The organism is Enterobacter sp. KB-221C9 (genome assembly GCF_041320715.1).
In the GTDB taxonomy this organism is placed as follows: Bacteria; Pseudomonadota; Gammaproteobacteria; order Enterobacterales; family Enterobacteriaceae; genus Enterobacter; species Enterobacter asburiae_D.
This window is the reverse complement of sequence record NZ_JBGIWG010000012.1, coordinates 1-56,595: the sequence shown is the minus strand read 5'-3', so window position 1 is coordinate 56,595 and position 56,595 is coordinate 1. Positions and strand designations below refer to the sequence as shown.

At 56.6% G+C, this 56,595-nt stretch carries 56 protein-coding genes and 1 rRNA gene (1 of these 57 only partly in view); 16 read left to right on the top strand and 41 right to left on the bottom strand.

Annotated elements, in window-relative coordinates:
- A protein-coding gene (locus tag AB8846_RS17370) for a MurR/RpiR family transcriptional regulator (protein WP_047652683.1) crosses the window boundary here: on the top strand, positions 1-750 show its 3' portion. 21 nt of this gene lie to the left of the window's left edge; the window shows 750 of its 771 coding nt (coding positions 22-771); the start codon falls outside the window, past its left edge; it ends in the stop codon at positions 748-750.
- A 17-nt stretch (positions 751-767) separates the two neighbouring features.
- Here AB8846_RS17370 and sseB read toward each other — a convergent pair whose 3' ends face one another.
- The 11 genes from sseB to trmJ all read right to left on the bottom strand — a co-directional run bounded on the left by sseB (position 768) and on the right by trmJ (position 9,505).
- Positions 768-1,544, bottom strand: a complete 777-nt coding sequence (sseB, locus tag AB8846_RS17365; protein WP_370733256.1) for an enhanced serine sensitivity protein SseB — start codon at positions 1,542-1,544, stop codon at positions 768-770.
- A 96-nt stretch (positions 1,545-1,640) separates the two neighbouring features.
- A complete protein-coding gene (pepB, locus tag AB8846_RS17360; protein WP_047060761.1) occupies positions 1,641-2,927 on the bottom strand; it encodes an aminopeptidase PepB in 1,287 nt (428 codons plus the stop codon).
- Positions 2,928-2,987: 60 nt separating this feature from the next.
- A complete protein-coding gene (gene iscX / locus AB8846_RS17355; RefSeq protein ID WP_003860650.1) occupies positions 2,988-3,188 on the bottom strand; it encodes a Fe-S cluster assembly protein IscX in 201 nt (66 codons plus the stop codon).
- A gap of 1 nt (position 3,189) precedes the next feature.
- Positions 3,190-3,525, bottom strand: a complete 336-nt coding sequence (gene fdx / locus AB8846_RS17350) for an ISC system 2Fe-2S type ferredoxin (protein ID WP_032659448.1) — start codon at positions 3,523-3,525, stop codon at positions 3,190-3,192.
- A gap of 1 nt (position 3,526) precedes the next feature.
- Positions 3,527-5,377 carry a Fe-S protein assembly chaperone HscA gene (hscA, locus tag AB8846_RS17345; protein WP_370733255.1) on the bottom strand — a complete coding sequence of 617 codons (1,851 nt, stop codon included), beginning with the start codon at positions 5,375-5,377 and terminating at the stop codon, positions 3,527-3,529.
- Positions 5,378-5,391: 14 nt separating this feature from the next.
- Complete coding sequence (gene hscB / locus AB8846_RS17340; protein ID WP_370733254.1) at positions 5,392-5,907, bottom strand: co-chaperone HscB; 516 nt, start codon at positions 5,905-5,907, stop codon at positions 5,392-5,394.
- Between the two features lie 79 nt (positions 5,908-5,986).
- Entirely contained in the window at positions 5,987-6,310 is a 324-nt protein-coding gene (gene iscA, locus AB8846_RS17335; RefSeq protein ID WP_003860659.1) for an iron-sulfur cluster assembly protein IscA, read from the bottom strand.
- Between the two features lie 13 nt (positions 6,311-6,323).
- On the bottom strand, positions 6,324-6,710 hold the full coding sequence (gene iscU, locus AB8846_RS17330) for a Fe-S cluster assembly scaffold IscU (RefSeq protein ID WP_003860661.1): 387 nt from the start codon (positions 6,708-6,710) through the stop codon (positions 6,324-6,326).
- A gap of 24 nt (positions 6,711-6,734) precedes the next feature.
- Positions 6,735-7,949 carry a cysteine desulfurase gene (gene iscS, locus AB8846_RS17325; protein WP_008502157.1) on the bottom strand — a complete coding sequence of 405 codons (1,215 nt, stop codon included), beginning with the start codon at positions 7,947-7,949 and terminating at the stop codon, positions 6,735-6,737.
- Between the two features lie 119 nt (positions 7,950-8,068).
- Positions 8,069-8,560, bottom strand: coding sequence for a Fe-S cluster assembly transcriptional regulator IscR (gene iscR, locus AB8846_RS17320; protein ID WP_024908641.1), 492 nt, complete (start codon positions 8,558-8,560; stop codon positions 8,069-8,071).
- A gap of 219 nt (positions 8,561-8,779) precedes the next feature.
- Entirely contained in the window at positions 8,780-9,505 is a 726-nt protein-coding gene (gene trmJ, locus AB8846_RS17315) for a tRNA (cytosine(32)/uridine(32)-2'-O)-methyltransferase TrmJ (protein WP_023333041.1), read from the bottom strand.
- Between the two features lie 131 nt (positions 9,506-9,636).
- On the opposite strand from trmJ, the gene suhB reads away from it, so the two are divergent.
- Complete coding sequence (gene suhB / locus AB8846_RS17310) at positions 9,637-10,440, top strand: inositol-1-monophosphatase (protein WP_028014077.1); 804 nt, start codon at positions 9,637-9,639, stop codon at positions 10,438-10,440.
- 59 nt (positions 10,441-10,499) lie between these two features.
- Here suhB and AB8846_RS17305 read toward each other — a convergent pair whose 3' ends face one another.
- Together AB8846_RS17305 and AB8846_RS17300 are read right to left on the bottom strand one after the other, a co-directional pair.
- Positions 10,500-11,480 carry a nickel/cobalt transporter gene (locus tag AB8846_RS17305; protein WP_370733253.1) on the bottom strand — a complete coding sequence of 327 codons (981 nt, stop codon included), beginning with the start codon at positions 11,478-11,480 and terminating at the stop codon, positions 10,500-10,502.
- Positions 11,471-12,109, bottom strand: coding sequence for a DUF1007 family protein (locus AB8846_RS17300; protein WP_370733252.1), 639 nt, complete (start codon positions 12,107-12,109; stop codon positions 11,471-11,473). Before AB8846_RS17300 ends, AB8846_RS17305 begins: the two co-directional genes overlap by 10 nt.
- A gap of 125 nt (positions 12,110-12,234) precedes the next feature.
- Here AB8846_RS17300 and csiE point away from each other — a divergent pair, with 125 nt between their 5' ends.
- The gene (gene csiE, locus AB8846_RS17295; RefSeq protein ID WP_370733251.1) at positions 12,235-13,512 is read left to right on the top strand and encodes a stationary phase inducible protein CsiE; all 1,278 of its coding nucleotides are present in this window, start codon (positions 12,235-12,237) and stop codon (positions 13,510-13,512) included.
- Here csiE and AB8846_RS17290 read toward each other — a convergent pair.
- Complete coding sequence (locus AB8846_RS17290; protein ID WP_331411568.1) at positions 13,507-14,652, bottom strand: 3-phenylpropionate MFS transporter; 1,146 nt, start codon at positions 14,650-14,652, stop codon at positions 13,507-13,509. The genes csiE and AB8846_RS17290 overlap by 6 nt on opposite strands.
- A 173-nt stretch (positions 14,653-14,825) precedes the next feature.
- Here AB8846_RS17290 and AB8846_RS17285 point away from each other — a divergent pair, with 173 nt between their 5' ends.
- Entirely contained in the window at positions 14,826-15,248 is a 423-nt protein-coding gene (locus tag AB8846_RS17285) for a DoxX family protein (RefSeq protein ID WP_063143407.1), read from the top strand.
- A gap of 54 nt (positions 15,249-15,302) precedes the next feature.
- Here AB8846_RS17285 and glyA read toward each other — a convergent pair whose 3' ends face one another.
- A complete protein-coding gene (gene glyA, locus AB8846_RS17280; RefSeq protein ID WP_008502165.1) occupies positions 15,303-16,556 on the bottom strand; it encodes a serine hydroxymethyltransferase in 1,254 nt (417 codons plus the stop codon).
- A gap of 304 nt (positions 16,557-16,860) precedes the next feature.
- Here glyA and hmpA point away from each other — a divergent pair, with 304 nt between their 5' ends.
- The gene (hmpA, locus tag AB8846_RS17275; protein WP_370733250.1) at positions 16,861-18,051 is read left to right on the top strand and encodes an NO-inducible flavohemoprotein; all 1,191 of its coding nucleotides are present in this window, start codon (positions 16,861-16,863) and stop codon (positions 18,049-18,051) included.
- An 82-nt stretch (positions 18,052-18,133) separates the two neighbouring features.
- On the opposite strand, the gene glnB is transcribed toward hmpA, so the two are convergent.
- The 5 genes from glnB to purL all read right to left on the bottom strand — a co-directional run bounded on the left by glnB (position 18,134) and on the right by purL (position 26,451).
- Positions 18,134-18,472 (bottom strand): nitrogen regulatory protein P-II, encoded by a 339-nt coding sequence (gene glnB / locus AB8846_RS17270; protein WP_003860685.1) that lies wholly within the window; start codon positions 18,470-18,472, stop codon positions 18,134-18,136.
- Positions 18,473-18,537: 65 nt separating this feature from the next.
- Entirely contained in the window at positions 18,538-19,875 is a 1,338-nt protein-coding gene (gene glrR, locus AB8846_RS17265) for a two-component system response regulator GlrR (protein WP_023308835.1), read from the bottom strand.
- Positions 19,862-20,599, bottom strand: coding sequence for a two-component system QseEF-associated lipoprotein QseG (gene qseG, locus AB8846_RS17260; protein WP_370733249.1), 738 nt, complete (start codon positions 20,597-20,599; stop codon positions 19,862-19,864). Before qseG ends, glrR begins: the two co-directional genes overlap by 14 nt.
- 1 nt (position 20,600) lies before the next feature.
- On the bottom strand, positions 20,601-22,028 hold the full coding sequence (qseE, locus tag AB8846_RS17255; RefSeq protein WP_331411565.1) for a two component system sensor histidine kinase QseE/GlrK: 1,428 nt from the start codon (positions 22,026-22,028) through the stop codon (positions 20,601-20,603).
- Between the two features lie 535 nt (positions 22,029-22,563).
- Positions 22,564-26,451 carry a phosphoribosylformylglycinamidine synthase gene (gene purL, locus AB8846_RS17250; protein WP_370733248.1) on the bottom strand — a complete coding sequence of 1,296 codons (3,888 nt, stop codon included), beginning with the start codon at positions 26,449-26,451 and terminating at the stop codon, positions 22,564-22,566.
- Positions 26,452-26,718: 267 nt separating this feature from the next.
- Between purL and mltF the strand changes: the two genes are divergently transcribed.
- Positions 26,719-28,269, top strand: a complete 1,551-nt coding sequence (gene mltF, locus AB8846_RS17245) for a membrane-bound lytic murein transglycosylase MltF (RefSeq protein ID WP_126797110.1) — start codon at positions 26,719-26,721, stop codon at positions 28,267-28,269.
- Here mltF and tadA read toward each other — a convergent pair.
- The 4 genes from tadA to murQ are packed head-to-tail and all read right to left on the bottom strand — an operon-like array spanning position 28,157 to position 31,626.
- On the bottom strand, positions 28,157-28,696 hold the full coding sequence (gene tadA, locus AB8846_RS17240; RefSeq protein ID WP_370733247.1) for a tRNA adenosine(34) deaminase TadA: 540 nt from the start codon (positions 28,694-28,696) through the stop codon (positions 28,157-28,159). The genes mltF and tadA overlap by 113 nt on opposite strands.
- Positions 28,697-28,720: 24 nt before the next feature.
- Entirely contained in the window at positions 28,721-29,356 is a 636-nt protein-coding gene (gene yfhb, locus AB8846_RS17235; protein WP_248165405.1) for a phosphatidylglycerophosphatase C, read from the bottom strand.
- 3 nt (positions 29,357-29,359) lie between these two features.
- On the bottom strand, positions 29,360-30,721 hold the full coding sequence (locus AB8846_RS17230) for a PTS transporter subunit EIIC (protein WP_331411554.1): 1,362 nt from the start codon (positions 30,719-30,721) through the stop codon (positions 29,360-29,362).
- Between the two features lie 11 nt (positions 30,722-30,732).
- Entirely contained in the window at positions 30,733-31,626 is an 894-nt protein-coding gene (murQ, locus tag AB8846_RS17225; protein WP_054829702.1) for an N-acetylmuramic acid 6-phosphate etherase, read from the bottom strand.
- A gap of 117 nt (positions 31,627-31,743) precedes the next feature.
- On the opposite strand from murQ, the gene AB8846_RS17220 reads away from it, so the two are divergent.
- Positions 31,744-32,592, top strand: coding sequence for a MurR/RpiR family transcriptional regulator (locus tag AB8846_RS17220; protein ID WP_008502176.1), 849 nt, complete (start codon positions 31,744-31,746; stop codon positions 32,590-32,592).
- Between the two features lie 46 nt (positions 32,593-32,638).
- Positions 32,639-32,899, top strand: a complete 261-nt coding sequence (locus AB8846_RS17215) for a YfhL family 4Fe-4S dicluster ferredoxin (protein WP_008502177.1) — start codon at positions 32,639-32,641, stop codon at positions 32,897-32,899.
- Here the strand turns inward: AB8846_RS17215 and acpS are convergent.
- The 12 genes from acpS to rseD form a co-directional block, all read right to left on the bottom strand.
- Positions 32,896-33,276 carry a holo-ACP synthase gene (acpS, locus tag AB8846_RS17210; RefSeq protein ID WP_023294331.1) on the bottom strand — a complete coding sequence of 127 codons (381 nt, stop codon included), beginning with the start codon at positions 33,274-33,276 and terminating at the stop codon, positions 32,896-32,898. The two genes, AB8846_RS17215 and acpS, sit on opposite strands and share 4 nt — an antisense overlap.
- Positions 33,276-34,007 (bottom strand): pyridoxine 5'-phosphate synthase, encoded by a 732-nt coding sequence (gene pdxJ / locus AB8846_RS17205; protein WP_370733246.1) that lies wholly within the window; start codon positions 34,005-34,007, stop codon positions 33,276-33,278. Before pdxJ ends, acpS begins: the two co-directional genes overlap by 1 nt.
- A gap of 33 nt (positions 34,008-34,040) precedes the next feature.
- Positions 34,041-34,748, bottom strand: coding sequence for a DNA repair protein RecO (gene recO / locus AB8846_RS17200; protein WP_063143398.1), 708 nt, complete (start codon positions 34,746-34,748; stop codon positions 34,041-34,043).
- A gap of 17 nt (positions 34,749-34,765) precedes the next feature.
- Positions 34,766-35,671: a GTPase Era gene (gene era / locus AB8846_RS17195; protein ID WP_006176722.1), complete on the bottom strand. Its 906-nt coding sequence runs from the start codon at positions 35,669-35,671 to the stop codon at positions 34,766-34,768.
- Positions 35,668-36,348, bottom strand: a complete 681-nt coding sequence (gene rnc / locus AB8846_RS17190) for a ribonuclease III (RefSeq protein WP_003860711.1) — start codon at positions 36,346-36,348, stop codon at positions 35,668-35,670. Before rnc ends, era begins: the two co-directional genes overlap by 4 nt.
- A gap of 222 nt (positions 36,349-36,570) precedes the next feature.
- On the bottom strand, positions 36,571-37,545 hold the full coding sequence (lepB, locus tag AB8846_RS17185; protein ID WP_023308848.1) for a signal peptidase I: 975 nt from the start codon (positions 37,543-37,545) through the stop codon (positions 36,571-36,573).
- Positions 37,546-37,560: 15 nt separating this feature from the next.
- Positions 37,561-39,360, bottom strand: a complete 1,800-nt coding sequence (lepA, locus tag AB8846_RS17180) for a translation elongation factor 4 (protein WP_063143397.1) — start codon at positions 39,358-39,360, stop codon at positions 37,561-37,563.
- Between the two features lie 185 nt (positions 39,361-39,545).
- Positions 39,546-40,022 carry a SoxR-reducing system protein RseC gene (gene rseC, locus AB8846_RS17175; RefSeq protein ID WP_023308850.1) on the bottom strand — a complete coding sequence of 159 codons (477 nt, stop codon included), beginning with the start codon at positions 40,020-40,022 and terminating at the stop codon, positions 39,546-39,548.
- A complete protein-coding gene (gene rseB, locus AB8846_RS17170) occupies positions 40,019-40,972 on the bottom strand; it encodes a sigma-E factor regulatory protein RseB (protein ID WP_063143396.1) in 954 nt (317 codons plus the stop codon). Before rseB ends, rseC begins: the two co-directional genes overlap by 4 nt.
- Entirely contained in the window at positions 40,972-41,622 is a 651-nt protein-coding gene (rseA, locus tag AB8846_RS17165; protein WP_008502186.1) for an anti-sigma-E factor RseA, read from the bottom strand. Before rseA ends, rseB begins: the two co-directional genes overlap by 1 nt.
- Before the next feature lie 31 nt (positions 41,623-41,653).
- On the bottom strand, positions 41,654-42,229 hold the full coding sequence (gene rpoE / locus AB8846_RS17160) for an RNA polymerase sigma factor RpoE (RefSeq protein ID WP_006176728.1): 576 nt from the start codon (positions 42,227-42,229) through the stop codon (positions 41,654-41,656).
- Complete coding sequence (rseD, locus tag AB8846_RS17155) at positions 42,226-42,288, bottom strand: rpoE leader peptide RseD (protein WP_229255512.1); 63 nt, start codon at positions 42,286-42,288, stop codon at positions 42,226-42,228. Before rseD ends, rpoE begins: the two co-directional genes overlap by 4 nt.
- Before the next feature lie 363 nt (positions 42,289-42,651).
- Here rseD and nadB point away from each other — a divergent pair, with 363 nt between their 5' ends.
- Entirely contained in the window at positions 42,652-44,271 is a 1,620-nt protein-coding gene (gene nadB / locus AB8846_RS17150; RefSeq protein ID WP_331411552.1) for an L-aspartate oxidase, read from the top strand.
- On the opposite strand, the gene AB8846_RS17145 is transcribed toward nadB, so the two are convergent.
- On the bottom strand, positions 44,256-44,993 hold the full coding sequence (locus AB8846_RS17145; RefSeq protein WP_023344703.1) for a tRNA1(Val) (adenine(37)-N6)-methyltransferase: 738 nt from the start codon (positions 44,991-44,993) through the stop codon (positions 44,256-44,258). The genes nadB and AB8846_RS17145 overlap by 16 nt on opposite strands.
- 132 nt (positions 44,994-45,125) lie before the next feature.
- Between AB8846_RS17145 and srmB the strand changes: the two genes are divergently transcribed.
- Positions 45,126-46,454, top strand: a complete 1,329-nt coding sequence (gene srmB / locus AB8846_RS17140) for an ATP-dependent RNA helicase SrmB (RefSeq protein ID WP_331411550.1) — start codon at positions 45,126-45,128, stop codon at positions 46,452-46,454.
- A gap of 51 nt (positions 46,455-46,505) precedes the next feature.
- On the opposite strand, the gene grcA is transcribed toward srmB, so the two are convergent.
- A complete protein-coding gene (gene grcA / locus AB8846_RS17135) occupies positions 46,506-46,889 on the bottom strand; it encodes an autonomous glycyl radical cofactor GrcA (protein ID WP_008502190.1) in 384 nt (127 codons plus the stop codon).
- A 313-nt stretch (positions 46,890-47,202) separates the two neighbouring features.
- On the opposite strand from grcA, the gene ung reads away from it, so the two are divergent.
- Entirely contained in the window at positions 47,203-47,892 is a 690-nt protein-coding gene (ung, locus tag AB8846_RS17130; protein ID WP_370733245.1) for a uracil-DNA glycosylase, read from the top strand.
- Between the two features lie 40 nt (positions 47,893-47,932).
- Here ung and AB8846_RS17125 read toward each other — a convergent pair whose 3' ends face one another.
- Positions 47,933-49,063 (bottom strand): tRNA/rRNA methyltransferase, encoded by a 1,131-nt coding sequence (locus tag AB8846_RS17125; RefSeq protein WP_331411547.1) that lies wholly within the window; start codon positions 49,061-49,063, stop codon positions 47,933-47,935.
- 204 nt (positions 49,064-49,267) lie between these two features.
- Between AB8846_RS17125 and trxC the strand changes: the two genes are divergently transcribed.
- The 5 genes from trxC (at position 49,268) to AB8846_RS17100 (ending at position 54,988) form a co-directional block, all read left to right on the top strand.
- Positions 49,268-49,687, top strand: coding sequence for a thioredoxin TrxC (gene trxC / locus AB8846_RS17120; RefSeq protein WP_023308858.1), 420 nt, complete (start codon positions 49,268-49,270; stop codon positions 49,685-49,687).
- Positions 49,688-49,756: 69 nt separating this feature from the next.
- Complete coding sequence (locus AB8846_RS17115) at positions 49,757-50,455, top strand: tRNA-uridine aminocarboxypropyltransferase (RefSeq protein WP_370733244.1); 699 nt, start codon at positions 49,757-49,759, stop codon at positions 50,453-50,455.
- 35 nt (positions 50,456-50,490) lie between these two features.
- Positions 50,491-53,154 carry a protein lysine acetyltransferase gene (gene pat, locus AB8846_RS17110; protein WP_370733243.1) on the top strand — a complete coding sequence of 888 codons (2,664 nt, stop codon included), beginning with the start codon at positions 50,491-50,493 and terminating at the stop codon, positions 53,152-53,154.
- A gap of 110 nt (positions 53,155-53,264) precedes the next feature.
- Complete coding sequence (gene pssA, locus AB8846_RS17105; protein ID WP_370733300.1) at positions 53,265-54,620, top strand: CDP-diacylglycerol--serine O-phosphatidyltransferase; 1,356 nt, start codon at positions 53,265-53,267, stop codon at positions 54,618-54,620.
- 44 nt (positions 54,621-54,664) lie between these two features.
- Positions 54,665-54,988 (top strand): YfiM family lipoprotein, encoded by a 324-nt coding sequence (locus AB8846_RS17100; protein WP_370733242.1) that lies wholly within the window; start codon positions 54,665-54,667, stop codon positions 54,986-54,988.
- Here AB8846_RS17100 and AB8846_RS17095 read toward each other — a convergent pair.
- Together AB8846_RS17095 and rrf are read right to left on the bottom strand one after the other, a co-directional pair.
- Positions 54,985-56,280: an MFS transporter gene (locus AB8846_RS17095; protein ID WP_370733241.1), complete on the bottom strand. Its 1,296-nt coding sequence runs from the start codon at positions 56,278-56,280 to the stop codon at positions 54,985-54,987. The genes AB8846_RS17100 and AB8846_RS17095 overlap by 4 nt on opposite strands.
- 209 nt (positions 56,281-56,489) lie before the next feature.
- A 5S ribosomal RNA gene (gene rrf / locus AB8846_RS17090) occupies positions 56,490-56,595 on the bottom strand; the annotation flags it as partial.

Here is a 56,595-nt window from a genome sequence, read left to right as displayed (position 1 = left end):
CTGTTAACGCGCGGGGCATCGCTGACCCGCGCGGAGTATCGCGTCCTCGCCCACCTCACGGAGCATCCGCTGCTGGTGGGCAACATCACGGTGCGGGAGCTGGCGCAGGCGACGTTTGTTTCTACCGCCACCATCATGCGGCTGTGCCAGAAGCTGGGGTTCAGCGGCTTTAGCGAGTTTATCTGGCACTGCAAGCAGTTGCTCTCCGACACGCCGCATATTGCCGCTCAGGGGCAGTCGCTTCCTGAACTCCCGGCGCTGTTTAATCAGTTTATTGCCAACTATCAGCACACCTTCCAGTGGGTCACGCAGGAGAAGCGCCAGCAGTTTGCCGACCTGCTGCGCCAGAAAGAGAGCTTCTTTCTCTACGGTGCCGGGTTTTCCTATCTTTTTGCGGAATACCTGACCAAGAAGCTGCAGGTGCTGGGCAAAACGGCGTTTATCTCCGGGCCGGGGGACAGCCGGAATATTTTCCTCAGCAACGCCGCCCGCTATCAGGTGTTTATTGCCGTCTCGCGCAGCGGCGAAACGGAGCAGGTGCTGGATAAAGCGCGGATTGCCAAAAACGTCGGAATGACGATTGTCGCCTTTACCCGCGCCTCGGCCAATACGCTGGCAGGGATGGCGGACGTGCACTTTGCCCTCTATGACGAAGCGGTACACTTCGCCGCCGAAGCCGCGGGGGTGACGTCGTTTGAGTCGAATCTGGTGCTGCTGATGGATTTACTGCTGCTGGAAGCAACGGGGTGATATTCACCCCGCCGTAATCAGATGATGCGGTTAGTTTTGAGATCGCGAAGGAAGCCGCCCCAGCGACGTTCGTAGAACGGCGTGATGTGCTCGGTAATAAAGTGGCTGATGCCCTTCTCACCGTTCTTTACCTGGCAGATATCAATCGGTTCATCTCCCGGCAGCGTGTCGGTCGCCACGCTTCCCGCCGCCTGAACGATCTCGTCGATATCGCCGTCCGCCTCAATACCAATCAGCAGTATCGGATGTTCGTCCGCGCGCTCTTTAATGGAGCAGAGAAACGCACGTCTCACCGGCTTGATGGTTTTAAACAACGTGGTCAGGGAGTCAATCATCTGCGCGGGCGGCTCGGCCACTTCAGACAGCAGCAGCGTTTCGCCCCCTTCCAGCACTTCCTGGGTGCTGAGCGGGTTGCCCTCTTCACCTATCAGGTGGCTGATTTCGCGCGGCGTGAACTCTTTCCCGGTCGGCAATTTAGCGTTGAGGAACAGCGTCTGGCCCAGCGTCATTTCAAACAGGGTACGCACCGGCATCACCACGAACGCCTGTTCGTCTTCTACCGCTTTCTGCAGGGCTTCCAGCGAGGTGAAGAACGGGATCACCGAAGTGCCGTCGTCTTTCTCCCAGTGCAGCAGATCCAGCGCGCTGTCTTCGACAACCTGCTCACCTTCCGCCGCGGTGCCCGGCACCCAGACGGTGGACTCCAGCAGCGTGCGGAAAAATGCCGGACGGTGGGCGGGCTCGGTCGCCGCCTGCTCCAGCAGGGTTTCTAATTCGTTTTTGGTTTCTGACATAGTTTCGCTACTTCTAAAAACGCCGGGTGGCGCTTCGCTTACCCGGCCTACAAAACCGTAGGCCCGTGCAAGCGCAGCGCCGCCGGGCAATGACGATTACTCCGCCGTAAGCAGGTTCGCCACGGTACGCACGCCCAGACCGGTCGCGCCCGCGGACCATTGCTCAACCGCCGCTTTACGGTACGTTGCGGAGCAGTCGATGTGCAGCCAGCCTTCGTGATAATTCTCAACGAAGTGGGACAGGAAGCCTGCTGCGGTGCTTGCCCCCGCCGGGTAAGCCGCGCTCGCGGTGTTGTTCAGCTCGGCAAAGTTGGACGGCAGCTGGCTGCGGTGGAACTCGGCCAGCGGCAGACGCCAGAACGGCTCGTTTTCCGCAGCGGCGCTTGCCAGCAGGCGAGCGGCCAGCTTGTCGTCGAAGCTGAACAGCGCATGGTAGTCGTTACCCAGCGCCGTTTTCGCCGCGCCGGTCAGGGTCGCCATGTCGATAATCAGCTCCGGCTTCTGGGCAGAGGCGTCGATCAGGCCATCGGCCAGCACCAGACGGCCTTCGGCGTCGGTGTTCATCACTTCGACGTTTTTGCCGTTGCGATAGCGAATGATGTCGCCCAGCTTGAAGGCGTTACCGCTCACCATGTTGTCGGCGCAGCACAGATACAGCTTCACGCGCTTGTTCAGGCCGCGGGTGATGGCAAACGCCAGCGCGCCGGTGATGGTTGCCGCGCCGCCCATGTCGGACTTCATGGAGTCCATGAATGCGCTCTGCTTCAGGCTGTAGCCGCCGGTGTCGAAGGTGATGCCTTTCCCGACCAGGCAGGCAAAGACCGGCGCGGCTTTATCGCCGGTTGGGTTGTAATCCAGCGCCAGCAGGACCGGAGGACGCTCAGAACCACGGCCCACGGTGTGGATACCCATGTAGTTCTGCTCGCGCAGGTCTTCACCTTTGGTGATGCGGTAGGACATTTTCTCGCCCGCCACGCCGCACAGCAGGTCAACCGCGCGCTGCGCCAGCTGTTCCGGACCGAGCTCTTCCGCCGGGGCGTTGATGGTGTCGCGCACCCAGTCGATGATTTGCAGGCGGCTTTCCAGCTCTTTCTGGCCGGCTTCATCAAGGTTGGCCCACTCGATTTTGCGGGTGCCTTTCGGGCCTTTGTAGCCTGCCCAGAATGCCCAGCTGCGGTCGGTGTCCCAGCCTTCGCCTTCCAGGGAGACATGCTTAATGCCCAGGCCGTCAATTTTGCGGGCGGCGCGCTGGATCAGGCCGGTATCATCTTTGCCCGTCAGGTGCAGGGTAATGCCGTCGTTATTAATGCTGTAGGTGGCTTTCTCGCCCCAGCGCGCGTCGGCAGGCTGATTCGAGAGCGTAATCTTCATCGCTTCGGTCATTTTATTTTTCCTTATTAGCAACTAGCAAACGGGCCGCCTGAAGGCAGCCCGTTATGTTATTTATTCTGCTTCATCTAACCAGACTAACAGAATCGCCTCCAGAATTTTTTCATTGGATGCGTTTGGATCGTCGTCGAAATCCTCTAAATCGCAGATCCACTGGTGCATGTCGGTGAATCGTACGGTCTTCGGATCGAGATCCGGGTTCGCGTCGTAGAGCGCTTCGCCGATTTCACGGCTGTCTGTCCACTTCAGTCCCATATCAATGCTCGCGTGCGTGGTTGATGGTGTAGCGTGGGAATTCCACGACCAGATCTTCATCGGTCACCGTGGCCTGGCAGCTCAGGCGGCTGTCTGGCTCCAGACCCCATGCTTTATCCAGCATGTCGTCTTCGTCTTCGGTGCTCTCGGCGAGAGAGTCGAATCCTTCACGCACGATGCAGTGGCAGGTGGTGCAGGCACAGGATTTTTCACAGGCGTGTTCCACTTCGATACCTGCACGCAGGGCAACATCGAGAATGGTTTCACCGGTCTTCGCTTCCAGAACAGCGCCATCCGGACAGAGGTCCGCATGAGGCAAAATTACAATCTTTGGCATATTAAACCTCGTCCACGGACTGGCCTTTCAGCGCGACGCGGACAGATTTGTCCATGCGGCGAGCAGCAAAGTCCTGGGTTTGTTTATCAACGTTTTTAATGGCTTCTTCTATTGCGTCAGCGTCATTGCCTTCGGCCACAGCGCTCAAGCGCGCGGCAGCATCGTCAATCACCTGGCGCTCAGCGGCGCTTAACAGCGCGGCATCGGCAGCAAGCGCGCCGTTCAGGCTTTCCAGCACGCGGGCGGCTTCAACTTTTTGTTCAGCCAGCATACGCGCCTTCACATCCTGCTCGGCGTAGCTCATTGAGTCCTGAATCATGGAGGCGATTTCGCCATCGGTCAGGCCGTAGGACGGCTTCACCTGGATGGACGACTCCACGCCGGTGGATTTTTCCATCGCCGTGACGCTCAGCAGGCCGTCCGCATCCACCTGGAAGGTGACGCGAATATGCGCCCCGCCCGCAGGCAGCGCCGGAATACCGCGCAGCGCAAAGCGCGCCAGAGAGCGGCAGTCCTGCACCAGCTCGCGTTCGCCCTGCATCACGTGGATGGACATCGCGGTCTGACCGTCTTTGAAGGTAGTGAACTCCTGCGCGCGCGCCACCGGAATGGTGGTGTTACGCGGGATCACTTTCTCCACCAGGCCGCCCATGGTTTCTAACCCCAGCGACAGCGGGATGACGTCCAGCAGCAGCATTTCGCTGTCCGGCTTGTTGCCGACCAGAATATCGGCCTGGATTGCAGCGCCCACGGCAACCACTTTATCCGGGTCAATGGAGGTCAGGGGCGTGCGGCCAAAGAATTCGCCCACGCGCTCGCGCACCAGCGGCACGCGGGTCGAGCCGCCCACCATGACCGCTTCCAGCACCTCGCTCGCCTCAACGCCCGCATCTTTCAACGCGCGACGGCAGGCCAGCAGGGTGCGTTTCACCAGCGGGGCAATCAGATCGTTGAACTGGTCGCGGGTGATGTCACCCTGCCAGCCAGCAACATTGACGGTAACCGTCTGCGCATCGCTCAGGGCGATTTTGGCGTCGATGGCCGCATCCAGCAGCTCACGCTGCACGCGCGCATCGCTGCGATCGCTGATGCCCGCCTGCTCGCGAATGTAATCCGCCAGCAGATGGTCGAAGTCATCGCCGCCCAGCGCGGAATCCCCGCCGGTCGCCAGCACTTCAAACACCCCGCGGCTTAAGCGCAGGATGGAGATATCAAAGGTGCCGCCGCCGAGGTCGTAAACCGCAATCACCCCTTCCTGACCGGAGTCGAGGCCGTAGGCAATCGCCGCCGCCGTCGGTTCGTTCAGCAGGCGCAGCACGTGCAGGCCCGCCAGACGCGCTGCGTCTTTGGTGCCCTGGCGCTGTGCGTCGTCAAAATAGGCCGGAACGGTAATGACCACGCCGTCCAGATCGCCACCAAGGGTCGCCGTCGCGCGCGCCGCCAGCGCTTTGAGGATGTCAGCAGAAACACGAATCGGGTTCAGCAGGCCAGCCGCCGTCGCGATCATCGGCAGGCCGTTTTCACTGGCCTGAAGTTGATAAGGGAGATGCGGGTAGCGGGTCTGGATATCGGCCAGCGAGCGGCCCATCATGCGCTTCACGGAGCTGATGGTGTTGGCCGGATCGCGCGCGGCGTTGGCGCGGGCGTCATAGCCGACCGCGTGACCCTGCTGCTGGTAGTGGACCACGGAAGGCAGCAGATGGCGGCCCTGCTCGTCAGCCAGCGTTTCCGCCTGGCCGCTACGCACGGTCGCCACGAGGGAATTGGTGGTGCCCAGATCAATACCCACCGCCAGACGACGCTGGTGCGGTGCGGCACTTAAGCCAGGCTCACTAATTTGTAATAAGGCCATAATTGCTTCCGAAATTAAAAATCGAGCAGCTTTTCTTCGAGTTGTTCAGCACTGCTTCGCAGTTTATCGAGAAAACGGAGTTTGCGCACAGTATCTGCCGCCACGTCCCAGGTCTCGTTGTTCAGTTGCTCCACCATCTGCTGATGGCGGGTATCGAACATGCCCTTCACGCGCGCGATGAAGCTTTCCAGACGCGCTTCGTCTTTGGCCTGTTCAATCTCATCCAGCTCTTCGCGAAGCTCCAGCTGTTCCATCAGAAACGCGGTGTCGCGCACGGTATGCTGTTCGCTCGCCAGGTCGAAACCGTGCAGTGAAAGCAGGTACTCGGCACGGCTCAGCGGATGGCGCAGCGTCTGCCAGGCCTGGTTGATGGTCGCAGATTGGGAAACCGCAGCCAGTTGCTCTGACTGAGTACCACTGGCGAATTTATCCGGATGATACTGACGCTGCAGATCCTGAAAGCGGATCGTCAGCGCCTGGAGATCAATCGGGTATTGAGCGGGTAGTCCGAAGAGAGTGAAGTAATCCATAACAATCTCAGGGGTAGCCTGTTAGAACAAACCCCACGCGCAGCAGGTACGCCACGGTGGGGTTTCGGATGACGCGCGGTTAAACGTGGAAGCTTTCGCCGCAACCACACTCATCTTTGACGTTCGGGTTCGTGAATTTGAACCCTTCGTTCAGGCCTTCTTTAACGAAGTCCAGCTGAGTGCCGTTGAGGAATTGCAGGCTTTTGCCATCGACCACCACCTTCACGCCCTTGTCTTCAAACACGGTGTCGTCAGACGCCGGTTCATCAACAAACTCCAGTACGTAAGCCATACCAGAACAGCCGGAGGTACGTACGCCCAGTCGCAGGCCAAAGCCTTTACCACGGTTCGCCAGAAAAGAGCTTACTCGCGCGGCAGCGCTGTCGCTAAGGGTAATCGACATACTCAAACCTCAATTATTTTGCTTCACGTTTGCTTTTGTAATCCGCAATGGCGGCTTTGATCGCGTCTTCTGCCAGAATTGAACAGTGAATTTTCACCGGTGGCAGTTCGAGTTCTTCAGCAATGTCCGTGTTCTTAATTGCCTGTGCTTCGTCCAGAGACTTGCCCTTCACCCATTCGGTGACCAGGGAGCTGGACGCGATAGCAGAACCGCAGCCGTAGGTCTTGAAGCGCGCGTCTTCAATGATACCTTCATTGTTGACTTTAATCTGCAACTTCATCACGTCGCCACACGCCGGTGCGCCAACCATGCCGCTACCGACAGATTCGTCGCTGTTGTCAAAAGAGCCAACGTTGCGCGGGTTCTCGTAATGATCGATGACTTTTTCGCTGTATGCCATGATTGAATTCTCCTTATGTACCGATTAGTGATGTGACCATTCAATGCTGTTCAGATCCACGCCCTGCTTGAACATTTCCCACAGTGGAGAAAGGTCGCGCAGACGGCCGATGGAGTTGCGAACCAGCTTGATGGTGTAGTCAATCTCTTCTTCGGTAGTGAAACGACCTAAAGAGAAACGGATAGAGCTGTGTGCCAGCTCGTCGGTCATACCCAGCGCGCGCAGCACGTAGGATGGCTCCAGGCTTGCAGACGTACAGGCAGAACCGGAAGAAACGGCCAGGTCTTTCAGCGCCATGATCAGCGATTCGCCTTCAACATAGTTGAAGCTCACGTTGAGGATGTTGGGTGCGCCCTGCTCAAGATCGCCGTTCAGATACACTTCTTCCATATCTTTCACGCCGTCCCACAGACGGTTGCGCAGCGTGCGCAGGCGCGCCATCTCGGTTTCCATCTCTTCTTTTGCAATGCGGTACGCTTCGCCCATGCCCACGATCTGGTGAACAGGCAGCGTGCCGGAACGCATGCCGCGCTCGTGACCGCCGCCGTGCATCTGTGCTTCGATGCGGATACGTGGCTTACGACGAACGTACAGCGCGCCGATCCCTTTCGGGCCATAGATTTTGTGGCCGGAGAAGGACATCAGATCTACTTTCAGCTGGCTCAGGTCGATAGGCAGTTTGCCCACGCTCTGGGTCGCGTCTACGTGGTAGATGATACCGCGCGCGCGGCACATTTCGCCGATGGTCGCGATGTCCTGTACTACGCCGATTTCGTTGTTGACGTGCATGATGGAAACCAGAATGGTGTCATCACGCATGGCCGCTTCGAGCTCTTTGAGGTCAATAATACCGTTGCTCTGTGGCGCGAGATAGGTCACTTCGTACCCTTCGCGCTCCAGCTGACGGCAGGTGTCCAGCACGGCTTTGTGTTCGGTTTTGCTGGTGATGATGTGCTTGCCTTTTTTCTGATAAAAGTTGGCTGCACCTTTGATCGCCAGGTTGTCGGATTCGGTCGCACCGGAGGTGAAAACAATCTCACGCGGGTCGGCGCCCACCAGGTCAGCAATCTGATTACGGGCGATATCGACCGCCTCTTCAGCATGCCAGCCAAAACGGTGTGAACGGGAAGCTGGGTTACCAAAGTTTCCGTCCAGGGTCAGACACTGCATCATTTTCTCGGCAACACGCGGGTCCACCGGCGTGGTTGCGGAGTAATCGAGATAAATCGGTAATTTCATTGCTCTATAAACTCCGTACATCGCTTCAATGCAAGGAATCAGGCAACCGGCTGGATGTACGACCGAGTACGCGGGGCGAGTTCTCGCCCCGGCCTGATTCTGAAATACTTATCTTTTTATTATGCGCGCAGTTTGACGTCGATAGCGTCCTGCGCGCGGGTGCTGCGTTGGGAATCCTGGCTGTGCTGACGGCCTGATACGTCCAGAACTTCCTGGTTATTCACCAGCTCACCGAGGGTGATGTTGTTCAGGAAGCCGGTCAGACGGTCGCTCAGATCGCGCCACAGCGCGTGGGTCAGGCATTTATCGCCGCCCTGACAGCCGCCTTTACCCTGGCAACGGGTCGCGTCAACGGATTCGTCAACTGCGCTAATCACTTCGCCAACCGCAATACTGCCCGCGTCTTTACCCAGCAGATAACCGCCGCCTGGGCCACGAACGCTGGAAACCAGTCCATTTTTACGCAGTCTGGAGAACAGCTGTTCCAGATAAGAGAGGGAGATCCCTTGTCGTTCAGAAATATCAGCCAACGGAACCGGGCCCGCTTCGGAGTTGAGCGCAACGTCCAGCATCGCGGTCACGGCATAACGCCCTTTAGATGTCAGTCTCATGTCTTACTTAACCTCAAACTCGCCCCTGCCCGGGGTTTTTTATAGTAAAATGGGGTATTGCATAGCAGGGCCAAGTCTGACATTCCTGACTAAAATGGTCAACTATTTACTTGACTGTTTTAGTCAGGTATTTAACCTTCCGTGCCGTTTTACCTGGGTGCGGCCTGATGCCCTCACCCCGGCCCTCTCCCACGGGGAGAGGGAGAAAACAAACCGGCACTATTCCTTATTCTTCTGCTCAATCGACGCCAGAATTCCGCGCAGGATGTTCAGCTCCTGGCTTTCCGGGCGCGCGCGGGTAAACATACGGCGCAGCTTGTTCATTACCTGGCCCGGGTGGCCTTCACGGATAAAGCCGGTTGAAAGCAGCGTCTGCTCCAGGTGACCGTAGAAGCGCTCAAGATCGTCCACCAGCGGGTAGGCCGTCTCTTCTTTCGGTTCGACCGGTTTCTCCTGCGTCGCCAGCCATGCCATACGCACTTCATAGGCGATAACCTGCACCGCCATCGCCAGGTTCAGCGAGCTGTATTCCGGGTTAGCCGCGATGGCAACGTGATAGTGGCACTTCTGCAGCTCGTCGTTGGTCAGGCCAACGCGCTCGCGGCCAAACACCAGCGCAACCGGCGCCTGCTCCGCTTCTGAGACGCTTTTCAGGCCGCATTCGCGCGGGTCCAGCATCGGCCACGGCAGCGTGCGTGAACGCGCGCTCGTGCCAACAACGAGGCTGCAGCCGGCCAGCGCTTCGTCAAGGGTGTCGACGATCTGGGCGTTACCGATCACGTCGCTGGCACCGGCTGCCAGGGCGATGGCCTGCGAGTCTGGTTTCACCAGCGGGTTAACCAGCCACAGGTTTGTTAATCCCATGGTTTTCATAGCGCGGGCAACGGAGCCCATGTTGCCGGTGTGCGAGGTTTCGACCAGCACGATTCGAATGTTTTGCAGCATAATTTTTAATGTCTGAATTCAGCGTCTGAAGAATATTCCGGCATATTATCATAAACGGGAGACATAATCCGATCCCACTGCTATACTCTGCGCCGATTTTCCTGTTCTTTAACATCCAGTGAGAGAGACCGATGCATCCGATGCTGACCATCGCCGTGCGCGCAGCGCGCAAGGCGGGTAATGTAATTGCCAAACACTACGAAACGCCAGACTCCGTAGAAACCAGCCAGAAAGGCAGCAATGATTTCGTGACTAACGTCGATAAAGCCGCAGAAGCGATTATTATCGAAACGATCCGCAAATCTTACCCGCAGCACACCATCATCACCGAAGAAAGCGGTGAACATGAAGGTACCGATCAGGATGTTCAATGGGTTATCGATCCACTGGATGGCACCACCAACTTCGTCAAACGCCTGCCACACTTCTCTGTGTCTATCGCAGTACGCATTAAAGGCCGTACTGAAGTCGCCGTTGTTTACGATCCAATGCGTAACGAACTGTTCACCGCTACCCGCGGTCAGGGCGCACAGCTGAACGGCTACCGTCTGCGCTGCAGCAACGCACGCGATCTGGACGGCACCATCCTGGCGACCGGTTTCCCCTTCAAGGCGAAACAGCACGCGACCACCTATATGAATATCCTGGGCAAACTGTTCACCGAATGCGCGGACTTCCGCCGCACCGGTTCTGCTGCGCTGGATCTGGCCTACGTGGCGACCGGCCGCGTTGACGGTTACTTCGAGCTGTCACTGAAGCCTTGGGACTTTGCTGCGGGCGAGCTGATCGCACGTGAAGCTGGCGCGATTGTTTGCGACTTCACCGGCGGCCACAACTACATGACCACTGGCAACATCGTTGCAGGTAACCCACGCGTTGTTAAAGCCATGCTGGCAAACATGCGTGATGAACTGAGCGATGCGCTGAAGCGTTAATCCAGTTTGTTAAGCCCGGTGGCGCTACGCTTACCGGGCCTACAAAATCCTTCAGTACGCTAGAAAGGCCGCAACCCCCTTCCCACCGGCACCGCGCTCATCCACATCGTCACCGCCGCTACCAGCAGAATCACCCCGCCCGCCAGCGCAAGCGTTGTCCACCCTACCTGTCGCCACAATACCGGCGTTTTATTGCCGCTGAGTTTGACCGCCAGCTGACGGAAGCTGTGTACCAGCAGCGCTAACGACGAAATGGTGAGAGACGTTCCTGCCGCCATCGCCAGCGCAGACAGCATTCCCCAGCCGAACACGCCAATCACCTTACTGAACAGCAGCACCATGATGGCACCCGAACACGGGCGCATGCCCATCGAGAGAATAATCATCAGCCGCGCGCGCCAGTCGTCGCCGTTCTGCAACTGTTCCTGCGTGGGCAAATGCTGATGCCCGCAGCCGCAGTTTTCATCATGAACGTGGTGCGGCGTAAAGGTTTTGAATTTCGGTTTTTGCAGCAGCACGCGCAGCTTTTTCAGCGCCCTCCAGCAGAGGATCAGCCCCAGCACGCCCACCAGCGCGTAGCTCCCCTTCTCCAGCCAGAAGCTGCTCATGTGCAGCTGGCGTGCGGGAAGCTGTAACAGCGAAAGCACGACCACGACGAGCGCAATCGCCACGCCGCCCTGAAGCAGCGAGGAGGCCAGCGTCAGGCCAATACTCGATTTCAGCTTCGACGGATGTGTGGCAAGCCAGGTCGTGATCACGATTTTGCCGTGCCCCGGCCCCAGCGCGTGCAGAACGCCATAGATAAAGCTGAACGCCAGCAGGGAACCTCCCGCTTTGGTCGGGTTCTCCGCCACCGCCTTCAGCAGACCGCTCATCTGCTGGTTGACCTCACGCTGCCAGACAATGCTTTTCATCATGACCTGCGGCCAGGCCTGCCACAGCCACAGCGCGCCGCAAACGGCGAACAGCAAAAAGATCGCCAGCGGCCAAAGTTGAAGCCAGCGGCGCGGTTTCCGAACCGGAGAGGAGATCACTGACATTGTAAGGTCACCTCCTGCGCGAACTGTTTACCCAACTCCATGTCCTCAGGCGGTGCATCTTCTTTATCAAGCGAGACCGCAAAGTTCAGCGTCTCTTCGCTGGGCTTCGGGGTGTGCACGCCAATTTTGCAGTTTTTTTGCAGAGCGTCCGGCAGCCGTACGTCGCTGTCTTTGTCATAGCGCATGTCGACATAGTAGGTTGGGTCAAAGGTGGAAAAGCGGTACGTTTGCCCCGCCAGCGGCTGCGGATGCGCCAGAGGAAGCACGAACGTCAGCACCGCCTGATGCCCGTCACGCGTCATACCGTATTCCGTTGGCCGGTTAAGAAATTTGACCTTCTGCCCGTTGCGCCAGAATTCCGTGAAGTAGTGCTGGCCGAGCACGTTGGCCATCACTTCTGCCGCCAGCTTTTTCCAGATTTCGTCGCCGGGCTTCGCGTTTCCCGCATCGTAGAGCAGATCGGCCGAGGTGATTTCATCCATCGTCCAGCGCATCTTCAGGCCGCTCAGCTGCGTGCCGTCGGTGACCAGCTCCGTCTGGAGGTCAATAAAACTGTGAGGGTGTGCGCTGACGGTGAAGCCGATCGCCGCCAAAAATAACGCCATCGCACTTTGTTTAACTGTTTGCATCAATTCCTCACGTCAAAAATTCTGTGATGTTCCCCAGCAATCCTGAGTGAAAGGCCTGCCGGCGCGCTTTTCAGCGCTCATCCTTTAGCTATTCTTATCAAACATTCACACTGGATACCCGACAGATGATGACGACGCTTGAAATTCCATCTGTGCTTTCCAGTTCGCAGCGCCGCTGCCAGGTGCTTTTGATGCTTTACCTGCCCGATGCTGCCGTCACCGCACAGAGCATCATTGCTGCCAACGGGGTGGACGACGCAATGGCACGGCAAGATATAGCCGAGACGCGCGATGAAATCCAGCGCTATCACCGGCTGGATATCGTCACGCACCACGACGGCTGCTACCGGATTGAAGGCTCGGCCCTGAATCAGCGTTTATGCCTGCTGCACTGGCTGCGCCGGGCGCTGCGGCTTTGCCCGCAGTTTGTCTCGCACCAGTTTACCCCCGCATTAAAAACCGCGCTTAAACAACACGGCATTGCGCGGCCGCTTTACGACGATGCGAACCTGCGGGCGCTGATCGGCTTCTGCTCACGCAAGCTCCAGCGTCAGTTTGAATGCCGCGACGTCCAGTTTTTACAGCTCTATTTACAATACTGTCTTATTCAGCACCAGCTCGGGAACACGCCACAGTTTTCTCACGTTCAGCGCAGCTGGACCCAGTCGAGAGGGGAATATTTCACGGCCCAGGAGATCGTGCGTCACTGGAGACGGCGCGTCCCACAGGGTGCACATGGGGATGAACAGCTGTTTCTGGCGCTGCTGTTTATGATGCTCCGCACGCCCGATCCGGTGCTCGACAAACACCAGCAGGATCAGCGCTTGCGCCGGGCCATCGTGCGCATGGTCGCCCGTTTTCGCTCGCAGACCGGGATGAACTTCAGCGACGAGCAAGGGCTGACCGATCAGCTGTATATCCATCTTGCTCAGGCGCTGGACCGCTCGCTGTTTGAGATTGGCATCGACACGAGCCTGCCGGAGGAGATCCATCGTCTCTATCCCCGGCTGTTACGCACCACGAAGGAAGCACTGTTTGAGCTGGAGGCAGAATTTGGGCTGCGTTTTTCTGATGAAGAGATGAGCCTTGTCGCGGTGATTTTCGGTGCCTGGCTGATGCAGGAGACAGATCTGCATGAAAAACAGGTGATCCTGCTGACGGGAGACGATAAAGCCAGCGAGGATCTGATTGAACAGCAGCTTCGCGAGCTGACGCTGCTGCCGCTTAACATTCGCTATCTAACGCTGCAGGCTTTCCAGAAAGAGGGGGCACCGCGCGAGGCCGTGCTGGTTATCACCCCCTACCCTACTGCCCTGCCGCTGTTCTCGCCGCCGCTGATCCATGCCGTTGAGACATTGAACGCGCAGCAGCAAGAACATATTCGCGCCATGCTGGAATCATAGCGACGCGCGAGCGGCCACTTTAGGGCGAACAACGATAGCGGGTAAGGCGACAAGCGCCATCACCCAGAAGACGCCATGTCCCAGGTGCTGGTAGAGGAACCCCGCAAAGACCGTCATGATCGCGATACTGCCCCCCATTGCGACCGCCGAATAGACGGCCTGCAGGCGAATAACGTCCCCGCCCTCGCGCGCAGCGATATAGCGCATCGCCGCCAGATGACATACGGTAAAGGTGCCGCAGTGAAGAATTTGCGCCACTATCAGCCACGGCAGATCGGTCGTCCAGCCCATAATGCCCCAGCGCGCCACGCCGCACACGGCGGAAAGCAGCAGCAGGTCACGCGCGCCAAAGCGACGGAATAGCTTCTTGCTCAGGGCGAAGATAATGACTTCGGCCACCACGCCCAGCGACCACAGATAGCCCACTGCGGAAGCAGAGTATCCCGCCCCCTGCCAGTAGATGGCGCTGAACCCATAGTACGCCGCATGCGCCCCCTGAAGCAGACAGACACACGCCAGAAAACGCCAGCTTTGTGCTACCAGGCTCCGCCAGGCGGGCCAGCCGGCGCTCTCCTGATGGCGGCTTTCCCCTTGCGGCATTATCGACGGCCGCAGCAGCATGCCCAGCAGCATTGAGGCAATACCGATACTCAGCAGGGCGAGAATGGCGTGGTAATCGTAAAGGCTGACCAGTTTACCCACCAGCGCGGAGCCAATCACAAAGGCAATAGAGCCCCACAGGCGCACGCGCCCATAGTCCATGGTGATCTGCTTTTGCCAGGTGTTCGCCAGGGCATCCGTCAGCGGTACCAGCGGTGAGAAGAACAGGTTAAAGCCGACCATTACCACCATCAGCCAGGCAAACTGGTGGCTGACCCAGAAGCAGGCAACAAAGACCAGCGTCAGCAGAGCCAGAATGCGCACAGCCTTGATCAGTAGAGAGGGATCGCTAACGCGCGGGGCAATCAGCAGGCTGCCGAGGAAACGCGCCACCAGCCCGGCCCCCAGCAGGACGCCGATGGTCTCGGGGGTCAGGCCGATACCCTTGAGCCAGACGCTCCAGAAGGGCAGAAAAATACCGTAGCTAAAGAAATAGGTGAAATAACTGAGCGCCAGCCAGCGCGTGGAATGCAAGACCATGAATCCCTCCCGAAATCGAGGCCATAGTCTGGCGAGAATATAAAAATTAAGCAAGTCGATAGCCTGCTATAAATTAACGAAAAATTAACATCTTGTGCAGTCGCCTGGCTTATGGCAGGGAATGAAAATATGTATTACGTTTAAATTACTCCACTTGCAGAGGTTTTTCTGCCATGAACTCACTACGTTATTTCGATTTCGGTCAGTCACGTCACCTGCTGCTGCTGATTGGCCGCATCGCGCTTGTCGTGCTGTTTATTATCTTTGGTTATCCAAAACTGACGGGGTTTAGCGGCACCGTACAATATATGACCTCGCTGGGCGCGCCGATGCCCATGCTGGCGGCCATTATTGCGGTGGTCATGGAAGTGCCTGCCGCCATTCTGATCGTCCTGGGCTTTTTCACCCGTCCTCTCGCGGTACTGTTTGTATTCTATACCCTTGGGACGGCGGTGATTGGACACCACTACTGGGATATGACCGGAGATGCGGTCGTGCCGAATATGATTAACTTCTACAAGAATATCAGTATTGCCGGTGCCTTTATTTTGCTGGCCATTGTTGGTCCGGGCGCGATTTCCCTTGACCGGCGTTAAGCCATAAAAAAAGGCCGCAAGCGCGGCCTTTTTTATTTCTGCAAAGCAGAGGAATTATGCGTATACCGGGAAACGTGCGCAGATATCCAGAACTTTACCTTTGACGCGCTCGATTACCGCTTCGTCATTGATGTTGTCCAGAACGTCACACATCCAGCCAGCCAGCTCTTTTACTTCCGCTTCTTTAAAGCCGCGGCGAGTTACGGCCGGAGAACCGATACGGATACCGGACGTCACGAACGGGCTCTTCGGATCGTTTGGCACGCTGTTTTTGTTCACGGTGATGTTGGCGCGGCCCAGGGCAGCGTCAGCTTCTTTACCGGTCAGGTTCTTATCAACCAGATCCAGCAGGAACAGGTGGTTTTCAGTACCGCCGGATACCACTTTGTAGCCACGGTTCAGGAACACTTCCACCATTGCTTTGGCGTTCTTAGCAACCTGCTGCTGATAAACCTTGAACTCAGGCTCCATCGCTTCTTTCAGCGCTACCGCTTTCGCCGCAATAACGTGCATCAGCGGGCCGCCCTGCGCACTTGGGAACACGGCGGAGTTCAGTTTTTTGTAAAGCTCTTCGTCACCGCCTTTCGCCAGGATCAGGCCACCGCGTGGACCCGCCAGGGTTTTGTGGGTGGTGGTGGTCACAACGTGAGCGTGTGGAACCGGGTTCGGGTAAACGCCAGCGGCAATCAGGCCAGCAACGTGCGCCATGTCCACGAACAGGTAAGCACCGATGCTGTCCGCGATTTCACGCATTTTTGCCCAGTCAACGATACCGGAGTAAGCAGAGAAGCCACCGATGATCATCTTCGGTTTGTGCTCTTTAGCCTGCTTCGCCATGTCTTCGTAGTCAATTTTGCCGGACTCATCAATACCGTAAGGGATGATGTTGTACAGTTTGCCGGAGAAGTTAACCGGGGAGCCGTGAGTCAGGTGGCCGCCCTGCGCCAGGTTCATACCCAGAACGGTATCGCCCGGCTGCAGCAGCGCGGTGTAGACCGCAAAGTTAGCCTGAGAGCCAGAGTGCGGCTGCACGTTTGCGTAGTCAGCGCCAAAGAGTTCTTTCGCACGGTCGATAGCCAACTGCTCAACGATATCAACGTACTCGCAACCGCCGTAATAGCGTTTGCCCGGATAACCTTCAGCATATTTGTTGGTCAGCTGAGAACCCTGCGCCTGCATAACGCGCGGGCTGGTGTAGTTTTCGGAGGCGATCAGTTCGATGTGCTCTTCCTGACGTACTTTTTCCTGCTCCATAGCCTGCCACAGTTCGGCATCATAATCGGCAATGTTCATTTCACGCTTTAACATCCGCATCTCCTGACTCAGCTAACAAGTAAATTTTGGCCTGAAAAGGCAGTCCTGTTGGACGACGGGCAACAGTATAACTGATTAGTTCTGTGATAACAGGTCTTGACAAACGATTTTACGCAAACGTTTTCCTACGCGCCACGCAAGGGTTTGAGGAATAAAGCTCTCGCCATTTCCAGCGGATTTCTTTTCAGGTTTGTGATGCATATTTTTCATCTTGCAAAGAACCATTTACAACGCAGGGGTATTTTTTATAAGATGCATTTATAATACATCATTAAAGTCACATCAGAAGGATGCGCTCATGCTCGACGCTCAAACCATCGCTACCGTTAAAGCCACCATTCCCCTGCTGGTGGAAACCGGTCCTAAACTCACCGCCCATTTCTACGATCGCATGTTCACGCACAACCCGGAGCTCAAAGAAATTTTCAACATGAGCAACCAGCGTAACGGCGATCAGCGTGAAGCGCTGTTCAACGCCATCGCGGCCTACGCCAGCAATATTGAAAACCTGGCGGCGCTGCTGCCTGCGGTAGAGAAGATTGCGCAGAAACATACCAGCTTCCAGATCCAGCCCGAGCAGTACAACATTGTGGGTAGCCACCTGCTGGCGACGCTGGACGAGATGTTCAGCCCGGGACAGGAAGTGCTCGACGCGTGGGGTAAAGCCTACGGCGTGCTGGCAAACGTGTTTATCAACCGTGAAGCACAGATCTACAGCGAAAACGCCAGCAAGAACGGCGGCTGGGAAGGCACGCGAGCCTTCCGCATCGTTGAGAAAACCCCGCGCAGCGCATTGATTACCAGCTTTGAGTTTGAGCCGGTGGACGGACAGCCGGTTGCCGATTACCAGCCGGGCCAGTATCTGGGCGTGTGGCTGAAGCCTGAAGGCTTCCCGCATCAGGAGATCCGCCAGTATTCTCTCACCCGCAAGCCAAACGGCAAAGGCTACCGCATTGCCGTGAAGCGTGAGGACGGCGGGCAGGTCTCCAACTGGCTCCACAACGAAGCTAACGTGGGCGACGTAGTCCATCTGGCCGCGCCGGCGGGCGATTTCTTCATGGCCGTTGGAGCGAATACCCCGGTTACGCTGATCTCTGCGGGCGTCGGCCAAACGCCAATGCTGGCGATGCTCGATACGCTGGCGAAAGCAAACCACGGCGCGCAGGTCAACTGGTTCCACGCTGCGGAAAACGGTGACGTGCACGCCTTTGCGGATGAAGTGAAAACGCTCGGGGCGTCCCTGCCGCGCTTCACCGCGCACACCTGGTATCGCCTGCCGACGGATGCAGACCGCGAAGCCGCACGGTTTGACAGCGAAGGTCTGATGAATTTAAGCCAGATAGAAGGGGCGTTTAGCGCGCCGGACATGCAGTTCTACGTCTGCGGGCCGTTAGCGTTTATGCAGTATGCCGCGAAGCAGCTGGTTGAGCTGGGTGTGAACAAAGACAACATTCATTACGAATGTTTCGGGCCACATAAGGTGCTGTAATGAAAAAGCCCCTCGTTCGAGGGGCTTTTTTTTCGCCGGGCGGCGGCTGCGCCTTACCCGGCCTACAAAACCGTTGGCAATGTTAAATCGCGGCGTCGTCTTCTTCGCCGGTACGGATACGGATCACGCGCGCCACGTCAAAGACGAAGATTTTACCGTCGCCAATTTTGCCCGTCTGCGCGGTGCGGATAATGGTATCCACGCAGGTATCGACGATATCGTCGCTGACCACGATTTCAATTTTTACTTTCGGCAGAAAGTCGACCATGTACTCTGCGCCACGGTAAAGCTCGGTGTGGCCCTTCTGACGACCAAAACCTTTCACTTCCGTCACGGTCATCCCGGTGATGCCGACTTCCGCCAGCGCTTCACGCACGTCATCCAGTTTGAAAGGTTTAATAATCGCATCAATCTTTTTCATGGTGGGTCCTTAAACTCTTGCCTGTAAGCTGCCTCGTAATCGATTGCTCACAGTACCATACGGCATTACTCTTTAAAATCGTTTGCTTCCAGCTCGTGGCGCGACAGCAGCTTGTAGAACTCGGTGCGGTTGCGTCCGGCCATGCGCGCCGCGTGGGTCACATTGCCTTTGGTGATCTGCAATAGCTTGCGCAGATAGTTGAGCTCAAACTGATTCCGCGCTTCGGCAAACGTCGGCAGGGCCGTATTTTCCCCTTCCAGCGCCTGCTCCACCAGCGCATCACTGATCACCGGTGAGGAGGTCAGCGCCACGCACTGCTCAATCACGTTCACCAGCTGGCGCACGTTACCCGGCCAGCCTGCGGCCATCAGCCGCTTCATCGCATCGGTGGAAAACGCGCGCACGAACGGTTTATGGCGATCGGCCGCCTGGCGCAAAAGGTGGTTCGCCAGCAGCGGAATGTCTTCAGCACGTTCCGCCAGCGCCGGGATCTTCAGGTTCACCACGTTCAGGCGGTAGTAGAGATCTTCGCGAAACTCGTTGCGGGCCATCACTTTTGGCAGATCGCGGTGGGTGGCGGAAATAATTCGCACATTAATATCAATGTCGCGGTTGCTGCCCAGCGGGCGAACTTTTCGCTCCTGCAGCACGCGCAGCAGTTTGACCTGCAGCGGCGCGGGCATATCGCCAATCTCGTCCAGGAACAGCGTGCCGCCTTCCGCGGCCTGGAACAGCCCTTCACGGCTGCTCACCGCGCCGGTGAATGCGCCGCGGGCGTGACCAAACAGTTCAGATTCGAGCAGCTGTTCCGGAAGCGCGCCGCAGTTAATGGCGATAAAGGCGTTTTTACTGCGCGGGCTGGCGTTATGGATCGCCTGCGCCAGGATCTCTTTCCCGGTTCCGCTCTGGCCGTTGATGAGCACGCTGACGTCGGACTGCGCCACCATCCGGGCCTGTTCAAGCAGACGCAGCATAATGGGGCTGCGGGTGACGATGGACTCCCGCCACGCTTCATCCCCCGCCGGGGCGGCATGTTCCAGCGCGCTGTCGATAGCCTTATACAGCGCGTCTTTGTCCACCGGCTTGGTCAGGAAGCTGAATACCCCCTGCTGCGTCGCGGCAACCGCATCCGGGATCGACCCGTGCGCCGTCAGGATAATCACGGGCATACCCGGCTGCTGCTTCTGGATCTCAGCAAACAGCTGCAGGCCGTCCATTTCGTCCATCCGCAGGTCGCTTATCACCAGATCGATTTTCTCGCGGCTGAGGATCTTCAGCCCTTCCAGCCCGCTTTCAGCGGTCACGACGCTGTAGCCTTCACTGACCAGACGCATGCCCAGCAGCTTTAACAGCCCGGGATCGTCATCCACCAGTAAGAGATGAGCAGGTTTACGGCTCGTCATGCTTCATATCCTCTTGTTTCGGCGTATCGCTGTCCGGTGCCGCGGATGAATTCCCCGGCTGATATTTACGCGACGAGAGCTGCCTTTCGATATCGGTCAGGTTTTCCAGCTTACGCGTCGTGGTATCCAGCTCGGTACGTAAATGTTGCTGCTGTTGACGCAGCGTATCAAGCTCGGTGTCGGTTGACTGTTGCAGCTTGCTGTAGCGGGAGCGCTCTTCAGACAGCTGAAGCTGTAATGTCTGCCCGTCGCGCCAGAGCTGGTATACCGGGCGTACCTGTACGGGAAGATTGACCACAAACGTATCCAGCCGGGTCACATTGACGCGGCGTTCAACGGGCGTGATTTTCGCATCTGCGAGTAAAATCCCACGCTTGAACGCGTCCTGCCAGGTGTCGTCATCCAGCATCGCCGCCTTTGAGCGGGCGTCTACCGGCGCCAGACGCTGGGCGCAATCTATTCCACGCAGCCAGAACAGCGGGTTGCTTTCAACGTCATGTCCTGACAGGTTCCAGATGTCTTCGCAGCGGGTTGAGAGAAAATCTGCCAGCTGGTTATCGGGCCATTTATCTTCTTGTTTATCGCTAATGGCACTTTGTGGCGCATGGGAAATACACCCTGCCAGAAATAAACAGGGCAGGCTCAGGCGAAGCGTGTTGCTGGAAAATACCGCGCGTACGGCGCGGAGAAAGACGTGTGACATACTCACCAGACATAGATTCATTTTATTGATTTTTCCGGCTCAGGGGCAGTTCGATACGGAAGCAAACATCTGAACGTTCGTCCGCGACAATGTTTAGCTCACCCTGCATGCGTCGTATGCAGTCCCGGGCAATGCTCAAGCCAAGCCCGCTTCCTTTTACCGCGCCTTTCCGCTGATGACTTCCCTGGAAAAAGGGTTCGAAGATCATGATTTTTTCGTCATCGGGGATCGGGGTGCCGGTGTTTGCGACGTCAATAAACACCCGTGAACCATTCGTATTACTTCGGATATAAATGTTACCGGATTCAGTACCATAGTGCACCGCATTGGAGTAAAGATTATCCAGAACGCTCATCAGCAGCATGGGTTCAGCCAGGCAGGCAGGCGCATTCAGCTCGACGCCGGTATGCATCATTTTAGCTCTTGCTGGCAAGCTATGGGCTGAGATCACCATATCCACCAGCGGCGCAATCTCAACGTTTTCCAGGACGACCGCCCCGTCTGCCAGCTTGCGGTTGTAGTCCAGCAGTTGCTCAATTAGCTTTTGCAGATTGCGGCTGCTGTTATCCAGGATCTCGACAATTTCTTTCTGTTCTGGCGTAAGGGGCCCGGCCACTTCGTCCGCCAGCAGCTCCGTTCCTTCACGCATGCTGGCCAGCGGCGTTTTAAGCTCATGAGAGATATGGCGCAGAAACTGATGACGCTGGGATTCGAGCCACGCCAGGCGCTCGGACAGCCAGATAATGCGCTGGCCTACGGATCGCAGCTCGCGTGGACCTTTAAAGGCGACCGTATCTCCGAGCGATTTCCCCTCCCCCAGACGGTTGATCATACGCTGAATGCCCTTCACCGGACCGATGATCATACGGGTAAAGAGCAGTACCAGCCCAAGACTCACCAGGAACAGCACCAGCGCCTGCCAGCCGAAGAACTGGCCACGCTCGGCAATCTCCTGCTGGAGCTGCTGGCCGCGAGAGAAAATCACCGTGCGCGTTGACTGCACCATCTCGGTGTTGGCGCTGGCAAAAGCCTCAAGGCGCGCGGCGGCGGCGGCATCCGGGCCACTATTGTGGCACTGCAGCTGCGCAAGATCGTTCAAATCCTGACGTAACGCCTGATACAGCTTGTCGTCAGGCAATACCCCCGCGTGAGCATCCAGCATTTCGCTGTAGCGTTTACGCTGACTCTGATAAACCTTTTCCAGCGTCCGATCGTCAAGCACGCAATACTGACGATAGCTACGCTCCATCTCCAGCGCGGCGTTGGTCATCGCTTCACTGCGTCTGGCGTCGATGAGCGTCGTTCGGTTGGTCAAAGCCGCCTGCGCGCTCAGCGCGTTCAGACTTTGCCACGCCTGCCAGGCGAGGATCAGCAGCGGCAGCAGGATCAGCAGGAAGGCCATCATGACGAGCTGTCGTAGCGAGCGGGGAAAAACGGGCCAGCGTTTCAACGCATTACTCTCTTAATGGGGGTTTACGCAGAGCGTAACTGAGTCTGCCCTTCAGATACAACAAAGCCGGGTAAAAACCCGGCTTTGTCATGGAATGAGGCGGTGCCTAACTCGACGTTTCGCCCTGGCCTGATAAAGCATCGCTATGATCAGTAGTTGGACGGCAGGCACCTTTTTGTGCGTCATTCGAAGTTTATGTAGCGCGTCCCGAAGGGGCTGACATAAGAAGGTGAATGAGCCACTGGTTAATATTATGCAACACTCGTGCCAGAATGCAAAACAAAATATTAACACATTGAAATATATGATTTTTACTCGTTTAACCTGTTAATTAACGGTTGAATGATTTCCAGGCTAAGTGTCGCTATTAAGCAACACCTTAACGGGAACCCGTCCTGTTATATATAAATCAAAGAGTTAAATGTCTCCATTTAGAGACAGTTGCATACCCTCTTTGTCTCAGTTTTGCGACACGCATAAAAAAGCCCGGTGGCGCTTACGCTTACCGGGCCTACAGGGGTTAGGGTGCTAAAACTTAACCCAGCTGCTTACGCGCGTTGCGGAAGATACGCATCCACGGGCTGTCCTCGCCCCAGTTTTCCGGGTGCCAGGAGTTGCTCACGGTGCGGAACACGCGTTCCGGGTGCGGCATCATGATGGTCGCGCGACCGCTTTCGCTGGTCACCGCCGTAATACCGTTGGCCGAGCCGTTCGGGTTAGCCGGGTAGGTTTCTGTCACCTTGCCGAAGTTATCGACAAAGCGCAGCGCCACCAGGCCTTTGCTCTCCAGCTGAGCCAGATGCGCAGCATCACGCACCTCTACCTGACCTTCACCGTGGGAAACGGCGATTGGCATCCGTGAACCGACCATCCCCTGCAGCAGCAGAGACGGGCTTTGGGTCACTTCCACCAGGCTGAAGCGCGCTTCGAAGCGGTCAGACTGGTTGCGCACAAAGCGCGGCCAGGCTTCGCTGCCCGGGATCAGTTCGCGCAGGTTAGACATCATCTGACAGCCGTTACACACGCCCAGCGCCAGGGTCTGCGGACGGTGGAAGAAGGTTTCGAACTCGTCACGCACGCGGCTGTTGAACAGGATGGACTTCGCCCAGCCTTCGCCCGCGCCCAGCACGTCGCCGTAGGAGAAGCCGCCGCACGCCACCAGCGCCTGGAAATCGTCCAGACCGGTACGCCCGGCCAGCAGGTCGCTCATGTGGACGTCGATAGCGTCAAAGCCCGCGCGGTGGAAGGCAGCCGCCATCTCAACGTGGGAGTTAACGCCCTGCTCGCGCAGCACCGCCACTTTCGGACGCGCGCCGGTCGCAATGTACGGCGCGGCAATGTCTTCGTTGATGTCGAAGGAGAGCTTCACGTTCAGGCCTGGATCGTTGTCGTTAGCCTTGGCGTTGTGTTCCTGGTCAGCACATTCCGGGTTATCACGCAGGCGCTGCATCTGCCAGGTGGTTTCCGCCCACCACATGCGCAGCGTGGTGCGGCTTTCGCTGAACACCGCGTGGCCGTCTGCTTCAATGACGAAGCGGTCGCCCTGAACGGCTTTACCCAGATAGTGGACGCAGTCCACCAGGCCGTGCTTCGCCAGAATCGTTTCAACCGCGTCGCGATCCGCTGCACGCACCTGAATCACGGCGCCCAGCTCTTCGTTGAACAGCGCCGCCAGACGGTCTTCGCCAAGCGTGGCAATGTTCGCTTCCACGCCGCAGTGGCCGGTGAAGGCCATCTCTGCCAGCGTCACCAGCAGGCCGCCGTCGGAACGGTCGTGGTAGGCCAGCAGCTTACGCTGCGCCACCAGCGCCTGAATCGCGTCGTAGAAGCCTTTCAGCTGGGCAACGTCGCGCACGTCCGCTGGCTTGTCGCCGAGCTGACGGTAAACCTGCGCCAGCGCGGTTGCGCCCAGCGCGTTGTGGCCTTTACCCAGGTCAATCAGCAGCAGGGCGTTGTCTTCGGTCGCAAGCTGCGGCGTAACGGTGTGGCGCACGTCTTCCACGCGCGCAAACGCGGTGATCACCAGCGACAGCGGAGAGGTCATCTCGCGCTGCTCGCTGCCTTCCTGCCAGCGGGTTTTCATCGACATGGAGTCTTTACCCACCGGAATGGTCAGGCCGAGGGCAGGACACAGCTCCTCGCCCACCGCTTTCACGGCTTCATACAGGCCAGCATCTTCGCCAGGGTGACCAGCAGCGGCCATCCAGTTTGCGGAAAGCTTGATACGTTTGATATCGCCAATCTGCGTCGCGGCGATGTTGGTCAGCGCTTCACCGACAGCCAGACGGGCAGAGGCCGCGAAGTCCAACAGCGCCACCGGGGTGCGTTCACCCAGGGCCATCGCTTCGCCGTAGTAGCTGTCGAGACTCGCGGTGGTCACGGCGCAGTTAGCGACCGGGATCTGCCACGGACCGACCATCTGATCGCGCGATACCATACCGGTCACGGTGCGGTCGCCGATGGTCACCAGGAAGGTTTTCTCCGCCACGGCAGGCAGGTGCAGCACGCGGTTGACCGCTTCGGCCACCGTAATGCCCTGGCGATCCAGCGCTTTGCCTGCCGCTTTGCGGGTCGTTACGTCGCGGGTCATCTTCGGCGTTTTACCGAGCAGGACGTCGAGCGGCAGATCGATCGGCTGGTTGTCAAAGTGAGTGTCGCTTAAGGAAAGGTGCTGCTCTTCGGTCGCTTCACCGATGACGGCATACGGCGCACGCTCGCGGCGGCACAGTTCGTCAAACAGCGGCAGCTGATCCGCGGCAACCGCCAGCACGTAGCGCTCCTGGGATTCGTTACACCAGATTTCCAGCGGGCTCATGCCCGGCTCATCGCTCAGGATATCGCGCAGGTTGAAACGGCCACCGCGGCCGCCGTCGCTCACCAGCTCCGGCATGGCGTTGGACAAACCGCCCGCGCCCACGTCGTGGATGAAAAGAATCGGGTTGGCATCGCCCAGCTGCCAGCAGCGGTCGATCACTTCCTGGCAGCGACGCTCCATCTCAGGGTTGTCGCGCTGCACGGAGGCGAAGTCGAGATCCGCATCAGACTGGCCGGAGGCCATAGAAGAGGCCGCGCCACCGCCCAGACCGATGTTCATCGCCGGGCCGCCGAGCACGATCAGCTTAGCGCCGACGACGATCTCGCCTTTCTGCACGTGATCGGCACGGATGTTGCCGATCCCGCCCGCAAGCATGATCGGCTTGTGGTAGCCGCGCAGCTCTTCGCCGTTGTGGCTTTCCACTTTCTCTTCATAGGTACGGAAGTAACCGTTCAGCGCCGGACGACCAAACTCGTTGTTAAACGCCGCGCCGCCCAGCGGGCCTTCGGTCATGATATCCAGGGCGGTTACGATGCGCTCTGGCTTGCCGAAATCTTCTTCCCACGGCTGTTCAAAGCCCGGGATGCGCAGGTTGGAAACGGAGAAACCGACCAGACCCGCTTTAGGTTTAGCGCCACGACCGGTCGCGCCTTCGTCACGGATTTCACCGCCGGAGCCGGTCGCCGCACCCGGCCACGGGGAGATCGCCGTCGGGTGGTTGTGTGTTTCCACTTTCATCAGAATATGCGCGGGCTCCTGATGGAAGTCATAACGCCCTGCTTCGCGATCGGCGAAGAAGCGGCCCACCTCGGAACCTTCCATGACGGCGGCGTTGTCCTTATAGGCAGACAGCACGTGGTCAGGGGTTTGCTCCATGGTGTTTTTGATCATTTTGAACAGCGACTTCGGCTGCTGTTCGCCGTCAATAATCCAGTCGGCGTTGAAAATCTTGTGGCGGCAGTGCTCAGAGTTCGCCTGCGCGAACATGTAGAGTTCGATGTCGTTCGGGTTACGGTTGAGCTTAACAAACGCATCCTGCAGGTAGTCGATTTCGTCTTCTGCCAGCGCCAGGCCGAGACGCAGGTTGGCGTCAATCAGCGCCTGACGGCCCTGCCCCAGCAGGTCTACGCTCTGAACCGGCGCAGGCTGATGGTGGGAGAAAAGCTTCTGCGCGTCATCGAGAGAGGCAAATACGCTCTCCATCATGCGATCGTGCAGTTCAGCCGCAACCGCCTGCCACTGCGCGTCGCTCAGGGTAGAGGCTTCCACGTAGTACGCCACGCCGCGTTCCAGACGGTTAATCTGGCTCAGGCCACAGTTGTGGGCGATGTCGGTGGCTTTGGAAGACCAGGGGGAGATGGTGCCCGGACGAGGCGTCGCAAGGATCAGTTTGCCGGTTGGCGTGTGGCTGCTCAGGCTTGGACCATACTTGAGCAGGCGTTCCAGCTGTACGCGCTCCTCTGCATTCAGGGGGGCATTCAGGTCAGCAAAATGGACATACTCAGCGTAAATATTGCTTACCGGAAGGTCGGCCGCCTGAAAACGTGCCAGCAGTTTAGTGATACGGAAGGCAGACAGTGCAGGCGAACCACGCAGAATTTCCATCATAAGTCTCTCGTCTTCGAAGCGCCGGGGCGCTTACAGTGTGCGCAAGGGGGGAAAACGGGCGTCATTATAGAGAATCCTGAGCGCCGACGAAACCGTTTGCGTCGAAATAAAATTCGCACAGAGATTTAACAATAGATGTGACCTGTCTCTCTAATTGGTTGCCAAGTGGCGCAAGTTTACGCAAAATGCCGCTCATTCAATGGCAAACCTTATGATTAACATGGCTACAGCAGACTGAGGCAACCGGCGTCGCAGAGAATTAACTAATTGAAAAAATTAAAGATTAATTATCTGCTCATCGGCATTGTAACGTTGCTGCTGGCAGTGGCCCTCTGGCCTTCCATCCCCTGGTTCGGCAAAGCCGAAAACCGTATCGCCGCCATTCAGGAGCGGGGGGAATTGCGTGTCAGTACCCTCAACTCTCCGCTGATTTACAGCGACATCAACGGCAAAATCATTGGCCTGGATTACGAGCTGGCACAGCAGTTCGCCGATTACCTTGGCGTGAAGCTTAAAATCACCGTCCGCCAGAATATCAACCAGCTCTTTGACGACCTCGATAACGACGATGCCGATATGCTCGCCGCCGGGCTGGTGTATAACAGCGAGCGCAGCAAGAACTACCAGCCGGGCCCGACCTACTACTCCGTTTCGCAGCAGCTGGTTTACCGCGTCGGGAGCCTGCGCCCGCGCTCGCTGGCCTCGATTAACGATCGGCAGCTGACGATTGCGCCCGGCCACGTGGTGATTGACGATCTGCGTGAGCTCAAGGAGAAGAAATATCCCGACCTGAGCTGGACGGTGGATCCGAAACTCGGCACGACGGAGCTGCTGGAGCAGGTAAAAGACCAGAAAGTGCCCTACACCATCGCCGATTCAGTCGCGATCAGCCTGTTCCAGCGGGTGCATCCTGAAATCGCCGTAGCGCTGGACGTCACCGACGAGCAGCCCGTGACCTGGTTTAGCCAGCTTGATGACGATCAGACCTTCTCTGCCGCGATGCTTGATTTCTTCAACACCATCAATGAAGACGGTACCCTGGCGCGTCTGGAGGAGAAGTACCTCGGGCACGGCGATGACTTTGACTACGTTGACACCCGCAGCTTCCTGCGCGCGGTGGACAGCGTCCTGCCGGACCTGCAGCCGTTGTTCGAAAAATACGCCCAGGAGATTGACTGGAAGCTACTGGCGGCTATTTCGTATCAGGAATCCCACTGGGACACCCAGGCTACGTCGCCCACGGGCGTACGCGGTTTGATGATGTTAACCAAAAATACCGCGCTGAGCCTGGGCGTGAATGACCGGACCGATGCCGAACAGAGCATCAGCGGCGGCGCGCGCTATCTGCAGGATATGATGGCCAAAGTACCGGAAACGGTGCCGGAAGAAGAGCGGATCTGGTTTGCGCTGGCGGCCTACAATATGGGCTACGCGCATATGCTTGATGCGCGAGCGTTGACGGCCAAAACGAAAGGTAACCCGGACAGCTGGTCAGACGTTAAGCAGCGCCTGCCGCTGCTGAGCCAGAAGCCATGGTATAACAAGCTGACATACGGCTACGCGCGCGGGCATGAAGCCTACGCCTACGTGGAAAATATCCGTAAATATCAGATTAGCCTGGTCGGGTATCTGCTGGAGAAAGAGAAAGAGGCGACGGAGGCCAAACAGCTGGCTCAAAGTTACCCGGTCGTGGCGCCGGACGAGCTTAATCGTCCGACAGCTTCAATTCTGCCTTTTGCTGCTTTTTCTGCTGACGGCGCATTCGAAAGAAATCGCTTAATAGCCCCGAACACTCTGGTGCAAGCACCCCACCGATAGTCTTCACCTGGTGGTTCATCCCCGGGTGACCCAGCACGTCCATCAGCGAACCGGCCGCACCGGTTTTTTCATCCCGCGCACCGAAAACCAGAGTCCCAATCCGGCTGTGCACCATCGCGCCGGAGCACATCACGCACGGCTCCAGCGTCACATACAGCGTGGTATCAAGCAGGCGATAGTTTTGCAGCACCAGACCGCCCTGGCGAAGCGCCATGATTTCCGCGTGGGCTGTAGGATCGTGGCGACCAATAGGACGGTTCCACCCTTCGCCAATCACCTGGTTGTTATGAACCAGCACCGCGCCCACGGGCACTTCGCCCTCTTCCCAGGCGCGTTGAGCCAGCGCCAGCGCATGGCGCATCCAGTATTCATGATTGTATTCAGGGTTGGACAAAGGCTGATACTCCAGTCGAAAAGCGGGCGGCATTATACACGCCCGTTTTAGAGAAGACTATTCGAGTTGCTGAAGTTCACCTGATGGCGTGACGCGCCAGCGATGCTGGCAAAAATAGAGCAGCGGGTTGTCCTGCTTGCTGTCGCTGTAGCCGCTGTACAGGCGCAGCGGCGTCCCGATGCGTTTCTCAAGCTGGACCACTTTTTCATGCCCCAGGCAGCGCAGGGTCAGCACCCAACCGCCGTAGCCGCGGGCGATTTGCGTGGCGATAAGATTCACGCGCGGAAGCCAGGGGGTATCAAAATAGACCTGCTCCACCAGCGTCTGCGGGGAGCCGGTAATCAACCAGATGTCGGCATCGTTCGCATCGAGGTAGCCGGTCAGGCGCGCCTGCACCACCGGAAAGGCGGCGACGTGGCCGCGAAACCAGTGCGCAAAATCCTTTTCGAGCTGTTTGAGCCGCGCTTCGCTGTGCCCAAAGGTGCATCCCCACAGCAGCAGACTCATCGGCCATCGCGCCGCACGGCCTTTCACCAGCAGCGCGATACCGATAACCGGCAGGAGCGGCAGCACGAGCAGCGCATTCAAAGGCTGACGCCGCAGCAGGTAACGCATAAACGTACCAAACATATCCTGCTGATGCAGCGTTCCATCCAGGTCGAAAAAGACAACGCGACGCGCGTGATTTGCCAAACCTTACTCCTCTGGGTCGTTGAAACCTAACAGCCAGGTAAACAGGAACCCGGCCATCACCGCTACTAAATAGCCTAACAGATAGAGCATCACTTTTCCGGTTACGATAGTTAATGCCAGCGGTAAACCGGAAAGCCCAAAGGTGATCACGGTGGCGACTTTCCAGTAGCTGATCAGCGCCCCGCCTACCGCACCGCCCAGACACGCCGCGAGGAACGGTTTACCCAGCGGCAGCGTGACGCCGAAAATCAGCGGCTCGCCGATGCCGAGCAGTCCGACCGGGAGTGCGCCTTTAATCATTTTTTTCAGACGCGCGTTGCGGGTTTTCATCAGTACGGCAATCGCCGCGCCGACCTGCCCCACCCCCGCCATCGACAGGATAGGCAGCAGCGCGTTATAGCCATGCGACTGCACCAGCTCGACGTGGATCGGCACCAGCCCCTGGTGCAGACCGGTCAGCACCAGCGGCAGGAAGGTACCAGACAGCACCGCCCCCACTACCAGGCCGCCGCGGTCAATCGCCAGAGACGCACCGTGAGCGATGGCTTCTGAGATCCACCCGCCTAGCGGCTGAAGGGCCACAATCGCTACGCTACCGGTAATCAGCGTGGTCAGCAGCGGGTTGAGGATCAGCTCGATCGAGCCAGGCAGGATCGCGCGCAGCCTTTTCTCGATCCAGCACATCAGGATGACCACCAGCAGCACGGCGATCACCCCACCGCGCCCGGGCTGGAGCGCCTCGCCAAACAGCGTGATCTGCGCCAGCTGTGGGCTGGATAAGATGCCCGCCATTACCCCGCCCATGGCCAGCGACCCGCCAAACACCTTCGCGGTATTCACCCCGACCAGAATGTTCATGATGGCGAAAACAGCGCTGCCGAAGATCCCGAGAATCCCCAGCAGGTTCGGATACTGCGTGGCGAAATCCCCCACAATATCCGGTCGCTTGAGGATGTTGATGATCCCGGTGATCAGGCCTGAGGCAATAAACGCCGGGATCAGCGGAATGAAGACGTTTGCCAGCTGACGCAGCGCATCGCTCATGGGGGCTTTGTATTTGGCCTTTGCCTGCGCTTTGGTGCGTTCCGCATCGTCAATCGACACGCTCGCACTAACGCCCATCAGCGCGCGCATGGCATCAACAACCTGCGCCGCTTTCCCGGGCCCGACGATCAGCTGATGCTGCCTCCCTTGCTTCACGTAGCCGCTGACGCCGGAGAGTTGCTTCAGGCGCGGCACGTCAAGCTGGTCGTCGTTATGCACCTCGACGCGCACGCGCGTCATGCAGTTTTCGAGACGCTGAATATTATCTTCCCCACCAATCCCCTGCAGGATATCGCTGGCGAGCGCTGCTGTTTTGTCCATAGACGCCTCTGTTAGTTTTCTAATGCCGCCCGTAAGAAGCCGTTATGCGCAGCGAGTTTGGCTCTCGCGGCAGCCGCATCCAGCCCGCTTAAGATCATCAAAATGGCCGGTTTAACATCATGATCGGTCTGTTTGAGTACCGCTTCTGCCTCTTCGCGGCCTGCGCCTGTCGCCTCCATCACCATGCGGCAGGCTCTGTCCACCAGCTTGACGTTGGTGGCCTGCATATCCACCATCAGGTTCTGATACACCTTGCCGAACTTCACCATCGCGCCGGTGGAGATCATATTGAGCACCAGCTTTTGCGCGGTCCCGGACTTCAGGCGCGTGGAGCCGGTGAGCGCTTCCGGCCCGACAACCGGAGAGATAGCGATAGCGGCCACCTGCGCAATCGGGGAGCCCGGATTACAGGAGATGGCCACCGTCGTGCAGCCGGTCTGGTTGGCGTATTCCAGACCGCCAATGACGTACGGCGTGCGCCCGGATGCCGCCAGCCCGACCACCAGATCCTTCGCGGTCAGATTCAGCCCCTTCAGGTCATCCTCACCCAGCTGTTTGTTATCTTCCGCCCCTTCAACGGCTTTCAGCAACGCGCCGGGTCCACCGGCAATCAAACCGACGACCAGGCCATGCGGAACCCCAAAGGTTGGCGGACATTCTGACGCATCCAGCACCCCAAGACGCCCGCTGGTGCCCGCCCCCATGTAGATAATGCGACCGCCGGCCTTGAGGGCTTCCGCTGCCGCATCGACAGCTTTCGCCACCTCGGGTAATGTCTCTTTCACTGCCTGAGCGACCAGCGTATCCTGTTGATTAAAGCGGTTAACCAGCTCCAGGGTGGAGAGCGCATCCAGATCCATGGTTTGCGGGTTACGCGTTTCAGAAACAAGTGAGCCAAGATTCATTTTTGTACCTCAAGAATTTTTAATTCATAATAATCACACTATAATGGAATATAAAATTCATTCAGGCGAGCAAAATTCGTATTTGCGCAGATAATCACATTTTCGCCAGGAGACCGTATGAACTGTTTAATTCGCATTCGCCAGCGCTACGCAGGCTTTGCCCAAAGCGACAAGAAGCTGGCGGATTTTCTGCTTTCTCAACCCGATCGCGCGCGCCATCTCAGCTCGCAGCAGCTGGCGAGTGAAGCTGGCGTGAGCCAGTCGAGCGTGGTGAAATTTGCGCAGAAGATTGGTTTTAAGGGGTTCCCTGCCCTCAAGCTGGCGATCAGTGAAGCGCTGGTGAGCAACCCCAACCCGCAGTCCATGCCGGTGCATAATCAGATCCGCGGCGATGACCCGATGCGGCTGGTCGGCGAAAAGCTGATCAAAGAGAACGTGGCGGCCATGCATGCGACGCTCGACGTGAATACGGAAGAGAAGCTGCTGGAGAGCGTGGCGATGCTGCGCGGCGCGCGGCGGATCGTTCTGACCGGTATCGGCGCGTCCGGGCTTGTGGCGCGAAACTTTGGCTGGAAGCTGACGAAAATTGGGCTTAACGCCATCGTCGAGCAGGATATGCACGCCCTGCTGGCGACCGTACAGGCGATGGATCCTGACGATCTGCTGCTGGCTATCTCCTACTCCGGCGAGCGCCGTGAAATCAATATGGCCACCGATGAAGTGCTGCGCGTCGGCGGTAAAATTCTGGCGATCACCGGTTTTACGCCGAATGCCCTGCAGCAGCGGGCAACGCGCTGTTTATATACCATTGCCGAAGAGCAGGCCACGCGCAGCGCGGCTATCTCGTCCACCAGCGCGCAAATGATGCTGACGGACCTGCTGTTTATGGCGCTGGTGCAGCAGGATCTCGAGCGCGCGCCCGAACGTATTCGTCACAGCGAAGAACTGGTAAAGAAACTGGTTTGACGCGTATAATGCCCGCCCAGTTTGTGTTGTTTCTGAGAATTTCCTGATGGCGCTGTTAATTACCAAAAAATGCATTAATTGCGATATGTGCGAGCCCGAATGCCCGAACCAGGCGATTTCGATGGGCGACAGCATTTATGAGATTAACAGCGACCGCTGCACGGAATGCATCGGCCACTATGAGACGCCGACCTGTCAAAAAGTGTGCCCGATCCCGAATACCATCCTGAAGGATCCGGCCCACGTCGAGAGCGAAGAGCAGCTATGGGATAAGTTTGTCCTGATGCACCACGCGGACAAGCTTTAACTTTCGATGATCACCGTCGCGCTGGCATAGTGGCGTTCATCCGCGATCGTCACGTGCATGTGGTTCACCCCCAGCTTTTCCGCCAGCTTTTGCGCTTCCCCCCACAGACGCAGGCTCGGTTTGCCCAGCTCATCGTTAAACACTTCGAACTGGTTAAACGCCAGGCCGTTACGAATGCCGGTCCCGAAGGCTTTGGCCGCCGCCTCTTTTACCGCAAAGCGCTTTGCCAGAAAACGCACCGGCTGCTGATGCGCTTCCCAGATGGCCCATTCGTTATCGCTCAGCACGCGTCTTGCGAGGCGATCGCCGCTACGGGCGATCACCGCTTCAATGCGGGCTATTTCAACGATATCGGTGCCTAAGCCCAGAATGGCCATTACTGACGCGCTTCCTGCATCAGGCGTTTCATTTCTGAAACCGCCTCTTTCAGACCGCTCATCACCGCACGGCCAATGATGGCGTGGCCGATATTCAGCTCGTGCATTTCCGGCAGGGCGGCAATAGCCTTCACGTTGTGGTAGGTCAGGCCGTGACCGGCGTTAACCTTCAGGCCCAGGCTTGAGGCATACGTGGCCGCTTTGGCGATACGCTCCAGCTCTTTGGCCTGTTCGGCATCATTTTTGGCATCAGCATAGCAGCCGGTGTGGATTTCGATATACGGCGCGCCCACGTCCGCCGCCGCTTTAATCTGGTCGAAATCGGCGTCGATAAACAGAGAAACCAGGATACCGGCATCCGCCAGACGTTTGCAGGCATCGCGCATTTTGTCGAGCTGCCCGGCCACGTCCAGACCGCCTTCGGTGGTCACTTCCTGGCGTTTTTCCGGCACCAGGCAGCAGAAATGCGGCTGGGTCTCGCAGGCAATGGCCAGCATCTCTTCGGTGACCGCCATCTCCAGATTCATACGGGTGTCCAGCGTCTGACGCAGAATGCGCACGTCGCGGTCAGTAATGTGGCGACGGTCTTCACGCAGGTGAACGGTAATGCCGTCGGCGCCAGCCTGCTCAGCAATAAACGCCGCCTGAACCGGATCGGGATACGCCGTGCCGCGCGCATTACGCAGCGTGGCGATGTGGTCGATGTTGACGCCTAACAGTAATTCAGCCATGACAATCCTCGGTTTTCTTTTCGATTCTGTGGTCTAACGTTTCGGCACAAACTGCCTGAATAATTCGCGGCTCTTTAAAGGCTTGCCGCCAAGATACGGCTTGAGGGCAATCCGGGTAAAGCGTTTTGCTGCGCGTAAGGTTTCCTGATCGGGAAACTCGCGCTCATACAGCGCCCGGAGCTGGCGCCCGGTAAAGGTGCTGTTGTCTATCACGATACTGGCAATGAAGCCTTTTTCTTCGCGGTAGCGGTAGGTCATGGTGTCTTCTACCTCGTCCCCGCTGCCCGCACAGTGCAGAAAATCTACGCCGTACCCGAGGTGGCCCAGCAGCGCCAGCTCAAAACGACGCAAGGCAGGTTCAGGCGTACCGGTTGCGCCAGCCAGCGCCTGGATACAGTGCAGATAATCGAAGAAAAGTTCAGAGAAGCGAGTCTCATGCTCAAGAACTCGTGAGATGAGTTCGTTGACATACAGACCGCTGTAGAGGGTGATGCCAGAAAGAGGAAGCGCCAGGGAGACGGCTTCGGCACTGCGCAGGGTTTTGACTTCCCCTCGCCCACCAAAGCGAACCAGCAGCGGCGTGAAAGGCTGTAGGGCACCTTTCAGATTAGAACGTTTGGAACGTGCGCCTTTTGCAACAAGGCGCACGCGACCCGACTCTTCCGTGAAGACGTCCAGCATGAGGCTGGTTTCGCTCCAGGGACGACTATGCAGGACAAAGGCGCGCTGCCATCCATCCATATGCTCGTCGTCTTAAGTTACTGGTCTTCGCCGTAACCGAGGCTGCGCAGAGCACGCTCATCATCGGCCCAGCCAGATTTCACTTTCACCCACAGTTCGAGGTGAACCGGCGCTTCGAACATCTCCATCATGTCCTTACGGGCTTCGATACCGATGGTTTTGATCTTGGCCCCTTTGTTGCCGATCACCATCTTCTTCTGCCCTTCGCGCTCAACGAGGATCAGACCGTTGATGTCATAGCCGCCACGCTCGTTGGTCTGGAAACGCTCGATCTCCACCGTCACAGAGTACGGCAGCTCAGCGCCCAGGAAACGCATCAGCTTTTCACGGATGATTTCAGACGCCATAAAGCGCTGAGAGCGATCGGTGATGTAGTCTTCCGGGAAGTGATGAATCGCTTCCGGCAGATGCTTACGCACGATGCCCGCGATGGTATCCACGTTCAGGCCGGTCTCAGCAGACAGCGGCACGATGTCGAGGAAGTTCATCTGGCTTCCGAGCCACTGCAGATGCGGCAGAAGATCGGCCTTTTCCTGCACGTTATCAACTTTGTTGACCGCGAGGATGACCGGCGTTTTGCCGTCACGCAGCTTGTTCAGCACCATCTCGTCGTCCGGCGTCCAGCGGGTACCTTCAACAACGAAAATCACCAGCTCTACGTCGCCAATCGAGCTGCTCGCCGCCTTGTTCATCAGGCGGTTAATGGCGCGCTTTTCTTCCATGTGCAGGCCCGGGGTATCGACGTAGATCGCCTGATACGCGCCTTCAGTATGGATGCCGACGATGCGGTGACGCGTGGTCTGCGCCTTACGCGAGGTGATAGAAATCTTCTGCCCGAGCAGATTATTCAACAGGGTGGATTTGCCGACGTTCGGACGTCCGACGATGGCAATAAATCCGCAATAGGTTTTTTCTTCGCTCATTCCAGCTCCAGCATTTTTAACGCCTGTTCGGCGGCAGCCTGTTCAGCCTTACGACGGCTTGAACCTGTGCCCACCACCGGTTCACTCAGGCCACTGACCTGGCAATGGATGGTAAATTCCTGATCGTGCGCTTCGCCACGTACCTGCACCACCAGATAAGATGGCAGCGGCAGATGACGACCCTGCAAATATTCCTGCAGACGCGTTTTCGGATCTTTTTGTTTATCGCCCGGACTGATTTCGTCCAGACGGGTCTGATACCAGTTCAGGATCAGCTTTTCTACGGTCTGGATATCGCTGTCCAGGAACACACCACCAATTAATGCTTCGACCGTATCGGCAAGAATAGATTCACGACGGAAGCCGCCGCTTTTCAGTTCACCCGGTCCAAGACGCAGACATTCGCCCAGCTCAAATTCGCGCGCGATTTCCGCAAGGGTATTACCCCGAACCAGCGTGGCACGCATGCGGCTCATATCCCCTTCATCCACACGCGGGAAACGGTGATAAAGCGCATTCGCAATCACGAAACTTAAAATAGAGTCGCCTAAAAACTCGAGACGCTCATTATGTTTGCTGCTGGCACTGCGGTGGGTTAATGCCTGTTGCAACAACTCCTGATGATGAAAAGTGTAGCCCAGCTTCCGTTGAAGCCGATTAATTACGATGGGGTTCATGCGATACCAATAAATGAATGCGTCAAAAATGCAGCACACGAAACCGACCTGAGAAGACCAACGCGGTTTCGTGTGCCGTGGCACCCTTGCAGGGCCAACCTTAAACTTCGGGGGAATATTCTATACACAACGACAGGGGATGTCGTTAGTTCGAAGAGATTTATCGTGGAAATAATTCACGTAGCCGCTAATTAAAGCGGCTACGCGTTCATTTATTGAGAATTAATGGATTCCGCCGATACGATTCAGGCGTACACCGGTCGGCCATTCGCCTTCCTGCTTCTCAAAACTCATCCAGATGGCGGTGGCTTTACCGACCAGATTCGCTTCCGGCACAAAGCCCCAGTAACGGCTGTCCGCAGAATTATCGCGGTTGTCACCCATCATGAAGTAATGTCCTGGCGGTACAATCCAGCTCGCCAGCTGCTGGCCCGGCTGGCGATAGTACATACCCAGCTGGTCCTGCGCGATTGGCACGGTGAGGATTCGGTGCGTTACGTCGCCCAGCGTCTCTTTGCGCTCAACCAGACGGATGCCGTCCTCTTTGGTTTCACCTTTCGGTACCTGGAAGAATCCGCTGGTCGCTTCGCCGCCGTTACGACGGGCAAAGGTCTGCACAAAATCACTTGGCTCAACGTTTGAGTAGGTGATTGGCAGCGCGTTTTCACATGCGGTACCGGAGCTGCAGCCCGGCTGAACGGTAACTTCTTTCGCAACCGGATCGTAAGTGACTTTATCACCCGGCAGACCTACCGCGCGCTTGATGTAGTCCAGGCGCGGATCTTCCGGATATTTGAATACCACGATGTCGCCACGTTTTGGATGACCGGTTTCGATCAGCGTTTTCTGGTAGATAGGATCTTTAATGCCGTAGGCAAACTTCTCTACCAGAATAAAATCGCCAATCAGCAGCGTTGGCATCATGGAACCTGATGGGATTTGGAACGGCTCGTAAATAAACGAACGTACCACCAGCACAATCGCCAGCACCGGAAATACCGAGGCGCCCGTTTCCAGCCAGCCCGGTTTCGGACCGACTTTCTTCAGGGTCTTCGCGTCAATCCCATCGCCAGTGGCTGCCTGTGCGGCAGCCTGACGTTCACGACGTTTTGGGGCGAAGATAAACTTATCCAGACACCACAGCAGACCTGTCACCAGGGTAGCAATGACCAGGATCAGGGCAAACATGTTAGCCATGCCAACTCCTTAGGGTTATTTGCCGTCTTTACCAACGTGAAGGATGGCAAGGAATGCTTCCTGCGGCAGCTCGACGTTACCGACCTGCTTCATACGCTTCTTACCGTCTTTCTGCTTCTGCAGCAGCTTTTTCTTACGGCTGACGTCACCGCCGTAGCACTTGGCCAGAACGTTTTTACGCAGCTGTTTCACGGTTGAACGCGCAATAATATGGTTGCCAATGGCCGCCTGAATCGCGATATCGAACTGCTGACGCGGGATCAGCTCTTTCATCTTCTCAACCAGCTCGCGGCCACGGTATGGCGCATTGTCGTTGTGGGTGATCAGCGCCAGCGCATCCACGCGCTCGCCGTTGATCAGCACGTCCACACGCACCATGTTGGAGGCCTGGAAGCGTTTGAAGTTGTAATCCAGTGACGCATAGCCACGGGAGGTGGACTTCAGACGGTCAAAGAAGTCGAGAACCACTTCCGCCATTGGGATTTCATAGGTCAGCGCCACCTGGTTACCGTGGTAAACCATGTTGGTCTGCACGCCACGCTTCTCAATACACAGCGTAATGACGTTACCCAGGAACTCCTGCGGCAGCAGCATGTGACACTCTGCAATAGGCTCACGCAGTTCATGAATGTTGTTCAGCGGCGGCAGCTTGGACGGGCTATCGACGTAGATCACTTCTTTCGAGGTGGTTTCAACTTCATACACTACGGTCGGTGCCGTGGTGATCAGATCCAGATCGTATTCACGTTCCAGACGCTCCTGAATGATCTCCATGTGCAGCAGACCGAGGAAGCCACAGCGGAAGCCGAAGCCCAGCGCCGTTGAGCTTTCTGGCTCGTAGAACAGGGAAGCATCGTTCAGGCTCAGCTTACCGAGCGCGTCACGGAAGTTTTCGTAGTCGTCAGAGCTAACCGGGAACAGGCCCGCGTAAACCTGCGGTTTCACCTTTTTAAAGCCTGGCAGCGCTTTATCTGCCGGGTTACGCGCACCGGTCAGGGTATCGCCCACCGGCGCGCCGAGGATGTCTTTAATGGCGCAGACCAGCCAGCCTACCTCGCCGCACGTCAGCTCGGTACGGTCAACCTGTTTTGGCGTGAAGATACCCAGACGGTCGGCGTTGTAGACCTGCCCGGTACTCATTACCTTGATTTTGTCGCCTTTACGCATGGTGCCGTTTTTAATACGCACCAGTGAGACAACGCCCAGATAGTTATCGAACCAGGAGTCGATAATCAGCGCCTGGAGTGGCGCATCCGGATCGCCTTCCGGGGCGGGAATGTCACGTACCAGACGTTCCAGCACGTCGGTTACGCCCACACCGGTTTTCGCGGAGCAGCGCACGGCGTCGGTCGCGTCAATGCCGACAATATCTTCAATCTCTTCCGCTACGCGCTCAGGATCGGCGGCTGGCAGGTCGATCTTGTTCAGAACCGGCACAACTTCGAGATCCATTTCCATCGCGGTGTAGCAGTTTGCCAGGGTCTGGGCTTCAACGCCCTGCCCGGCATCCACCACCAGCAGCGCGCCTTCACAGGCCGCGAGCGAGCGTGAAACCTCATAGGAGAAGTCAACGTGGCCTGGGGTGTCGATAAAGTTCAGTTGATAGGTTTCACCATCAGCCGCTTTGTAATCAAGCGTAACGCTCTGCGCTTTAATGGTGATACCGCGTTCGCGTTCCAGGTCCATGGAGTCCAGTACCTGGGCTTCCATTTCACGATCAGACAGGCCACCGCAAATCTGGATAATACGGTCAGACAGCGTCGACTTACCGTGGTCAATGTGAGCAATGATCGAAAAGTTACGTATGTTCTTCATATAGTTAAATAATTATGCCTTACGAATTCCTGGAGGCCGCTGTTCTTAGCCTGACGTTTTTCAGTGCGAAAACGCAGCATTCTACACTACATCCTCGCTACCTGGAAATGCACTTAGAGACAGGTATAGCGTGAAGAAAGGACGTTTTCTGTTTTAGGGTGTAAAAAATGATAAAGCCCGATGGATCACCGGGCCTCAGAAGAGAGCGTTTCAACACGAAGCTGGTCTGGTGCCAGCCCAACGCTGAGAATGACAGGCTGCCACTCCTCGCGCGCGGCGAGCGTCGGGGAGAGACCTTTAGCAAGCCAGAATCCCCCTACGCCACCCAATGCGGCACCGCACATGGCGGCCACATCGGTACCAAACAGCATCTGAAACAGGCCGCCCATAATAAACAGCCCGACCAGAGGAGAGAGGTACACCAGCATGGCGGAACTGAGCAGACTGCCTTCCGCGATGCCCAGCTCTACCTTTTGCCCCGCCATCAGCGGCTGTTCGCTTGGCACAGAAATCGTGTGTGATGTTTGCGGCCCGAGCTTATTCAGCACGCGGCTGCCGCAGCCGGCGCGGGATGCGCAGCTATTACATGAGGCTTTTACATCGCAGCTCACCAGCGCAATGCCGTTCTGCCACGAGACAACCGTCGCCCACTCTTTGATCATTGTGCGGCCCTGAATTTAATGCTGTCGGAGATGCGCTTCGCCGTTTGCGGAGGAAGTTCTCCCACAATGGTGATCTCTGCGTTATCGCGGACCGTTGTACTCACCGTACGGCGTCCGGTACGCAGCATTTGTTCGGCGCTGTTTGCCGTTGCGCGATTGATATTCACCGAGAAGCTGAACAAGCCGTCGGAATAGAGGCGCGATTCCACCGGCGTTTCAATCGTTGGCAGCTGGCGACGGCTGCTGGATACTTCGCTAAATCCTTGCGGGATCCAGGCAGGTACCCAGTTGAAATTAACGGTATCCCCGGCAGGAACAGAAAGCAGCGGCGGCAGGCTGGCCTTAGCCAGGTTCTGCATGCTGTTACCAACCTGATTGTTCACGCTGAAGGAGATAACCCGGAACTGTTCCAGCGTTTCACCGTCACGGTCGAGGAGGTCAACACGCATGGGGAGTTTGGTTTCGGCGTCAATCCAGACGATATAGCTGTAGCGCGTTCCGTCCCGGGCAACAACGCGAATCACCTCGCACAGTCTGTCCGCGATACGGGTACGCCCTACCGAAATAAAATCGTAGTAAGGGGCAAGCCGTTTGAAGTCGGTGTAAATGAGTGACGGCAGAGAATCAACAATATAGTCGCCATTCAGCGTGAAAGGCTCCAGGCCTGGCTCGAAATAGCTGATTTCGTTACCACGCTGGACAACTTCCCGACGCGGGCCATCCATCTGTAAAAGCTGGGAGAGCGGCTGATTATCAAGACGGGCATGACGGTAGCGTAACGACTCTACGCCCTGCTTATTAATGCTGATAAATGCCAACTCGTAATTGAGTGACTGGCTGGCCAGATTCATTTGCTGCAACAACGCCCCGGATGAAACATCAGCCGAGGCGTTGGCAGAGAAGAACAGGCTACCCGCCATCAGAGACATGGCGAACCAAAGTTGCTTCATTACTGCGATTGCGTTCCTAAAGTTTGGTTTCCGGGCACCTGCACAGCAGCTTGCTGTGTCTGGGCCTGCTCAAACTGAAGCTGTTCAGAGTGCAGACGACGCTGCAACTCGTAATCCTGCAACATCGCATTAATGCGACGGCGCTGCTCCTGAACCTGCTGCTGCTGACCGCCGCTGGCGGAAGCATCAGCCGGTACGCCCAGGCTTACCGGGCTGGCTTTGCCCATCATCGGCAGTGTGTTAAACACTGGCGCTTCAGGCTGCTGATTAGTTTCAGACTGAGTATTATAGTGCTGGACGCCAACAATAACTGCAAGCGATACGCATGCAGCCACACCCATTTGGGTAAGCTGGCTGGCCCACGGACGCACCTTTTGCCAGAACGGCATTTTCTGCCACTGGTGAGGCGCGGGTTGAGCTTCAGGAATCAGCGGAGTGGTCTGATGAACAGGCTCATTCTCAATCGCCGCCATGACGCGGGCTGAGATATCGAAATGGAGAACCTCGCCGGTGTCACCGCGAAGGGTGTCACGGATGAGATGGTAACTCTCCCAGGTCTCTTGCATTTCGGGTGAATGAGACAGCTCGTTGAGCAGCTCACTATCCACCGTTTCACCATCCATTAAAGCGGAAAGTTTTTCTTTCTGCATGCCTAATACCTTTTCCAGTATCCCGCTATCGTCAACGCCTGATAAGCGGTTGAACTTTATTATCAATAGCTTCTCGCGCACGGAAAATTCGTGAACGTACCGTGCCGACCGGACAATCCATGATAGCGGCTATCTCTTCATAGCTCAGACCATCCAGCTCCCGTAACGTAATTGCCATGCGTAAATCTTCCGGGAGCGACTCGATCGTGCGAAAAACGATTTGTCTCAGTTCTTCTGACAACATTAAGTTCTCAGGGTTCGAAATTTCTTTCAATGCGCCGCCACTTTCGAAGTTTTCGGCGTCGATTGCGTCCACATCACTTGAAGGCGGACGACGGCCCTGAGCGACCAGATAATTCTTTGCCGTATTGACCGCAATACGGTACAGCCAGGTATAAAAAGCACTATCTCCCCGGAAAGAATCCAGCGCGCGATAGGCCTTAATAAAAGACTCTTGCACCACATCAGGCACATCGCCTGACGGTACATAGCGGGAAACCAGGCTCGCCACCTTATGCTGGTAGCGCACCACCAGTAGGTTAAAGGCTTTCTGATCTCCCTTCTGGACCCGTTCAACCAGGACCTGGTCCGTTAACTGCTCGCTCATCCGAGGTAATGTCTCCCCAAACCTAAATTCCACGCGTTATCGAAACGCCACTCTAAAATACCGCACTTTGAGCAAGCACCGATTTAGAGTGTCTGATCTTCAATAAGTTCCGTAACGCCTTTGTTTTTGTTCATCGCGCCGCAGACCGTTCATTTTCTCTCATTATAAGTCTGTTCACGATACGCACCACTTTCTGACAAGAAACATCTTTTTCCCGCCAGAAGAGTAACGCAACACAGGCTTTATTTCACCACAAAATCTGACGCTAACGATCTGCTTCGCAAAATAATTTCACTCATTTACCCTCCGTTTACCTCCGCTTACGCGTTTAGCCATTGCAACAGCCTCTAAAAAAAACGTGCGATATATCGCATTCGGGTGCTATTCTGCCCCAACACTGTTTAGTAAATTAAACAACAATCATGAACACAACACCTGAACTTCATTGTGATGTACTGATCATCGGCAGCGGCGCTGCCGGTCTCTCGCTGGCGCTGCGCCTGGCCGAGCATCAAAACGTTATCGTTCTAAGTAAAGGACCGATAAGTGAAGGTTCCACGTTTTATGCCCAGGGCGGTATTGCCGCCGTGTTTGATGAAACAGACAGCATTGCATCCCACGTCGACGATACGCTGATTGCTGGGGCCGGGATCGTTGATGCGCACGCCGCGGAGTTTGTCGCCAGCAATGCCCGCCACTGCGTTCAGTGGCTCATCGACCAGGGCGTCTTATTCGACACTCAGATTCAACCCAACGGTGAAGAGAGCTACCACCTGACACGCGAAGGCGGCCATAGCCACCGCCGCATCCTGCACGCAGCGGATGCCACCGGAAAAGAAGTGGAAACTACGCTTGTCAGTAAAGCGCTGAACCATCCTAATATTCGCGTTCTCGAGCGAAGTAATGCCGTTGACCTGATCATTTCCGACAAGATTGGCCTGCCCGGCACGCGTCGCGTGGTGGGCGCCTGGGTCTGGAATCGTAATAAAGAGAAGGTGGAAACCTGCCGGGCGAAGGCTGTGGTGCTGGCGACGGGCGGCGCCTCCAAGGTGTATCAGTACACCACGAACCCGGACATTGCCTCCGGAGACGGTATCGCGATGGCCTGGCGCGCCGGCTGCCGGGTGGCGAACCTCGAGTTTAATCAGTTTCACCCAACGGCCCTGTTCCACCCTCAGGCGCGCAACTTCCTGCTGACGGAAGCCCTGCGCGGTGAAGGCGCTTATCTGAAGCGCCCTGACGGCTCCCGCTTTATGCCCGACTTTGACGCCAGGGGTGAACTGGCCCCGCGCGATATCGTTGCCCGCGCCATCGATCATGAAATGAAACGTCTTGGCGTGGACTGCATGTATCTGGATATCAGCCATAAGCCAGCAGAGTTCATTCGCCAGCATTTCCCGATGATTTACGAAAAGCTGCTCAATCTTGGCATTGATTTAACGCGCGATCCGGTGCCCATTGTGCCTGCGGCCCACTATACCTGCGGTGGCGTGATGGTTGACGATCATGGACGTACCGATGTGGACGGTCTGTATGCTATCGGTGAGGTCAGCTATACCGGACTTCACGGCGCGAACCGTATGGCCTCTAACTCGCTGCTTGAATGTCTGGTGTACGGCTGGTCAGCAGCGGAAGACATCACCAAGCGCATGCCTTATGCCCGCGAGACAGAGCACCTGCCTGCCTGGGATGAAAGCCGCGTGGATAATCCGGACGAGCTGGTCGTGATCCAGCACAACTGGCATGAGCTACGGCTGTTTATGTGGGACTACGTGGGGATTGTGCGCACCACGAAACGCCTGGAACGCGCCTTGCGCCGCATCACCATGCTGCAGCAGGAAATTGATGAGTACTATGCCAATTTCCGCGTATCCAATAACCTGCTGGAGCTGCGCAATCTGGTGCAGGTTGCCGAGCTGATTGTTCGCTGCGCGATGATGCGTAAAGAGAGCCGCGGGCTGCACTATACCCTGGACTACCCGGATCAGCTTGCTGAGTCCGGCCCGTCAATACTCGCCCCACAGGTTTACATAAACAGATAAAACGCCTGGGTCAGGGCAGTGTAATCTTCGGAATAACGCTGGTCTGGCCCACGGATCACCATTCGGTCATTAAAGCATTCACCCTCTTTTGGCGAGAGCGCCAGCAGCACGCGGTGCGGCAGTCGTCCTTCCGTATCCGAAATATCGGTACGCAGACGTAACGTCCAGCCGATCTCCTGCGCGATACCGATGAACGTGTTGCCGGTACTCTCTGGCAGGACCACACAGAAAAAACCTTCTTCTGAGATGAGTTCTGCCGCACTGGTGAGCAGCGCTTTATGATCGAGGGAGCCGGTATAACGCGCCTGTTCACGCTCGGGTGTCCCGCACTCAACGCCGGGCTCGTAGTAGGGAGGGTTGCTGACGATCAGATCGTAACGCGCGGTTTGTTCAGGCGCCCAGGCCAGCACATCTGCGCATTCCACCTTCATTCGGGCCGCCCACGGAGATTCGGCCATATTGTCACTCGCCTGCTCTGCGGCCTGCGCATCCAGCTCGACGGCATCAATGGTGACATGTTCTTCCGTACGCTGCGCCAGCATCAACGCCACCAGCCCGCTGCCGGTACCGATATCAAGAATACGCTTAACGCCTGCGACAGGAGCCCACGCTCCCAGTAAAATACCGTCTGTACCGACTTTCATGGCACAGCGATCGTGGGCGACAAAAAATTGTTTAAACGTAAAACCATCGCGGCGCAGCTGCGCTTTGAGTTGAGACATGTCAGGGCAACCTTCTAACTGAAACTGGAGTAGCATAGGGGAAAGCGAAGTGGCCGAAAAGCGATATCCATACAAACAGATGAAGATTACAGCCGTAACGTCTATAATCAGCGCCCCACACAGAGGTAGAACATGACTGTAACGACTTTTTCCGAACTTGAACTCGATGAAAGCCTGCTCAATGCACTTGAGAGCAAAGGCTTTACACGCCCGACCGCCATTCAGGCAGCGGCCATTCCGCCTGCGCTTGAGGGCCGCGATGTGCTCGGTTCTGCGCCAACCGGCACGGGGAAGACAGCAGCCTATTTGCTGCCTGTGTTGCAGCATCTGCTCGACTTCCCACGTAAAAAATCTGGCCCGCCGCGTATTTTAATCCTGACGCCTACGCGCGAACTGGCAATGCAGGTTGCCGATCACGCGCGTGAACTCGCGGCAAATACTCATCTGGATATCGCCACCATCACCGGCGGCGTTGCGTATATGAACCACGCCGAAGTGTTCAGCGAAAACCAGGACATCGTCGTTGCGACGACGGGCCGTCTGCTGCAGTACATTAAAGAAGAGAACTTCGACTGCCGCGCGGTTGAAACGCTGATCCTCGACGAAGCCGACCGTATGCTGGACTTGGGCTTCGCACAGGATATCGAGCACATTGCCGGGGAAACGCGCTGGCGTAACCAGACGATGCTGTTCTCTGCCACCCTCGAAGGGGAAGCGATCAAAGACTTCGCAGAGCGTCTGCTGGAAGATCCGGTGGAAGTCTCGGCGACGCCGTCCACCCGCGAGCGTAAGAAGATCCACCAGTGGTACTACCGCGCGGACAACCTCGAGCACAAGGTCGAATTGCTTAAACACCTGCTGAAGCAGGAAGATGCTCTGCGCACAATCGTGTTTGTGCGCAAGCGCGAGCGCGTGCACGAGCTGGCTGAAATGCTGCGTAACGCCGGGATCAACAACTGCTATCTTGAAGGCGAGATGGCGCAGATCAAGCGTACCGAAGGCATCAAGCGCCTGACCGACGGTCGCGTTAACGTGCTGGTTGCGACTGACGTTGCCGCTCGTGGGATCGACATCCCGGACGTCAGCCACGTCATTAACTTCGATATGCCGCGCAGCGGAGATACCTACCTGCACCGTATTGGCCGTACCGGCCGCGCGGGCCGCAAAGGGATTGCGATTTCACTGGTCGAAGCGCATGACTACCTGCTGCTGCAGAAAATTGGCCGCTATGTTGATGAGCCGCTGAAAGCACGCGTTATTGACGAACTCCGCCCGACCACGCGCGCACCGAGTGAAAAGATGACGGGTAAACCGTCCAAGAAAGCGCTCGCGAAACGTGCTGAGAGAAAAGAGAAAGAAAAAGAGAAGCCGCGCGTGAAGCAGCGCCACCGCGATACCAAAAATATTGGTAAGCGCCGTAAGCCAAGCTCTGCCGCACCAGAGACGAAAACTGAAGAGTAAAAAAAAGCCGGGGATTTCCCCGGCTTTTTTATTCCCCCCCTGCTGAAGCCGTTACAGGCTTTCAGTAAAGGTACGGGCAATAACGTCGCGCTGCTGTTCTGGAGTCAGTGAGTTAAAGCGAACCGCATAGCCGGACACGCGGATAGTCAGCTGCGGGTATTTTTCAGGGTGCTCAACCGCGTCCATCAGCGTTTCGCGGCGCAGTACGTTTACGTTCAGGTGCTGACCACCTTCCACGCGCACTTCCGGTTTCACTTCCATTGGAATTTCACGGTACTCGATTTCGCCCAGTTTGCTCACCGGCACGATTTCATCTTCAGCAAAACCCGCTTTCGCAACGACACAGCGCGCTTCGTTTTTCTCGCTGTCCAGCAGCCAGAAAGAATTGAGCAGATCGTCATTTGCAGCTTTAGTAATCTGGATACCTGTAATCATGTGTTGCCTCCCTAGGCTACATTAACTGATGTCGGCCTCTCGCGGCCAATTGGTAAAACCATTGTTTCTTGTGTGTATATATATCATTCACACCCCGGTGATTTATTGATTTAAATCAACAAAAACACCAACCACATAAAGAGTGTGGTTTGAATTTATTGTTTTAGATCAATTTCGCAGCCTTACCAATTCAACTCGCCCTGCATCTTTTCAAAATAAATTTAGCCACTTAGCGCACTTTTCAGCGCGTAATTTTGCTCACCGGGGTTAAACAGGTAAGCTAGTCGCAGATTGAGATTCGCAGGAGAGCGAGATGACAACACCTTTAACCTGGCATGACGTGCTGGCAGAAGAAAAGCAGCAGCCTTATTTTATCAATACGCTCAGCAACGTTGCCGCTGAGCGTCAGTCCGGACAGACGATTTACCCGCCGCAGAAAGATGTGTTCAACGCCTTTCGCTACACCGAGTTGAGCGATGTGAAAGTGGTCATTCTGGGTCAGGATCCCTATCACGGCCCTGGGCAGGCGCATGGGCTGGCGTTTTCCGTCCGTCCGGGCGTGGCTATCCCCCCTTCTCTGCTCAACATGTATAAAGAGCTTGAGGGAACCGTGCCCGGTTTTGCCCGGCCAAACCACGGCTACCTGGAAAGCTGGGCGCGCCAGGGCGTGCTGTTACTGAATACGGTGCTTACCGTACGGGCGGGCCAGGCGCACTCGCACGCCAGCCTTGGGTGGGAGACCTTTACCGATAAAGTCATCAGCCTTATCAACGAGCATCGTGAAGGGGTCGTGTTTTTACTCTGGGGTTCTCACGCGCAGAAGAAAGGGGCGATTATCGATCCTCAGCGTCATCACGTGTTGAAAGCACCGCACCCGTCACCGCTGTCTGCGCATCGCGGTTTCTTTGGCAGTAATCATTTTGTTCTGGCGAATGAATGGCTGGAAAAACGTGGCGAAACGCCAATTGACTGGATGCCTGTATTACCGGCAGAGAGCGAGTAGGATTTGAATGTGCCGGGTCAGGCCCGGCACATTAAGAGGCTTATGCCTTGTTCTGACGCCACCACTCGGCCAGCAGTACGCCGGTTGCAACGGATACGTTCAGACTTTCCACATTGCCTGTTCCGTCGATAGAGACGCTCAGATCCGCACTGGAGAGCGCCGCGTCAGACAGACCATCGCGTTCCTGACCCAGCACCAGCACCATTTTACGCGGCAGCGTCGCTTTAAACAGCGGCGTACCGGCATGGCTCGAGGTGGTCACGATGGAGTAGCCCGCTTTGCGGAACTGCTCAAGGGCGTCCAGAACGCTGTCGCCGGTGATCGGCTGTACGTGCTCGGCTCCGCCTTCCGCAGTACGGATCGCGGCGCCGGATTCCAGCAGCGCGGCATCCTGCAACAGCACGCCTTTCACGCCAAAGTGCGCGCAGCTGCGCATCATTGCGCCCAGGTTGTGCGGGTTACCCACATCTTCCAGCGCCAGCACGCAGTCATCGGCATCTGCCTGGCTGACCCACTGCTGCACGGTCGTGCCGTTACGTTTTTTGATCAGGAAGCAGACGCCGCCGTGGTGTTCAGTACCGGACGCTTTCGTCAGCTCGGCATCATCCACGACGTGGTAGGCTTTGCGGTTCGCGGCCATCCAGCGCAGCGCTTCTTTGAAGCGCGGGGTCACGCTCTGGATGAACCAGGCGCGGACGATACACTCAGGACGGCTCTGGAACAGCGCCTGACAGGCGTTCTCGCCATACACGCGGGTCTCTTCCGCACGCTGACGGCGCAGCACTTCCGGATCGATAAAGCTTTTACCGCTGATACCGCCGTGATCGGCTTTTTCCGGCGTCTCATCGCCAGGGGCGCGAGAAACAGTGCGCCACGGGGAGGCATTATCGCGTGAGAAGTCATCACGTGGACGATCGTCGCGTGGACGTTCACTGCGTGGGCGGTCGGAACGCGGACGGTCATCGCGTTTGCGATCGTCACGTTTGCGGTCATCACCGCGGTTATTTCTGTCATCGCGGGCGGGGCGACGGCCACCGTCTGCACGAGAAGACGCCGGACGCCCGCCACCTTTTCCGGTACGCGGATTTTGGGTGCGTTTATCAGAGTCATCATCACTGCGGACATACATCACTTTGACCTTGCCGCTTTTGTTTTTCATTTCGTCGTTCATGCTTTTCTCCACCAGCGCTGCGCGAAGCGCGCAGATTACCCGATGTGCCAGCGCATAGCCATAATTTCATACAAAAGCCTGTGACTATTGTTCTCATTGAATAAAACGCATTGTTGTTTCAAACAGGCTCATTGATAATATGTAACATATTAGAAACATTATCGGCGTTCCGCCGCTGTCCCGCGGCTCTATCAGAGGTTAGTTATGAATACCGTATGTGCCAACTGTCAGGCTCTTAATCGCATTCCGGACGATCGGATGGAAGATGGTGCGAAATGCGGACGTTGTGGCCATGAATTATTTGATGGCGATGTCATTAACGCGACGGGTGCTACGCTGGACAAACTCCTCAAGGACGATCTTCCTGTCGTGATCGATTTCTGGGCGCCATGGTGCGGCCCATGCCGTAGCTTCGCGCCGATCTTCGAAGATGTGGCCGAAGAGCGCAGCGGAAAAATGCGGTTCGTTAAGGTCAATACCGAAGCCGAACCCGAACTGAGCGCGCGTTTTCGTATTCGCAGCATCCCGACCATTATGATTTTCAAAAATGGTGAAGTGATCGATATGCTCAACGGTGCGGTTCCAAAAGCGCCTTTTGAAAGCTGGTTAAACGAGTCGCTGTAACATTCACGGGGCACACCTTGTGCCCCGCTCCCGCCTCTGCGAAAATAGTGTTTTTCCTGCATTTCGCCCATGACTGATAACGCTGTCCTTAAATTACGCACCGAACGCCTTGCGCGCGCCACCCGACCGTTCCTCGCCCGAGGCAACCGTATTCGCCGCTGTCAGCGCTGCCTGCTGCCGCTGAAGGTTTGTCTGTGCGAGACGCTGGCTCCGAGTACGGCGGAGAGCCGTTTTTGTCTGGTCATGTTCGATACCGAGCCGATGAAACCCAGCAATACCGGGCGTCTTATCGCCGATATTCTGCCGGATACCGCCGCGTTTCAGTGGTCCCGTACGGAGCCACCTCAGGCCCTGCTCGACTTAGTGGCAAGCCAGGACTATCAGCCGATGGTCGTTTTCCCCGCGTCATATGCAGGCGTGGATCGCCAGGTGCTTTCAGTGCCGCCATCCGGGAAACCACCGCTGTTTATTATGCTGGACGGCACCTGGACCGAAGCGCGGAAAATGTTTCGCAAAAGCCCCTATCTCGACGCGCTACCGGTGATTTCTGTCGATCTTTCCCGCGTCTCCGCCTACCGCCTGCGTGAGGCGCATGCTGACGGGCAATACTGCACCGCCGAAGTAGCCATTGCGCTTCTGGATTTAGCGGGAGATACCGCTGCAGCTGGGGCCCTGGGCAACCATTTCTCATGCTTCCGGGAGCGCTATCTGGCGGGAAAAACCGTTCATAAGGGCAGCGTCACAGCACTCGAGCCAGAAAGCGTTTAAAATCATCAGGTCGCTTGCATTCACAGGAGGCCTGCATGAGCCAGCGAGGGTTAGAAGCGCTACTTCGTCCTAAATCCATTGCCGTCATCGGCGCATCAATGAAACCGGATCGTGCTGGCTATCTGATGATGCGCAACCTGCTGGCCGGGGGTTTTAATGGCCCCGTCATGCCCGTCACGCCGGCTTATAAGGCCGTTCAGGGGGTGCTTGCATGGCCTGACGTACAAAGCCTGCCTTTCGTGCCGGATCTTGCCATACTCTGTACAAACGCGAAGCGTAACCCGGAACTGCTGGAATCACTCGGCAAGAAGGGGTGTAAAACCTGCATTATTCTCTCGTCTCCGCCTGAACAAAAAGCCGAGCTTCTGGCCTGCGCCAGCCGCTATCAAATGCGCATTCTTGGGCCAAACAGTCTGGGCCTGCTTGCCCCCTGGCAGGGGCTGAATGCCAGTTTCTCCCCGGTTCCAATCCGCAAAGGCAAACTCGCGTTTATCTCGCAGTCGGCTGCGGTATCGAACACCATCCTCGACTGGGCGCAGCAGCGTGAAATGGGATTCTCCTACTTCATTGCCCTGGGCGACAGCCTGGATATCGATGTTGATGAGCTACTGGATTTTCTGGCGCGTGACGGCAAAACCAGTGCGATCCTGCTTTATCTTGAGCACCTCAGCGACGCGCGTCGTTTTGTCTCGGCTTCCCGAAGCGCTTCGCGCAATAAGCCGATCCTGGTGATCAAAAGCGGACGAAGCCCTGCGGCGCAGCGTCTGCTGCATTCGCATTCCGGCATGGATCCCGCCTGGGACGCCGCCATCCAGCGCGCGGGGTTGCTGCGGGTACAGGATACGCACGAGCTTTTTTCCGCCGTTGAGACGTTAAGCCATATGCGTCCGCTGCGCGGCGAGAAGTTGATGATTGTCAGTAACGGTGCAGCCCCTGCCGCGCTCGCGCTGGATGAGCTTTGGCGGCGCTTCGGCAAGCTGGCTACGCTGAATGAAGAGACGCTGCAGCGCCTGAAAGAAGCGCTTCCAAGCAGCGTGACGCCCGGCAATCCGCTTGATTTGCGCGATGACGCCAGCAGTGACCGCTATACCAGGGCAATCTCCATTTTGCTGGATAGCCAGGATTTTGATGCGCTGATGATTATCCACTCTCCCAGCGCGGTCGCACCGGGCAGCGAAAGCGCGCGGGCGCTCATTGACGCCGTGCGCAACCATCCGCGAGGCAAATATGTCACCCTGCTTACCAACTGGTGCGGTGAATTTTCCTCTCAGGAGGCGCGGCGCTTGTTCAGCGAGGCCGGGCTGCCGACCTACCGCACGCCTGAAGGCACCATCACCGCGTTCATGCATATGGTGGAATATCGCCGCAACCAGAAACAGCTGCGTGAGACGCCGGCTTTGCCCGGAAATCTGACGGCGAACACCGTCGACGTTCACCGGCTGTTGCAGCAGGCCATTGAAGAAGGCGCGACGTCGCTTGATACGCATGAGGTCCAGCCCATTCTGGGCAGCTACGGGATGCAAACCCTGCCGACCTGGATCGCCAGCGACAGCGCCGAGGCCGTGCATATTGCCGAGCAAATTGGCTATCCGGTTGCCCTGAAGCTGCGCTCCCCGGATATCCCGCATAAGTCTGATGTTCAGGGGGTTATGTTATACCTGCGTACGGCGAGTGAGGTGCAGCAGGCAGCTGATGCCATTTTCGACCGGGTCAAAATGGCCTGGCCGCAGGCAAGGATCCACGGATTGCTGGTGCAAAGCATGGCCAACCGCGCTGGGGCTCAGGAATTACGGGTGGTGGTCGAACACGATCCCGTCTTCGGCCCGCTCATTATGCTTGGAGAGGGCGGCGTTGAGTGGCGCCCGGAGGAGCAGGCCGTGGTCGCTTTACCGCCGCTGAACATGAACCTGGCGCGTTATCTGATCATCCAGGCGATTAAAAGTAAAAAGATCCGTGGCCGGAGCGCGCTGCGTCCGCTTGATATTGCCGGATTAAGCCAGTTTCTGGTGCAGGTGTCTAACCTGATTGTGGACTGTGCCGAGATCCAGCGGCTGGACATTCATCCGCTGCTCGCCTCCGGCAATGAGTTTACGGCGCTGGACGTGACCCTGGATATCGCACCCTTCGAAGGAGACAGAGAGAGCCGTCTGGCAATCCGCCCGTATCCTCTGCAGCTGGAGGAGTGGGTTGAGATGAAGAATGGGGAACGCGCCTTGTTCCGCCCTATTCTGCCGGAAGATGAGCCCCAGCTGCGGGCCTTTATCTCTCAGGTCACGAAAGAGGATCTTTATTATCGCTATTTTAGCGAAATCAACGAATTTACCCACGATGATTTAGCCAATATGACCCAGATCGACTACGATCGAGAAATGGCGTTTGTTGCCGTTCGTCGCTCCGATAAGGGGGATGAGATCCTCGGCGTCACGCGTGCTATTTCTGACCCGGATAACGTCGATGCGGAGTTTGCGGTACTGGTGCGCTCCGATCTTAAAGGCCTGGGTCTGGGAAGACGGCTGCTGGAAAAACTCATCAGTTATACGCGAGATCACGGATTATTACGCCTCAATGGCATTACTATGCCTAACAATCGCGGTATGGTGACCCTGGCGCGAAAACTTGGGTTTGACGTTGATATTCAGCTGGACGAAGGTATTGTGGCCTTGTCCCTCAGTCTGACATCAGCAGACAAACGCGAGTAAGCTACTGGAAATGTTACCCACTTTGGACGGGACTGGTGGTATCATTGTCCGCTTATGTTGTTTGCATGGTACAGACAACCCTTCAATGAACAGAGAAGAAACGCACTGTGATGTTGTCAAAATTTAAGCGTAATAAACATCAACAACACCTTGCTCAACTACCGAAGATTTCTCAGTCAGTTGATGATGTAGAGTTCTTTTACGCTCCCGCTCATTTTCGGGAGACGCTTCTGGAAAAGATTGCCAGCGCCACGCGACGCATTTGCATTGTGGCGCTGTATCTTGAACAGGATGAAGGCGGGCGCGCGATCCTGAACGCGCTCTATGAAGCCAAACGTCAGCGCCCGGAACTCGATGTTCGCGTGCTGGTAGACTGGCATCGCGCTCAGCGTGGCCGTATTGGCGCTGCCGCGTCAAACACCAATGCTGACTGGTATTGCCGCACGGCGCAGGAAAACCCTGGCGTCGATGTCCCTGTTTATGGCGTCCCGGTTAATACCCGTGAAGCGCTCGGAGTACTTCATTTCAAGGGCTTCATCATTGATGACAGCGTGCTTTACAGCGGCGCAAGTCTGAATGATGTTTACCTTCATCAGCTCGATAAATATCGCTACGACCGCTACCATCTGATCCGTAATCCGCAGATGGCCGATATCATGTTCAACTGGGTTGATAAAAATCTGGTCCATGGCCGCGGTGTTAATCGCCTTGACGATCCCGAACGTCCTAAAAGCCCGGAAATCAAAAACGATGTTCGCGCCTTCCGCCAGGAGCTGCGTGATGCGGTCTATCATTTCCAGGGCGATGCGAACAACGAAGAGTTATCCGTTACTCCGCTGGTAGGGCTCGGTAAATCAAGCCTGCTGAACAAAACGATCTTCCATCTGATGCCGTGCGCGGAGCAGAAACTCACTATCTGTACGCCGTACTTCAACCTTCCTGCCGTGCTGGTGCGTAATATCATTCAGCTGCTGCGCGACGGTAAAAAGGTGGAAATCATCGTTGGTGATAAAACCGCAAACGACTTCTTCATTCCTGAAGATCAGCCTTTCAAAATCATCGGTGCGCTGCCTTATCTCTATGAGATTAACCTGCGCCGTTTCCTGAGCCGTTTACAGTATTACGTAAACACTGACCAGCTGGTTGTGCGTCTCTGGAAAGATGAGGACAACACATACCATCTGAAAGGAATGTGGGTCGACGATGAGTGGATGCTGCTGACCGGTAACAACCTGAACCCACGCGCGTGGCGACTGGATCTGGAAAACGCTATCCTGATCCATGACCCGCATCATGAGTTAGCCGCAAAACGTGAGCGTGAGCTCGAGCTGATTCGCACACATACCACTGTGGTTAATCATTACCGCGAGCTGCAGAGCATTGCCGATTATCCGGTGAAAGTCCGCAAGCTTATCCGCCGCTTACGTCGTATCCGTATCGACCGACTTATCAGCCGTATTCTGTAATGTCCAGGCCCTGCCACCCGCAGGGCTTTTTATGGGGCCCGTTGATGCGTATTCCTCTGTTACTGAGCGTCTTCTTTCTGAGTGGCTGTAGCCATATGGCCAACGATAGCTGGTCCGGACAGGATAAAGCACTGCATTTCATTGCTTCCGCTATGTTGTCCGCAGCCGGTAATGAATATGCGCAGCATCAGGGATACAGTCGGGATCGTAGCGCGGCGATAGGGTTGATGTTCTCAGTGGGTCTTGGGGCATCAAAAGAACTGTGGGATAGCCGCCCCGCAGGGAGCGGCTGGAGCTGGAAAGATTTCGCCTGGGATGTCGCCGGCGCAACGACCGGCTATGCCGTGTGGCAGATGGCACGCTATTAAAGTCGAATGCCTTTCCCTTTGCGATGCAGCATCAGGGAAACAACAAAGGCCAGTGCGCCCATTATCGTTACGTACCAGAAGAATGTCGTTTCACTTCCCCATGATTTAAGCGATAACGCAACGTACTCCGCCGATCCGCCAAATAGCGCATTAGCTACCGCATAAGAGAGCCCTACCCCTAAAGCACGTACCTGCGCCGGGAACATTTCAGCTTTCAGTATCCCGCTGATAGAGGTATAGAAACTGACAATCACCATCGCCAGCATCACCAGCGCAAACGCGGCATACGACGAAGTCACATGCTGAAGGGCAGACAGAATAGGTACGGTACATAACGCCGACAGCCCGCCAAAAATCAGCATCGACGTGCGTCGACCGATTTTATCCGAGAGCGCACCGATAATTGGTTGTATGAGCATAAAGACAAACAGCGCCACGGTCATGACTACGCTGGCGACATTTGCGTGCATGCCGGTGGTGTTCACCAGGTACTTCTGCATATAGGTGGTGAACGTGTAGAAACTAAGAGAGCCGCCCGCAGTAAAGCCCAGCACCATAAGGAAAGCTTTGCGGTTACGCCATAATCCTTTGAATGTTCCCGCCTCCTTCAGCGTTCTGACTTCCTTCTGAGAGGTTTCATCTAACTGACGGCGTAGCCAAAGTGCGACGATCGCCAGCACAGCGCCCATCGCGAAAGGAATTCGCCATCCCCAGGCGTGAAGTTGTTCGTCCGTCAAAATCTGCTGCAGGATCACCACCACAAGAATGGCCAGCAGTTGACCACCAATCAGCGTGACGTACTGGAATGAGGCGTAAAAACCTTTACGGCCTTCCAGTGCAATCTCACTCATGTAGGTCGCACTGGTACCGTATTCACCGCCCACCGATAATCCCTGGAATAAGCGGGCCAGTAAAAGTAGCGCCGGTGCCCAGGTCCCAATCGATTCGTATCCCGGTAAACAGGCGATCACCAGAGAGCCAAAGCACATCATACACACCGAGATCAGCATAGAAGCCTTACGCCCGCGACGATCCGCAATGCGACCGAACAGCCAGCCCCCGATGGGCCGCATTAAAAACCCTGCGGCAAATACCCCCGCCGTTTGAAGAAGTTGCGTGGTGGTGTTGCCGGAGGGGAAGAAAATATGTGCGAAATAGAGTGAACAGAATGAGTAGACGTAAAAGTCGAACCATTCAACCAGATTCCCTGAAGAGGCACTGACGATTGCCCATACCCTTCTTCGGGTATCACTGTTAGCCAGCGTCCCGTTTGATGTAATACTTTCTGTCATTGTGATTATGCTCCTGCCATAAACAGCGGCGTATTGAGCCAGGAGACTCAATTACCTCGTAAATGAAATGTTATAATTTTGTTATAAATAACATTGAGACAGAGATCACACATTCCATTAGCAGGATAAGGGATTAAGAGAAAGGCCAGATTGGGAAAGCACAAAGCAAAAAACCCCGCACCTTACGGTACGGGGTTCTTCTAATTGATGCCTGGCAGTTCCCTACTCTCACATGGGGAGACCCCACACTACCATCGGCGCTACGGCGTTTCACTTCTGAGTTCGGCATGGGGTCAGGTGGGACCACCGCGCTAA

Coding starts and splice junctions, on each gene's coding strand:
- sseB (WP_370733256.1), bottom strand. CDS start 1,544: ATGTCAGAAACCAAAAACGAATTAGAAACCCTGCTGGAGCAGGCGGCG.
- pepB (WP_047060761.1), bottom strand. CDS start 2,927: ATGACCGAAGCGATGAAGATTACGCTCTCGAATCAGCCTGCCGACGCG.
- iscX (WP_003860650.1), bottom strand. CDS start 3,188: ATGGGACTGAAGTGGACAGACAGCCGTGAAATCGGCGAAGCGCTCTAC.
- fdx (WP_032659448.1), bottom strand. CDS start 3,525: ATGCCAAAGATTGTAATTTTGCCTCATGCGGACCTCTGTCCGGATGGC.
- hscA (WP_370733255.1), bottom strand. CDS start 5,377: ATGGCCTTATTACAAATTAGTGAGCCTGGCTTAAGTGCCGCACCGCAC.
- hscB (WP_370733254.1), bottom strand. CDS start 5,907: ATGGATTACTTCACTCTCTTCGGACTACCCGCTCAATACCCGATTGAT.
- iscA (WP_003860659.1), bottom strand. CDS start 6,310: ATGTCGATTACCCTTAGCGACAGCGCTGCCGCGCGAGTAAGCTCTTTT.
- iscU (WP_003860661.1), bottom strand. CDS start 6,710: ATGGCATACAGCGAAAAAGTCATCGATCATTACGAGAACCCGCGCAAC.
- iscS (WP_008502157.1), bottom strand. CDS start 7,949: ATGAAATTACCGATTTATCTCGATTACTCCGCAACCACGCCGGTGGAC.
- iscR (WP_024908641.1), bottom strand. CDS start 8,560: ATGAGACTGACATCTAAAGGGCGTTATGCCGTGACCGCGATGCTGGAC.
- trmJ (WP_023333041.1), bottom strand. CDS start 9,505: ATGCTGCAAAACATTCGAATCGTGCTGGTCGAAACCTCGCACACCGGC.
- suhB (WP_028014077.1), top strand. CDS start 9,637: ATGCATCCGATGCTGACCATCGCCGTGCGCGCAGCGCGCAAGGCGGGT.
- AB8846_RS17305 (WP_370733253.1), bottom strand. CDS start 11,480: ATGTCAGTGATCTCCTCTCCGGTTCGGAAACCGCGCCGCTGGCTTCAA.
- AB8846_RS17300 (WP_370733252.1), bottom strand. CDS start 12,109: ATGCAAACAGTTAAACAAAGTGCGATGGCGTTATTTTTGGCGGCGATC.
- csiE (WP_370733251.1), top strand. CDS start 12,235: ATGATGACGACGCTTGAAATTCCATCTGTGCTTTCCAGTTCGCAGCGC.
- AB8846_RS17290 (WP_331411568.1), bottom strand. CDS start 14,652: ATGGTCTTGCATTCCACGCGCTGGCTGGCGCTCAGTTATTTCACCTAT.
- AB8846_RS17285 (WP_063143407.1), top strand. CDS start 14,826: ATGAACTCACTACGTTATTTCGATTTCGGTCAGTCACGTCACCTGCTG.
- glyA (WP_008502165.1), bottom strand. CDS start 16,556: ATGTTAAAGCGTGAAATGAACATTGCCGATTATGATGCCGAACTGTGG.
- hmpA (WP_370733250.1), top strand. CDS start 16,861: ATGCTCGACGCTCAAACCATCGCTACCGTTAAAGCCACCATTCCCCTG.
- glnB (WP_003860685.1), bottom strand. CDS start 18,472: ATGAAAAAGATTGATGCGATTATTAAACCTTTCAAACTGGATGACGTG.
- glrR (WP_023308835.1), bottom strand. CDS start 19,875: ATGACGAGCCGTAAACCTGCTCATCTCTTACTGGTGGATGACGATCCC.
- qseG (WP_370733249.1), bottom strand. CDS start 20,599: ATGAATCTATGTCTGGTGAGTATGTCACACGTCTTTCTCCGCGCCGTA.
- purL (WP_370733248.1), bottom strand. CDS start 26,451: ATGATGGAAATTCTGCGTGGTTCGCCTGCACTGTCTGCCTTCCGTATC.
- tadA (WP_370733247.1), bottom strand. CDS start 28,696: ATGCCGCCCGCTTTTCGACTGGAGTATCAGCCTTTGTCCAACCCTGAA.
- AB8846_RS17230 (WP_331411554.1), bottom strand. CDS start 30,721: ATGGACAAAACAGCAGCGCTCGCCAGCGATATCCTGCAGGGGATTGGT.
- murQ (WP_054829702.1), bottom strand. CDS start 31,626: ATGAATCTTGGCTCACTTGTTTCTGAAACGCGTAACCCGCAAACCATG.
- AB8846_RS17220 (WP_008502176.1), top strand. CDS start 31,744: ATGAACTGTTTAATTCGCATTCGCCAGCGCTACGCAGGCTTTGCCCAA.
- AB8846_RS17215 (WP_008502177.1), top strand. CDS start 32,639: ATGGCGCTGTTAATTACCAAAAAATGCATTAATTGCGATATGTGCGAG.
- acpS (WP_023294331.1), bottom strand. CDS start 33,276: ATGGCCATTCTGGGCTTAGGCACCGATATCGTTGAAATAGCCCGCATT.
- pdxJ (WP_370733246.1), bottom strand. CDS start 34,007: ATGGCTGAATTACTGTTAGGCGTCAACATCGACCACATCGCCACGCTG.
- recO (WP_063143398.1), bottom strand. CDS start 34,748: ATGGATGGATGGCAGCGCGCCTTTGTCCTGCATAGTCGTCCCTGGAGC.
- era (WP_006176722.1), bottom strand. CDS start 35,671: ATGAGCGAAGAAAAAACCTATTGCGGATTTATTGCCATCGTCGGACGT.
- rnc (WP_003860711.1), bottom strand. CDS start 36,348: ATGAACCCCATCGTAATTAATCGGCTTCAACGGAAGCTGGGCTACACT.
- lepB (WP_023308848.1), bottom strand. CDS start 37,545: ATGGCTAACATGTTTGCCCTGATCCTGGTCATTGCTACCCTGGTGACA.
- lepA (WP_063143397.1), bottom strand. CDS start 39,360: ATGAAGAACATACGTAACTTTTCGATCATTGCTCACATTGACCACGGT.
- rseC (WP_023308850.1), bottom strand. CDS start 40,022: ATGATCAAAGAGTGGGCGACGGTTGTCTCGTGGCAGAACGGCATTGCG.
- rseB (WP_063143396.1), bottom strand. CDS start 40,972: ATGAAGCAACTTTGGTTCGCCATGTCTCTGATGGCGGGTAGCCTGTTC.
- rseA (WP_008502186.1), bottom strand. CDS start 41,622: ATGCAGAAAGAAAAACTTTCCGCTTTAATGGATGGTGAAACGGTGGAT.
- rpoE (WP_006176728.1), bottom strand. CDS start 42,229: ATGAGCGAGCAGTTAACGGACCAGGTCCTGGTTGAACGGGTCCAGAAG.
- nadB (WP_331411552.1), top strand. CDS start 42,652: ATGAACACAACACCTGAACTTCATTGTGATGTACTGATCATCGGCAGC.
- AB8846_RS17145 (WP_023344703.1), bottom strand. CDS start 44,993: ATGTCTCAACTCAAAGCGCAGCTGCGCCGCGATGGTTTTACGTTTAAA.
- srmB (WP_331411550.1), top strand. CDS start 45,126: ATGACTGTAACGACTTTTTCCGAACTTGAACTCGATGAAAGCCTGCTC.
- grcA (WP_008502190.1), bottom strand. CDS start 46,889: ATGATTACAGGTATCCAGATTACTAAAGCTGCAAATGACGATCTGCTC.
- ung (WP_370733245.1), top strand. CDS start 47,203: ATGACAACACCTTTAACCTGGCATGACGTGCTGGCAGAAGAAAAGCAG.
- AB8846_RS17125 (WP_331411547.1), bottom strand. CDS start 49,063: ATGAACGACGAAATGAAAAACAAAAGCGGCAAGGTCAAAGTGATGTAT.
- trxC (WP_023308858.1), top strand. CDS start 49,268: ATGAATACCGTATGTGCCAACTGTCAGGCTCTTAATCGCATTCCGGAC.
- AB8846_RS17115 (WP_370733244.1), top strand. CDS start 49,757: ATGACTGATAACGCTGTCCTTAAATTACGCACCGAACGCCTTGCGCGC.
- pat (WP_370733243.1), top strand. CDS start 50,491: ATGAGCCAGCGAGGGTTAGAAGCGCTACTTCGTCCTAAATCCATTGCC.
- pssA (WP_370733300.1), top strand. CDS start 53,265: ATGTTGTCAAAATTTAAGCGTAATAAACATCAACAACACCTTGCTCAA.
- AB8846_RS17100 (WP_370733242.1), top strand. CDS start 54,665: ATGCGTATTCCTCTGTTACTGAGCGTCTTCTTTCTGAGTGGCTGTAGC.
- AB8846_RS17095 (WP_370733241.1), bottom strand. CDS start 56,280: ATGACAGAAAGTATTACATCAAACGGGACGCTGGCTAACAGTGATACC.